The 57,671-nt window shown below is 71.8% G+C and carries 43 protein-coding genes and 1 pseudogene (2 of these 44 running past the window's edge); 20 read left to right on the top strand and 24 right to left on the bottom strand.

Annotated features, from left to right (window positions below):
• Positions 1 to 704, bottom strand: partial view of a glycoside hydrolase family 6 protein gene (locus ACSU6M_RS23530; protein WP_437072079.1) — the 5' portion only. It extends 304 nt beyond the left edge of the window; only the first 704 of its 1,008 coding nucleotides appear in the window; it begins with the start codon at positions 702 to 704; its stop codon lies beyond the left edge, outside the window.
• Positions 705 to 892: 188 nt separating this feature from the next.
• Here ACSU6M_RS23530 and ACSU6M_RS23535 point away from each other — a divergent pair, with 188 nt between their 5' ends.
• From ACSU6M_RS23535 to ACSU6M_RS23545, 3 genes are all read left to right on the top strand, one after another.
• Positions 893 to 1,402 (top strand): MarR family winged helix-turn-helix transcriptional regulator, encoded by a 510-nt coding sequence (locus ACSU6M_RS23535; RefSeq protein ID WP_437072081.1) that lies wholly within the window; start codon positions 893 to 895, stop codon positions 1,400 to 1,402.
• Between the two features lie 43 nt (positions 1,403 to 1,445).
• A complete protein-coding gene (locus ACSU6M_RS23540; RefSeq protein ID WP_437072083.1) occupies positions 1,446 to 1,778 on the top strand; it encodes a DUF3817 domain-containing protein in 333 nt (110 codons plus the stop codon).
• Between the two features lie 74 nt (positions 1,779 to 1,852).
• Positions 1,853 to 3,553, top strand: coding sequence for an acyl-CoA mutase large subunit family protein (locus ACSU6M_RS23545; protein WP_437072084.1), 1,701 nt, complete (start codon positions 1,853 to 1,855; stop codon positions 3,551 to 3,553).
• Between the two features lie 167 nt (positions 3,554 to 3,720).
• Here the strand turns inward: ACSU6M_RS23545 and ACSU6M_RS23550 are convergent, their stop codons facing one another.
• Positions 3,721 to 4,350 (bottom strand): TetR/AcrR family transcriptional regulator, encoded by a 630-nt coding sequence (locus ACSU6M_RS23550; RefSeq protein WP_437072085.1) that lies wholly within the window; start codon positions 4,348 to 4,350, stop codon positions 3,721 to 3,723.
• A gap of 261 nt (positions 4,351 to 4,611) precedes the next feature.
• On the opposite strand from ACSU6M_RS23550, the gene ACSU6M_RS23555 reads away from it, so the two are divergent.
• The 4 genes from ACSU6M_RS23555 to ACSU6M_RS23570 all read left to right on the top strand — a co-directional run bounded on the left by ACSU6M_RS23555 (position 4,612) and on the right by ACSU6M_RS23570 (position 8,927).
• Positions 4,612 to 5,586 carry a tetratricopeptide repeat protein gene (locus tag ACSU6M_RS23555; protein ID WP_437072087.1) on the top strand — a complete coding sequence of 325 codons (975 nt, stop codon included), beginning with the start codon at positions 4,612 to 4,614 and terminating at the stop codon, positions 5,584 to 5,586.
• Positions 5,587 to 6,165: 579 nt separating this feature from the next.
• Positions 6,166 to 6,798: a DUF6230 family protein gene (locus tag ACSU6M_RS23560; protein ID WP_437072089.1), complete on the top strand. Its 633-nt coding sequence runs from the start codon at positions 6,166 to 6,168 to the stop codon at positions 6,796 to 6,798.
• Between the two features lie 190 nt (positions 6,799 to 6,988).
• Entirely contained in the window at positions 6,989 to 7,561 is a 573-nt protein-coding gene (locus tag ACSU6M_RS23565) for a DUF6114 domain-containing protein (RefSeq protein WP_437072091.1), read from the top strand.
• The gene (locus ACSU6M_RS23570; RefSeq protein ID WP_437072092.1) at positions 7,551 to 8,927 is read left to right on the top strand and encodes a hypothetical protein; all 1,377 of its coding nucleotides are present in this window, start codon (positions 7,551 to 7,553) and stop codon (positions 8,925 to 8,927) included. Before ACSU6M_RS23565 ends, ACSU6M_RS23570 begins: the two co-directional genes overlap by 11 nt.
• A 102-nt stretch (positions 8,928 to 9,029) precedes the next feature.
• Here ACSU6M_RS23570 and pyk read toward each other — a convergent pair whose 3' ends face one another.
• The 3 genes from pyk to pta all read right to left on the bottom strand — a co-directional run bounded on the left by pyk (position 9,030) and on the right by pta (position 13,845).
• Positions 9,030 to 10,463 carry a pyruvate kinase gene (gene pyk / locus ACSU6M_RS23575; RefSeq protein ID WP_437072093.1) on the bottom strand — a complete coding sequence of 478 codons (1,434 nt, stop codon included), beginning with the start codon at positions 10,461 to 10,463 and terminating at the stop codon, positions 9,030 to 9,032.
• 89 nt (positions 10,464 to 10,552) lie between these two features.
• Positions 10,553 to 11,758 carry an acetate kinase gene (locus ACSU6M_RS23580; RefSeq protein ID WP_437072095.1) on the bottom strand — a complete coding sequence of 402 codons (1,206 nt, stop codon included), beginning with the start codon at positions 11,756 to 11,758 and terminating at the stop codon, positions 10,553 to 10,555.
• Complete coding sequence (gene pta / locus ACSU6M_RS23585; RefSeq protein ID WP_437072097.1) at positions 11,755 to 13,845, bottom strand: phosphate acetyltransferase; 2,091 nt, start codon at positions 13,843 to 13,845, stop codon at positions 11,755 to 11,757. The genes ACSU6M_RS23580 and pta overlap by 4 nt, the downstream gene beginning before the upstream one ends.
• A 218-nt stretch (positions 13,846 to 14,063) precedes the next feature.
• Between pta and ACSU6M_RS23590 the strand changes: the two genes are divergently transcribed.
• On the top strand, positions 14,064 to 15,089 hold the full coding sequence (locus ACSU6M_RS23590; RefSeq protein WP_437072098.1) for an ATP-dependent 6-phosphofructokinase: 1,026 nt from the start codon (positions 14,064 to 14,066) through the stop codon (positions 15,087 to 15,089).
• On the opposite strand, the gene ACSU6M_RS23595 is transcribed toward ACSU6M_RS23590, so the two are convergent.
• The 6 genes from ACSU6M_RS23595 to ACSU6M_RS23620 form a co-directional block, all read right to left on the bottom strand.
• A complete protein-coding gene (locus tag ACSU6M_RS23595; RefSeq protein ID WP_437072100.1) occupies positions 15,086 to 15,802 on the bottom strand; it encodes a helix-turn-helix domain-containing protein in 717 nt (238 codons plus the stop codon). The two genes, ACSU6M_RS23590 and ACSU6M_RS23595, sit on opposite strands and share 4 nt — an antisense overlap.
• A gap of 109 nt (positions 15,803 to 15,911) precedes the next feature.
• Entirely contained in the window at positions 15,912 to 16,739 is an 828-nt protein-coding gene (locus tag ACSU6M_RS23600) for a carbohydrate ABC transporter permease (protein ID WP_437072102.1), read from the bottom strand.
• A 5-nt stretch (positions 16,740 to 16,744) separates the two neighbouring features.
• Positions 16,745 to 17,620: a carbohydrate ABC transporter permease gene (locus ACSU6M_RS23605; protein WP_437072104.1), complete on the bottom strand. Its 876-nt coding sequence runs from the start codon at positions 17,618 to 17,620 to the stop codon at positions 16,745 to 16,747.
• The gene (locus ACSU6M_RS23610) at positions 17,617 to 18,978 is read right to left on the bottom strand and encodes an ABC transporter substrate-binding protein (protein WP_437075322.1); all 1,362 of its coding nucleotides are present in this window, start codon (positions 18,976 to 18,978) and stop codon (positions 17,617 to 17,619) included. The genes ACSU6M_RS23605 and ACSU6M_RS23610 overlap by 4 nt, the downstream gene beginning before the upstream one ends.
• A 72-nt stretch (positions 18,979 to 19,050) precedes the next feature.
• Positions 19,051 to 21,003 carry a tetratricopeptide repeat protein gene (locus ACSU6M_RS23615; RefSeq protein WP_437075324.1) on the bottom strand — a complete coding sequence of 651 codons (1,953 nt, stop codon included), beginning with the start codon at positions 21,001 to 21,003 and terminating at the stop codon, positions 19,051 to 19,053.
• Between the two features lie 133 nt (positions 21,004 to 21,136).
• Positions 21,137 to 21,988 carry a 5'-methylthioadenosine/S-adenosylhomocysteine nucleosidase gene (locus ACSU6M_RS23620; RefSeq protein WP_437072105.1) on the bottom strand — a complete coding sequence of 284 codons (852 nt, stop codon included), beginning with the start codon at positions 21,986 to 21,988 and terminating at the stop codon, positions 21,137 to 21,139.
• A 46-nt stretch (positions 21,989 to 22,034) separates the two neighbouring features.
• Here ACSU6M_RS23620 and ACSU6M_RS23625 point away from each other — a divergent pair, with 46 nt between their 5' ends.
• Positions 22,035 to 22,613, top strand: coding sequence for a hypothetical protein (locus tag ACSU6M_RS23625; RefSeq protein WP_437072106.1), 579 nt, complete (start codon positions 22,035 to 22,037; stop codon positions 22,611 to 22,613).
• 243 nt (positions 22,614 to 22,856) lie between these two features.
• On the opposite strand, the gene ACSU6M_RS23630 is transcribed toward ACSU6M_RS23625, so the two are convergent.
• Both ACSU6M_RS23630 and ACSU6M_RS23635 read right to left on the bottom strand, forming a co-directional pair.
• The gene (locus ACSU6M_RS23630) at positions 22,857 to 23,549 is read right to left on the bottom strand and encodes a response regulator (protein WP_437072108.1); all 693 of its coding nucleotides are present in this window, start codon (positions 23,547 to 23,549) and stop codon (positions 22,857 to 22,859) included.
• Complete coding sequence (locus ACSU6M_RS23635) at positions 23,546 to 25,165, bottom strand: sensor histidine kinase (protein ID WP_437072109.1); 1,620 nt, start codon at positions 25,163 to 25,165, stop codon at positions 23,546 to 23,548. Before ACSU6M_RS23635 ends, ACSU6M_RS23630 begins: the two co-directional genes overlap by 4 nt.
• Before the next feature lie 170 nt (positions 25,166 to 25,335).
• On the opposite strand from ACSU6M_RS23635, the gene ACSU6M_RS23640 reads away from it, so the two are divergent.
• The gene (locus tag ACSU6M_RS23640) at positions 25,336 to 26,715 is read left to right on the top strand and encodes a cation:dicarboxylate symporter family transporter (protein ID WP_437072111.1); all 1,380 of its coding nucleotides are present in this window, start codon (positions 25,336 to 25,338) and stop codon (positions 26,713 to 26,715) included.
• Positions 26,716 to 27,061: 346 nt separating this feature from the next.
• Here ACSU6M_RS23640 and ACSU6M_RS23645 read toward each other — a convergent pair whose 3' ends face one another.
• Positions 27,062 to 27,679, bottom strand: coding sequence for a TetR/AcrR family transcriptional regulator (locus ACSU6M_RS23645; protein ID WP_437072113.1), 618 nt, complete (start codon positions 27,677 to 27,679; stop codon positions 27,062 to 27,064).
• Positions 27,680 to 27,847: 168 nt separating this feature from the next.
• Here ACSU6M_RS23645 and ACSU6M_RS23650 point away from each other — a divergent pair, with 168 nt between their 5' ends.
• From ACSU6M_RS23650 to ACSU6M_RS23660, 3 genes are all read left to right on the top strand, one after another.
• Positions 27,848 to 29,521: an MFS transporter gene (locus ACSU6M_RS23650; RefSeq protein WP_437072115.1), complete on the top strand. Its 1,674-nt coding sequence runs from the start codon at positions 27,848 to 27,850 to the stop codon at positions 29,519 to 29,521.
• Positions 29,518 to 29,703: a hypothetical protein gene (locus ACSU6M_RS23655; RefSeq protein WP_437072117.1), complete on the top strand. Its 186-nt coding sequence runs from the start codon at positions 29,518 to 29,520 to the stop codon at positions 29,701 to 29,703. The genes ACSU6M_RS23650 and ACSU6M_RS23655 overlap by 4 nt, the downstream gene beginning before the upstream one ends.
• Before the next feature lie 85 nt (positions 29,704 to 29,788).
• Positions 29,789 to 31,297 (top strand): AAA family ATPase, encoded by a 1,509-nt coding sequence (locus ACSU6M_RS23660; RefSeq protein WP_437072119.1) that lies wholly within the window; start codon positions 29,789 to 29,791, stop codon positions 31,295 to 31,297.
• A 112-nt stretch (positions 31,298 to 31,409) separates the two neighbouring features.
• On the opposite strand, the gene ACSU6M_RS23665 is transcribed toward ACSU6M_RS23660, so the two are convergent.
• Together ACSU6M_RS23665 and ACSU6M_RS23670 are read right to left on the bottom strand one after the other, a co-directional pair.
• Complete coding sequence (locus tag ACSU6M_RS23665) at positions 31,410 to 32,303, bottom strand: aldo/keto reductase (protein WP_437072121.1); 894 nt, start codon at positions 32,301 to 32,303, stop codon at positions 31,410 to 31,412.
• 1 nt (position 32,304) lies between these two features.
• Entirely contained in the window at positions 32,305 to 33,216 is a 912-nt protein-coding gene (locus ACSU6M_RS23670; protein ID WP_437072123.1) for a reductase, read from the bottom strand.
• Positions 33,217 to 33,327: 111 nt separating this feature from the next.
• Between ACSU6M_RS23670 and ACSU6M_RS23675 the strand changes: the two genes are divergently transcribed.
• The 4 genes from ACSU6M_RS23675 to ACSU6M_RS23690 all read left to right on the top strand — a co-directional run bounded on the left by ACSU6M_RS23675 (position 33,328) and on the right by ACSU6M_RS23690 (position 36,937).
• On the top strand, positions 33,328 to 33,771 hold the full coding sequence (locus ACSU6M_RS23675; protein ID WP_437072125.1) for an Lrp/AsnC family transcriptional regulator: 444 nt from the start codon (positions 33,328 to 33,330) through the stop codon (positions 33,769 to 33,771).
• 29 nt (positions 33,772 to 33,800) lie between these two features.
• Positions 33,801 to 34,187 (top strand): MerR family transcriptional regulator, encoded by a 387-nt coding sequence (locus ACSU6M_RS23680; protein ID WP_437072127.1) that lies wholly within the window; start codon positions 33,801 to 33,803, stop codon positions 34,185 to 34,187.
• Positions 34,188 to 34,201: 14 nt separating this feature from the next.
• Positions 34,202 to 34,516, top strand: coding sequence for a thioredoxin (trxA, locus tag ACSU6M_RS23685; protein ID WP_437072129.1), 315 nt, complete (start codon positions 34,202 to 34,204; stop codon positions 34,514 to 34,516).
• 192 nt (positions 34,517 to 34,708) lie between these two features.
• Positions 34,709 to 36,937: a HelD family protein gene (locus ACSU6M_RS23690; RefSeq protein WP_437075325.1), complete on the top strand. Its 2,229-nt coding sequence runs from the start codon at positions 34,709 to 34,711 to the stop codon at positions 36,935 to 36,937.
• Here ACSU6M_RS23690 and glgB read toward each other — a convergent pair.
• The 5 genes and pseudogenes from glgB to ACSU6M_RS23715 form a co-directional block, all read right to left on the bottom strand.
• Positions 36,934 to 39,396 (bottom strand): 1,4-alpha-glucan branching enzyme, encoded by a 2,463-nt coding sequence (gene glgB, locus ACSU6M_RS23695; protein WP_437072131.1) that lies wholly within the window; start codon positions 39,394 to 39,396, stop codon positions 36,934 to 36,936. The two genes, ACSU6M_RS23690 and glgB, sit on opposite strands and share 4 nt — an antisense overlap.
• A 38-nt stretch (positions 39,397 to 39,434) precedes the next feature.
• A complete protein-coding gene (locus ACSU6M_RS23700; protein ID WP_437072133.1) occupies positions 39,435 to 40,829 on the bottom strand; it encodes a maltokinase N-terminal cap-like domain-containing protein in 1,395 nt (464 codons plus the stop codon).
• 83 nt (positions 40,830 to 40,912) lie between these two features.
• Positions 40,913 to 42,613: a maltose alpha-D-glucosyltransferase gene (treS, locus tag ACSU6M_RS23705; RefSeq protein WP_437072135.1), complete on the bottom strand. Its 1,701-nt coding sequence runs from the start codon at positions 42,611 to 42,613 to the stop codon at positions 40,913 to 40,915.
• The gene (locus ACSU6M_RS23710) at positions 42,610 to 45,135 is read right to left on the bottom strand and encodes an alpha-1,4-glucan--maltose-1-phosphate maltosyltransferase (protein WP_437072137.1); all 2,526 of its coding nucleotides are present in this window, start codon (positions 45,133 to 45,135) and stop codon (positions 42,610 to 42,612) included. Before ACSU6M_RS23710 ends, treS begins: the two co-directional genes overlap by 4 nt.
• Before the next feature lie 225 nt (positions 45,136 to 45,360).
• A pseudogene (locus ACSU6M_RS23715) lies at positions 45,361 to 45,633 on the bottom strand (S8 family serine peptidase); the annotation flags it as partial.
• Positions 45,634 to 45,937: 304 nt separating this feature from the next.
• On the opposite strand from ACSU6M_RS23715, the gene ACSU6M_RS23720 reads away from it, so the two are divergent.
• From ACSU6M_RS23720 to ACSU6M_RS23730, 3 genes are all read left to right on the top strand, one after another.
• Positions 45,938 to 46,303 carry a Pepco domain-containing protein gene (locus ACSU6M_RS23720; RefSeq protein WP_437072138.1) on the top strand — a complete coding sequence of 122 codons (366 nt, stop codon included), beginning with the start codon at positions 45,938 to 45,940 and terminating at the stop codon, positions 46,301 to 46,303.
• A gap of 52 nt (positions 46,304 to 46,355) precedes the next feature.
• Positions 46,356 to 51,026, top strand: coding sequence for a wHTH domain-containing protein (locus ACSU6M_RS23725; RefSeq protein ID WP_437072139.1), 4,671 nt, complete (start codon positions 46,356 to 46,358; stop codon positions 51,024 to 51,026).
• A gap of 74 nt (positions 51,027 to 51,100) precedes the next feature.
• Positions 51,101 to 53,719, top strand: coding sequence for a glycosyltransferase family 1 protein (locus ACSU6M_RS23730; protein ID WP_437072141.1), 2,619 nt, complete (start codon positions 51,101 to 51,103; stop codon positions 53,717 to 53,719).
• Positions 53,720 to 53,846: 127 nt separating this feature from the next.
• Here the strand turns inward: ACSU6M_RS23730 and ACSU6M_RS23735 are convergent, their stop codons facing one another.
• From ACSU6M_RS23735 to ACSU6M_RS23745, 3 genes are all read right to left on the bottom strand, one after another.
• Entirely contained in the window at positions 53,847 to 54,344 is a 498-nt protein-coding gene (locus ACSU6M_RS23735; protein WP_437072143.1) for a DUF1990 family protein, read from the bottom strand.
• Positions 54,345 to 54,412: 68 nt separating this feature from the next.
• On the bottom strand, positions 54,413 to 56,461 hold the full coding sequence (locus tag ACSU6M_RS23740) for a M4 family metallopeptidase (RefSeq protein WP_437072145.1): 2,049 nt from the start codon (positions 56,459 to 56,461) through the stop codon (positions 54,413 to 54,415).
• A gap of 357 nt (positions 56,462 to 56,818) precedes the next feature.
• Positions 56,819 to 57,671, bottom strand: partial view of an ABC transporter ATP-binding protein gene (locus ACSU6M_RS23745; protein ID WP_437072147.1) — the 3' portion only. Its footprint extends 974 nt past the window's final position; the window shows 853 of its 1,827 coding nt (coding positions 975-1,827); its start codon lies beyond the right edge, outside the window; the stop codon is at positions 56,819 to 56,821.

Here is a 57,671-nt window from a genome sequence, read left to right on the forward strand (position 1 = left end):
GAGACGTTCAGGGCGAAGCCGTCCGCGGCCTCGATCCCGGCCCGCCGCAGCGGCTCGACCAGCTTCTCCGGCTCGCGGATCCAGGAGGGGTTGCCCGCGTCCAGGTACACCTTGGTGCCGGGCTGCCGCTTGAGACGGGCCACGGCCTCGCCCAGCAGCTGCTCGCGCTCGGCGTGGAATTCGGCGGGCGTGCAGCCGTCGACGACGTGCGCGACCGCGTCCGGCTCCAGGACGACCAGTGCCTCGGCGTCCCCCAGGGCCTCGGCGAACCTCCCGATCCAGGAGCGGTAGGCGGCCGCGTCCGCGGCCCCGCCCGCCGAGTGCTGGCCGCAGTCCCGGTGCGGGATGTTGTAGGCGACGAACACGGCGGTCTGCCCGGTGCCGCGGGCCGCGGCGACGGCCGCCTTCACCTGCGGGGCGGGATCGGTCTCGCCCGCCGGCCACAGCGCGGCCGGCCGGTCGGCGATCCGCGCGAGCAGCTTGGCGTCCTGGGTGCGGCCCTGCCGCTGCCACAGCGCCTTCTGCCGGGCGGCGGGGCTGTCCGGGTCGACCCAGAAGGGGGAGGCGGGCGCGCGGTCCGCCGCCCGGGAGGCGGCCCCGGCGACGGATGCCTCGCCGATGCCGGGGGCGGACGAGCAGCCCGCCGTCAGCGCGAGAGCGGTGAGGGCGGTCAGGGCGGTGAGCGTGTGGGTCAGCCGGGACATGCTGCTCCCCTGAGCGGAGGTGACGTTCAGCGACCCCATCGTGACACAGAGCTGACAAATATCCTGTAAGGGACAAATGGCCTGTCACCGGTCGCGACGGACCCGCCGTCCCGTCACGGCGAGGAGAGCCGTCCTGAAAGTCGAGACGGAGCTGACCGCATAATGACCGGCCGGTAGGGTCTGGTGCCGTGCCGAAGCCGCTCAGTCTCCCGTTCGATCCCATCGCCCGCGCCGATGAGCTCTGGAAGCAGCGCTGGGGCAGTGTGCCGTCCATGGCCGCGATCACCTCGATCATGCGGGCGCACCAGATCCTGCTCGCCGAGGTGGACGCGGTGGTCAAGCCGTACGGGCTGACGTTCGCGCGCTACGAGGCGCTGGTGCTGCTCACCTTCTCCAAGGCCGGTGAGCTGCCGATGTCCAAGATCGGCGAGCGTCTGATGGTCCACCCCACCTCGGTGACGAACACCGTCGACCGCCTGGTGAAGTCCGGCCTCGTCGACAAGCGGCCCAACCCCAACGACGGCCGCGGCACCCTCGCCTCCATCACCGCCAAGGGCCGTGAGGTCGTCGACGCCGCCACCCGCGACCTCATGGCCATGGACTTCGGCCTGAGCGCCTACGACGCCGAGGAGTGCGCCGAGATCTTCGCGATGCTCCGCCCGCTGCGGGTGGCGGCCGGGGACTTCGAGGAGGACTGACCCGCCCGAAGATCGCCCAAAGTGGACGGTTACCCTCGACGGCATGAAATCCAGCGTGCTGACCCGCTACCGCGTCATGGCCTACGTGACCGCCGTCATGCTGCTCGTGCTGTGCACCTGCATGGTGTTCAAGTACGGGTTCGACATGGGCGAGGATGTGACCTTCGCGGTCTCCCAGGCGCACGGAATCCTCTACATCATCTACCTGGTCTTCGCCTTCGACCTGGGCTCCAAGGCCAAGTGGCCGTTCGGCAAGCTGCTGTGGGTGCTGCTGTCCGGAACGATTCCCTTCGCCGCCTTCTTCGTCGAGCGCAAGATCGTCCGCGAGACGCTTCCGCTGGTCAGCGGCGCGCAGCCGGCCCCCGTCAAGGCGTAACACCCCACCGCCGTGACCCGCTCACGGCGGTTGGCCATCGACATTTACTTGGACGTCCTAGTAAATTCGAGGGTATGGACGCTGACGCCATCGAGGAGGGCCGCCGACGCTGGCAGGCCCGGTACGACGCCGCGCGCAAGCGCGACGCTGACTTCACCACGCTCTCCGGGGACCCCGTGGAGCCGGTGTACGGGCCGCGGCCGGGTGACACGTACGAGGGTTTCGAACGGATCGGCTGGCCCGGTGAGTACCCCTTCACCCGCGGCCTGCATCCGACCGGCTACCGAGGGCGCACGTGGACCATCCGGCAGTTCGCCGGGTTCGGCAACGCCGAGCAGACCAACGAGCGCTACAAGATGATCCTCGGCAACGGCGGTGGCGGACTCTCCGTCGCCTTCGACATGCCGACGCTCATGGGCCGCGACTCCGACGACCCGCGCTCGCTCGGCGAGGTCGGCCACTGCGGGGTCGCCATCGACTCCGCGGCCGACATGGAGGTGCTGTTCAAGGACATCCCGCTCGGGGACGTCACCACCTCCATGACGATCAGCGGACCGGCCGTGCCGGTCTTCTGCATGTACCTGGTCGCCGCCGAGCGCCAGGGTGTCGACACCGGCGTGCTCAACGGCACGCTCCAGACCGACATCTTCAAGGAGTACATCGCGCAGAAGGAGTGGCTCTTCCAGCCCGAGCCGCACCTGCGCCTGATCGGCGACCTGATGGAGTACTGCGCCGAGCGCATCCCCGCGTACAAGCCGCTCTCCGTCTCCGGCTACCACATCCGCGAGGCGGGCGCGACGGCCGCGCAGGAGCTGGCCTACACCCTCGCGGACGGCTTCGGCTACGTCGAGCTGGGCCTGAGCCGCGGCCTCGACGTGGACGTCTTCGCGCCCGGCCTGTCCTTCTTCTTCGACGCGCACCTCGACTTCTTCGAGGAGATCGCCAAGTTCCGCGCCGCGCGCCGGATCTGGGCGCGCTGGATGAAGGAGGTCTACGGCGCCACGACCGACAAGGCGCAGTGGCTCCGCTTCCACACGCAGACCGCCGGGGTCTCGCTGACCGCCCAGCAGCCGTACAACAACGTCGTCCGCACGGCCGTCGAGGCGCTGGCCGCGGTGCTCGGCGGGACCAACTCCCTGCACACCAACGCCCTCGACGAGACCCTCGCCCTGCCGTCCGAGCAGGCCGCGGAGATCGCCCTGCGGACGCAGCAGGTGCTGATGGAGGAGACCGGCGTCGCCAACGTCGCGGACCCGCTGGGTGGTTCTTGGTACGTCGAGCAGCTCACCGACCGGATCGAGGCCGACGCCGAGAAGATCTTCGACCAGATCAAGGAGCGGGGCCTGAGGGCTCACCCCGACGGGCAGCACCCCATCGGGCCCATCACCTCCGGCATCCTGCGGGGCATCGAGGACGGCTGGTTCACCGGGGAGATCGCGGAGTCCGCGTTCCGGTACCAGCAGGCGCTGGAGAAGGGCGACAAGAAGGTGGTGGGCGTCAATGTCCACACCGGGTCCGTCACCGGTGACCTGGAGATCCTGCGGGTCAGCCACGAGGTGGAGCGCGAGCAGGTGCGGGTGCTGGGCGCCAGGAAGGCCGGGCGGGACGAGGGTGCGGTGCGTGCCGCGCTCGACGCCATGCTGGGTGCGGCGCGGGACGGTTCCAACATGATCGAGCCCATGCTCGACGCGGTGCGCGCCGAGGCGACGCTGGGCGAGATCTGCGGCGTCCTGCGCGACGAGTGGGGCGTCTACACGGAACCGGCCGGCTTCTGATCCGGCGGCCCGGCTGAGGCGGGGTGGGCGGGCGACTCGGCGCGGACGAGGTGCCTGCCGTCGGCCACGACGGCGGCGGTGCGTCGCGACGCGGGCGAGTGCGCGTCCCTCAGGGGCGCGGGGAACTGCGCGACCCGCCCCCTGCCACCCGCACCCGGCACTGAACGTTAGCCCGCCCCCGCCTCGCCCGCCCCGGCCAGCCCCAGCAGCAGGACCCGCGTGAAGCTCCGCACCCACTCCTCGTCCGCCGGCTCCGCGCTCACCAGCGTGCGGTGGACCACCGCCCCGGCGACCATGTCGAAGATCAGGTCGGCCGTGCGAGCGGCCTCCTCCGCGTCCGTCGAGGCGGGCAGCTCGCCCCTCGTCTGAGCCCGTTCCCGGCCCTCGGTCACCAACCGCTTCTGACGCTCCACGATGGACGCCCGGATGCGCTCGCGCAGGGCGTCGTCCCGCGTGGACTCCGCGACGACCGCCATCAGGCCGCTCTTGGCCTCCGGTCGAGCCAGGATCGCGGCGAACTGGAGGACGACTCCCTCGATGTCCGCGGCGAGGGATCCCCGGTCCGGAAGCCGCAGTTCGTCGAAGAGCTCCGCCACCGCGTCGACGACCAGTTCGTTCTTGCCCGCCCACCGGCGGTACAGGGTCGTCTTGGCAACCCCGGCTCGCGTGGCGACGTCTCCCAGGGTGAGTTTCGACCAGCCGAGCTCCACCAGCGCCGCGCGCGTCGCGGCCAGGATCGCCGTGTCGGCGGCGGCGCTGCGCGGACGGCCTCGGACGGCTGGAGTGCGGCTTTGCATCCCATGACCATAAACCGGCGCTCCTCGCGCGACGCGGGACACGGGAGTGAGGCAGATCACCGGACCGCGACTCCCCGAAGAGCCCCACCGGCATTACGCTACGAGTCGTAGCGAAAGCGGGACGGGCGCCCGTAGGGACGTTCACGGGTGAGGACCGCCCGGCGCGGGGTGGGGACCCGGCGCCGCCGGACGGACAGACGGCCCGAGCCGGCTTTCACCACTCTTTTTCATTCATGCGCGGGTACGGGGGAGGATAGACGCATGCAGCCACGGAACATGTCCATGAGCGGCGTCGTCGACCTCGCCGCGGTCAAGGCGGCCCAGGAGGCCAAGGCCAAGGCCGAGCAGGCCCGCGCGGAAGCGGCCCGGCAGGGCGGGGGCGGAGCCGTCTCCCCGGCCGATCTCGTCATCGACGTCGATGAGGCGGGCTTCGAGCGGGAGGTCCTGCAGCGCTCCGCCGAGGTCCCGGTCGTCATCGACTTCTGGGCCGAGTGGTGCCAGCCCTGCAAGCAGCTGAGCCCGGTCCTGGAGCGGCTCGCCGTCGAGTACAACGGGCGCTTCCTGCTCGCCAAGATCGACGTCGACGCCAACCAGATGCTGATGCAGCAGTTCGGGATCCAGGGGATCCCGGCCGTCTTCGCGGTCGTCGCGGGACAGGCGCTGCCGCTCTTCCAGGGCGTCGCCGACGAGACGCACATCCGGCAGACCCTCGACCAGCTGGTGCAGGTCGCCGAGCAGCGCTTCGGCCTGACCGGCCTCACCGTCGACCCCGACGCCGAGCCGGGCGGCGCCGCACAGGCCGCCCCGGCCGCGGCCGGCCCCTACGACTCCCTGCTCAACGCGGCCGCGCAGGCGCTGGACGCCGGCGATCTGGGCGGGGCCGTCCAGGCGTACAAGAACGTGCTGGCCGACGACCCGGCGCACCCGGAGGCCAAACTGGGCCTGGCGCAGGCCGAGTTGCTCCAGCGGGTGCAGGGCATGGACGCGCAGAAGGTGCGCCGGGAGGCCGCCGAGAAGCCGTCCGACGCGGCCGCTCAGATCGCGGCCGCCGATCTCGATCTGGTGGGCGGTCATGTCGAGGACGCCTTCGGGCGGCTCGTCGAGGCCGTGAAGGTCACGTTCGGTGACGACCGTGACACCGTCCGGCTGCGGTTGCTGGAGCTGTTCGAGGTGGTCGGCGCGGAGGATCCGCGGGTGGCCGCGGCACGCAGAGCGCTGGCCCGCGCCCTGTTCTGACGCTCCGGAGCGTTCGAGGCGGCCGCGCTTTGCCAAATCTTGGTAATCGCGGCCGCTGTTACTGCAAGTAAGCCGTGGGCCTCGTTCTGTCGGATTCTGTCCAGGCATCAATAGTTTTGTTCCACCCCCGGCTGACACCGAGCGTCGCCGACCGAGATCGGTGGGTCGTTGTTCGGTTATCCGGCCGTTACTAGCGAGTAACGAACCCCCTTGTGCGGGCGCCGAGAATGCACCACGATCGGCGACGCTCGGTCCATTCCTCGCACCCCGACAGCCGGTCGGGCCGCGGGAGCTCCTGGGTCCCCACCGAGCAGAGCAGGCGGCAGTGGAGCCGGCTCTTGGGCAGGGGGGTCTTCGCCGTCCGGCGAAGCCTGTCCAGCAAGGTTGTGCGTGATGTGTGTCAGGCGCGACCAGTGGTTGTCGCTCGGGGGTGATCGCCGGTGATTCGGGCGCTGTGTGCGCCGCCGAGCGCGGGCGCTCTCCTTACCGAGGACGTAGCACTTCTCCCATCCCTGCCCGGCTGAGCCGCCGTCAGGGGGCAGTCAGGGCCGGAGATGTACGTCCGAGAAGGAGGAAATCATGGGTTCCAAGCCTCGTGGCGGGACCAGATGGAAGCGGTTCGCTGTGGTCATGGTGCCCAGCGTCGCCGCGGCCGCAGCGGTCGGTGTCGGTCTGGCGCAGGGTGCGCTCGCCGCGTCGTTCACCGTCTCCGGCCAGAGTTTCAAGGTGCGCGCGGGTCACCTGGAGGGCACCGGCTTCGCCCAGTACGGCGGTATCGCCGAGGGCTACACCGATGTGTCCGGTGACAAGAAGACCAAGCGACCGGTCGCGATCTCGACGTTCAAGCACGCCGAGATCAACAACATGTGCCAGTCGCTGAAGACGGACATCCCGCTCCTGGGCACCGTCTACATGCGCCTGGAGGCGGGCAAGAACAAGCCGGTCGTCGCGGAGAACCTGTACCTCGACATCGCGCAGCTCGACGCCGACGCCACCTTCAAGGGCATCGACATCGGTGTGGCCGTCAAGGACCAGAACAAGGGTCCCGCCGTGACGGACAAGGGCGTTCTGCCGGGCGGCTTCGCCCAGCAGGCGGACACGGCGATCCTCGACGACGCCAAGCAGGTGGCGTGGGCTACCACCGCCGGCACGTTCAAGCTGAGCGGTCTGAGCCTGCGGCTCGGCACCGACTCCAAGATGGAGTGCTTCTGAGCTTGTACGTCGTGCGGGTACCTGACACGTACTTGAGCTGACCGCTTGGGCGGGGGAGCGACCGCTTCTCCGCCCCGGCGGCCCCCTTGGCCCGGTGTCCAGGGGCACCGCTCTTCGCGCGCCGACCTCGAACTCTCCACGGCAGTCATGCCGGTTTGTACTTCCCCCGGATCCAGGGAGCTGTTTTTCCATGAGTGCCGAGACTTCGGTCCAGAGCGTCGGGGCCGTCACCCGGACGCGTCTGCGGTTCCGCGCCTGGCGGGGCGACCGGCCTTTCTGGGCGGGCCTGTTCACACTGCTCGGCGGGCTGCCCATCGCCTACTTCCCGTACGCCACCCTCAAGCTGGGCCATATGTCCATCGCGATGGCGACGACGGCCGGCGCGGGCTCCCTGATCATCGGCGTCCTTCTGGTCACCCTCGGTCTGACCATGTGGTTCCAGCAGGCCACCCGTATCTTCGCCGGTGTCGCCTCGATCGTGCTGGCCCTGGTCTCGCTGGTGGTCTCCAACATCGGCGGGTTCATCATCGGCTTCCTGCTGGCCCTGATCGGCGGCGCGCTCGCCCTGTCCTGGGCGCCCGGCGAGGAACCCGCCGAAGCCGCCCGCCCGGAGAAGGACATCCCTTCCGCCGCCGCCCCCAGCGCGGCGCCCGAGCCCGGCCGGGAACCGCGGGAGGAGCCTGCGGGCGCCCTCCCCGGCCCCCGGGAGCACAGCGAGGACGTCGTGCCCGACAACGACAACGGGAGGCACCGTGCCGGCTGAGCCGCTGGGCCCGGACGACTTCGCGGCCGAGCCGCGCATCAGAACCGGGCCACGCCACGCGGCACCCAAGAAGCCGCTCCTGACCCGACTTCACATGCCCACGGGCCGCGCCATCGCCCTCGCCGCGATGCCGACCGCCGTGCTCATGGGCATGGGCCTCAGCCCGCTCGCCCAGGCCGACGGCAAGGACCCCAAGCGGCTGACCGCCGAGGAGTACCAGGCCTGCGTCGAGGCGCTGGAGGTCACCCAGGACGGCGAGGACGGTGCCGACAGCGGCGAGGAGTCCGCCGAGCCCTCGGCGACCCCGTCGCCCAGCGCGTCCGAGACCTCGGGCGGCGACTCCTCCGGCGACTCCGGCGACAGTGGTTCCGGGGACTCCACCGACGGCGGATCCACCGGTTCCGGCGACACGGACACCGACACCCCGGCCCCCGCGCCGTCGTCGTCCACGCCCACCGCACCGGAGGACCCCGCCGGGTCCACGGACACGGACGCCGCCCCGCAGACGCAGGAGCCCTCCGCGACGCCGTCCACCACCGAGCCGAGCAACCCGCTCGACCCGCTGGGCCTCGGTGACGCCCTCAAGGACCTCATCGACGGCGACGAGACGGAGGCACCCGCCCCCGCCCCGACGCCCACGGCGACCCCGAGCGCGTCCGCCCCGCAGTCCCCGGACCCGGCCGGAGCGGCGCAGGACCCCGTCGAGGACGCCACCGGCACCGCCGAGGACACCACCGGCACCGTCCGGGACACCACCGGCACCGCCGAGGACACCGCCGACGACCTCCGGGACCGCGTGGACGAGGCCGCCCAGGAGGCCACGGAGGCCGCGAGCGAGGCGCCCTCCGCCGCCACGCCCAGCCCGTCCGCCTCCGAGAGCGTGGACCCCGAGGACTGCCCGGTGGCCACGGACGCCGAGGGCGCGTACCAGAACGTCCCCGCGCTGCCGGACCGCCCCTGGCGCCTCGAGGCGAGCTCGCTGCTGCTGAAGGGTGCCGACTACCAGGGCATCGTCGAGGTGCGCACCGCCAACGGCACCGTCAAGAAGGTGCTGAAGTACGTGGTCAGCGACGGCACCGACATCGGCGATCTGCACCAGCTGGTCAAGGACGAGGAAGGCGGCAAGACCTACCACGTCCAGGCCGACAAGGGGTCGACCTCGACCATCCGCAACGGCAAGACGACCATGTACACGGAGAAGATCTCGGGCAAGCTGTTCGGTCTGATACCGGTCACGTTCAGCCCGGAGAACCCGCCGCCGCTGAACATCCCGCTGATCTACTTCACCGACGTCGAGGTCACCCAGGCCGGCCAGTTCGGCGGCGACCTCCACGTCCCCGGGCTGAGCCAGTTCATCACCGACTGAGCCGGCTCGCCGACGACCGCGCCGCCCACACACGGAGGGCGCCCCTTCCTGAGAAGGGGCGCCCTCCGTGTCGTCTGTCCGTGTCCCGGATCCGGCGGACCGTCAGTCGCGGTCGCCGCCGCCGCCCAGGTGGTGGACGCGGACCATGTTGGTGGTGCCGGGGACGCCGGGGGGCGAGCCGGCGGTGATGACCACGGTGTCGCCGTCGGTGAACCGGCCCAGCTTCACCATCTCCTGGTCCACCAGGTCGACCATCTCGTCGGTGCTGTTGACGAACGGCACGACGTGCGGGTCCACGCCCCAGCTGAGCGTCAGCTGGTTGCGGGTGGAGTCGTCCGTGGTGAACGCGATGATCGGCTGCGTGGCGCGGTAACGGGACAGCCGGCGGGCGGTGTCACCGGACTTGGTGAAGGCCACCAGGCCCTTGCCGCCGAGGAAGTCGGCGATCTCGCAGGCCGCGCGGGCGACCGAACCGCCCTGCGTGCGGGGCTTCTTGCCCGGCACCAGCGGCTGCAGGCCCTTGGAGAGCAGCTCCTCCTCGGCCGCGGCGACGATCTTCGACATCGTCTTCACGGTCTCGATCGGGTACGCGCCCACGCTGGACTCGGCGGAGAGCATGACCGCGTCGGCGCCGTCCAGGATCGCGTTGGCCACGTCGGACGCCTCGGCGCGGGTCGGACGGGAGTTGGTGATCATCGACTCCATCATCTGCGTCGCCACGATCACCGGCTTGGCGTTGCGGCGGCACAGCTCGATGAGGCGCTTCTGCACCATGGGGACCTTCTCGAGCGGGTACTCGACGGCCAGGTCGCCGCGCGCGACCATCACACCGTCGAACGCCATCACGACGTCCTCCATGTTCGCCACCGCCTGCGGCTTCTCCACCTTGGCGATGACCGGGACCCGGCGGCCCTCCTCGTCCATGACCCGGTGGACGTCGGCGACGTCCTTGGCGTCCCGGACGAAGGACAGCGCGACCAGGTCGCAGCCCATCCGCAGCGCGAACCGCAGGTCCTCGACGTCCTTCTCGCTGAGCGCGGGGACGTTGACCGCCGCGCCGGGCAGGTTGATGCCCTTGTGGTCGGAGATGACGCCGCCCTCGATGACGATCGTCCGCACCCGCGGGCCCTCGACGTCCAGGACCTTCAGCTCGACGTTGCCGTCGTTGATCAGGACCTGGTCGCCGCGCGAGACGTCACCGGGCAGACCCTTGTAGGTCGTGCCGCAGATCGTCTTGTCGCCGGGGACGTCCTCGGTGGTGATGGTGAACTCGTCACCGCGCACCAGCTCCACCGGGCCCTCGGCGAAGGTCTCCAGGCGGATCTTGGGGCCCTGGAGGTCGGCGAGGACACCGATGGCCCGGCCGGTCTCCTTCGCCGCCGCGCGGAGCCGGTCGTACCGGCCCTGGTGCTCGGCGTGGGTGCCGTGGCTGAAGTTGAAGCGGGCCACGTTCATGCCGGCCTCGATCAGCGACACGAGCTGTTCGTGGGAGTCGACCGCGGGGCCGAGAGTACAGACGATTTTCGAACGGCGCATGAGGCGATCCTATCGGTTTGTTTCGCTCCGGAATATTCCGTCTGGCGGAAGATACAAATGGGCGGACCCGCGCTCAGTCGTGAATCCGCTTAACCGTTCTTACCGACCAGTGCGTATGTCTGGGTCGCGATCTCCAGTTCTTCATCCGTCGGGACCACGGCGACGGCGACACGCGCGTATTCCGGCGAAATCAGACGCGGCTCGTCACTCCGTACGGCGTTCAGCTCGCCGTCCACCGCCAGGCCCAGCTCCTCCAGGCCCGCCACCGCCGCCTCCCGCACCGGGGCCGCGTTCTCCCCGACACCGGCGGTGAACGCGACCGCGTCCACCCGGCCCAGAACGGCGTAATAGGCGCCGATGTACTTCTTCAGCCGGTGAATGTAGATGTCGAAGGCGAGCCGCGCCTGTTCGTCGCCCTCGTCGACGCGCCGGCGGATCTCCCGCATGTCGTTGTCACCGCACAGTCCGATCAGTCCGCTCTTCTTGTTCAGAAGAGTGTCGATCTCGTCGGCGGACATTCCGGCAACGCGCATCAAATGGAAGATGACGGCCGGGTCCATGTCTCCGGAGCGCGTACCCATCACGAGCCCCTCCAAAGGCGTCAGCCCCATGGAGGTGTCGACGCACCGGCCGCCGCGCACCGCGGAGGCGGACGCGCCGTTGCCCAGGTGCAGCACGATCACGTTCACCTCCTCGGGCGCCTTGCCCAGCAGCTTCGCCGTGGCGCGGGAGACGTACGCGTGCGAGGTGCCGTGGAAGCCGTAGCGGCGGATGCGGTGCGCGTCGGCCGTCCGCACGTCGATGGCGTAGCGGGCGGCCGACTCCGGCATCGTGGTGTGGAACGCGGTGTCGAAGACGGCCACCTGCGGCAGGTCGGGGCGCAGGGCCATCGCCGTGCGGATGCCGGTGAGGTTGGCCGGGTTGTGCAGCGGGGCGACCGGGATCAGCCGCTCGATCTCGGCGAGCACGGCGTCGTCGACGACCGTCGGCTCGGTGAAGTGCTTGCCGCCGTGCACCACCCGGTGGCCTATCGCGGCCAGCTCGGGCGAGTCGAGGCCGAGGCCGTCCTTGGCCAGCTCCGCGGAGACGGCCTTGAGCGCGGCGTCGTGATCGGCGATCGGGCCGGTCCACTCACGGCTCCCGCCGCCCGCCGGCGTGTGCTTGAGCCGGGAGGTCTCCTCGCCGATGCGCTCGACGAGGCCCACCGCCAGCCGGCTGCTGTCGCGCATGTCCAGCAGCTGGTACTTCACCGACGAGGAGCCGGAGTTGAGGACGAGGACACGGGTGGAGCTCACTGCAGAGGTGCCTTTTCGCTCGGGTTCTGGGCCTGGATCGCCGTGATGGCGACGGTGTTGACGATGTCCTGCACGAGGGCGCCGCGGGACAGGTCGTTGACGGGCTTGCGCAGACCCTGCAGGACCGGTCCGACGGCGATCGCGCCGGCCGAGCGCTGCACGGCCTTGTAGGTGTTGTTGCCTGTATTGAGGTCCGGAAAGATCAGAACCGTTGCCTGTCCGGCCACCTCGGACTCCGGCAGCTTGGTCGCCGCGACCGACGGCTCCACGGCGGCGTCGTACTGGATCGGCCCCTCGATCTTCAGGTCCGGGCGCCGTTCCCGGACGAACTCGGTCGCCTCGCGCACCTTGTCCACGTCGGCGCCCGAGCCCGACGTACCGGTGGAGTACGACAGCATGGCGATCCGCGGCTGCACACCGAACTGGGCGGCCGTCGCCGCCGACTGGACGGCGATGTCGGCCAGCTGCTCGGCGTCGGGGTCCGGGTTGACCGCGCAGTCGCCGTAGACGAGGACCTTGTCGGCCAGGCACATGAAGAACACGGACGACACGATCGAGGAGTCCGGCTTGGTCTTGATGATCTCGAAGGCCGGACGGATGGTCGCCGCCGTCGAGTGCACCGACCCCGACACCATGCCGTCGGCCAGGCCCTCCTGGACCATCAGCGTGCCGAAGTAGTTCACGTCCGAGACCACGTCGTAGGCCAGCTCCACCGTGACGCCCTTGTGGGCGCGCAGCTCGGCGTACTTCTCCGCGAAGCGGTCGCGCAGCTCGCTGGTGGCCGGGTCGATCAGCTGGGAGTCGCCGAGGTCGATGCCGAGGTCGGCGGCCTTCTTGCGGATCTGGTCGACGGGGCCCAGCAGGGTCAGGTCGCACACCCCGCGGCGCAGCAGCACCTCGGCCGCGTGCAGCACGCGCTCCTCGGTGCCCTCGGGCAGGACGACCCGGCGCAGGTCGGAGCGGGCCTGCTCCAGCAGCTTGTGCTCGAACATCATCGGCGTGACGCGGTCGGAGCTGGGCGCCGAGACCCGCCCCAGGAGGTCCGCGGTGTCCACGTAGCGCTCGAACAGGCCGAGCGCGGTCTCCGCCTTGCGCGGGGTGGCCGCGTTCAGCTTGCCCTCCAGGGAGAACAGCTGCTCGGCGGTGGGGAAGCTGTTGCCGGACACCGACAGCACGGGAGTGCCGGGCGCGAGGCGGGCGGCCAGGGTCAGGACCTCGTCGCTGGGCACCTCGTCGAGGGTGAGCAGCATGCCGGCTATCGGCGGGGTGCCGGCGCTGTGCGCGGCGAGCGCGCCGATCACCAGGTCGGCCCGGTCGCCGGGGGTGACGACCATGCAGCCGGGGGTCAGGGCGCCCAGGAAGTTGGGCAGCATGGCGCCGCCGAAGACGAACCCGAGCGCGTCGCGGGCCAGCCCCGAGTCGTCGCCGAGCAGCACCTTCGCGCCGAGCGTCTGGGAGATCTGGGCGACCGTCGGCGCGGACAGGGCGGGCTCGTCCGGCACCACGTAGCAGGGGACGGGCAGCCGGGAGGCGAGCTTGTCGGCGATGGCGTCCCGGTCCTCGCGGGCCACCCGGTTGGCGACCATGGCCAGCACGTCGCAGCCCAGGGTGTCGTAGGCGCGGTAGGCGTTGCGGGTCTCGGCTCGCACCGACTCCGCGGTCTGGCGGCGGCCGCCGACGACCGGGATCACGGAGGCGCCGAACTCGTTGGCGAGGCGGGCGTTGAGGGACAGCTCGTCCGGCAGCTGGGTGTCGGCGAAGTCGGTGCCGAGGACCAGGACGACGTCGTAGTCGCGGGCCACCGCGTGGAAGCGGTCGACCAGCACCGAGACCAGTTCGTCCGTCCCCCGCTCGGCCTGGAGCGCGGACGCCTCGTGATAGTCCATGCCGTAGACCGTGGCCGGGTCCTGGGACAGCCGGTAACGCGCGCGCAGCAGCTCGAACAGCCGGTCGGGGCCGTCGTGGACGAGCGGGCGGAAGACCCCCACCCGGTCGACCTGCCGGGTCAGCAGTTCCATGACCCCCAGCTCGACGACCTGGCGGCCGTCGCCGCGGTCGATACCGGTCACGTACACGCTGCGCGTCACGCGTGCTCTCCGTTTCATGGTGGTTGCGGTGGCTCTGGGCTGATTCCCGTACAACTGCTGTCATAAAAATCGCCCACCGAGGTGAGCAGAACCCTCTTGACAATACCTCCCTCGCTAGATAAGGCGCCCGTCAGGAGGGAAGGCGGCGGTGCGGTGGGCGACGTGAAAGAATCGGAAGCGGCTCACCGGTAACCACAGCGAGCAGGAGACACAGCACGATGCGTATCGGAGTTCTCACCGCAGGCGGCGACTGCCCCGGCCTGAACGCAGTGATCCGGTCGGTCGTGCACCGGGCGGTCACGAACTACGGCGACGAGGTCATCGGCTTCGAGGACGGCTACACCGGCCTGCTGGACGGCCGCTACCGGGCCCTCGATCTGAACGCGGTCAGCGGCATCCTCGCCCGCGGCGGCACCATCCTCGGCTCCTCCCGCCTGGAGCGCGACCGCTTCCGCGCGGCCTGCGACAACGCCAAGGAGCTCATCGAGAAGAGCGGCTTCGACGCGCTCATCCCGATCGGCGGCGAGGGCACCCTGACCGCCGCCCGCATGCTGTCCGACGCCGGTGTGCCGGTGGTCGGCGTGCCCAAGACCATCGACAACGACATCTCCTCCACCGACCGCACCTTCGGCTTCGACACCGCGGTGGGCGTCGCGACGGAGGCCATGGACCGGCTGAAGACCACCGCCGAGTCCCACCAGCGGGTGATGGTCGTCGAGGTGATGGGCCGGCACGCCGGCTGGATCGCGCTGGAGTCCGGCATGGCCGCCGGCGCCCACGGCATCTGCCTGCCCGAGCGGCCCTTCGACCCCGCCGACCTGGTCAAGATGGTCGAGGAGCGCTTCGCCCGCGGCAAGAAGTTCGCCGTCATCTGCGTCGCCGAGGGCGCCCACCCCGCCGACGGCACCATGGACTACGGCAAGGGCGCCATCGACCAGTTCGGTCACGAGCGCTTCCAGGGCATCGGCACCGCCCTCGCGCACGAGCTGGAGCGGCGCCTGGGCAAGGAGGCCAAGCCGGTCATCCTCGGCCATGTGCAGCGCGGCGGTGTCCCGACCGCGTACGACAGGGTGCTCGCCACCCGCTTCGGCTGGCACGCGGTGGAGGCCGCGCACCGGGGCGACTTCGGCCGGATGACCGCTCTGCGCGGCACGGACATCGAGATGGTGCCGCTGGCGGAGGCCGTCACCGAGCTGAAGACGGTGCCGAAGGACCGTATGGACGAGGCCGAGTCCGTCTTCTAGTACGACGTCCCGCCCTCCACGGACGTCCAGAAGAGCTCGACGATCCGGTCGAGGAAGTCGCGGCCGGCGCTCTGCGAGTCGTCGGCCGCGTTGCCGCCGCCCCAGCTGAGGGTGGCGACCATCTGCCCCTGGTACTCCTGGTGCAGGGTCTGGAGCGTGCGCTCCAGGATCCGCCGGTCCAGGGGCACGATCTTGCTCACGGGGCGTACGTACGCCTGCCAGCGGGTGGCGACCGCGCTGCGCAGCAGCTCGGCGAGCTTGGTCTCCCGGCCGGTGACGGTCACCAGGTCGGGCAGGGTGAGCTCCAGCATGTCGGCGAGGGCGGCGGCCTGGCGGTCGGTGCCCCGCCACTGGCCGGTCTCCTCCATCCGCAGATACGCGTCGAGGTCGACGCCGACGGCACGGGCGACGTCCTCGGGTGCGAGCCCGCGGGAGATGCGGTGCTCACGCAGTGTCCGGGCCCGGCCGATGAGGTCGCCGGGCGAACACCACAGCACCCCCGCGAGCGCGGTGAGCTCGGGGTTGCTCGGTGAGAGCGTCCCCCGTTCCCAGGCGATCACGAGGTCGGGTGTGACATAGGGCAGGCCGTAGGAGGCACGCAGCCCGTAGGCGACGTGCTCGGGGCCCATGCCGAGCGCGGCACGGAGCCTGCGGGCGGCGGAGGCGTTGAACGGGGGACCGGGGTGGTTCGGCTGAGCTGAGGGTTGGCGCACGGGACCACAAGCTAGGGGTGTGACCCGCGTGGTGACTACGGTCAGTTCGGACACAATCACGCATTGTAGGAACGTACGGTTTTTTCCACCACGGAGTGTTACTGGCGAGTCACCCCTTGACAGCCCCGCCCAGGGCGAAGCCACCGCCGAGCCGCCGTGCGACGAGCACGTACAGCAGGATCACCGGCGTGGAGTAGATGATCGAGAACGCCCCGAGCTGACCGTACGCCACCATGCCACGATTTCCGAAGAACTCGTTGACGGAAACCGAAGCCGGCATCTGGTCCGGGGTGAGCAGCAGCATGAACGGGACGAAGAAATTCCCCCACATCATGACGAACGAGAACACGGTCACCACGGCGACACCGGGCCCCATCAGCGGCAGCACGATCCGCACCAGCGACTGCGCCGCGGACGCCCCGTCCGTCCAGGCCGCCTCCTCCAGCTCCTTCGGGACGCCGTCCATGAAGTTCTTCATCAGCCAGATGGCGAAGGGCAGTTGGGAGGCGGCGAAGAACAGGATCGTGCCGTGCCGGGTGTCGATCAGCTCCACCCGTACGAACAGCGCGTACACCGGCACCATGACCGCCGTCACCGGCAGACTCGTGGCGAACAGGATCGTCAGCAGGAACGGCCGGTTCAGCCGGGACCGGAACCGGGAGAGCGGATACGCGGCGACGGCCGCGCACACCACGGTCAGCGCCGTCGCCCCGCCGCACAGGATCAGGCTGTTGAGCAGCGGGGTGAAGGTGATCTCGGCGGTCCAGACGGCGTCGAAGTGCTCCCCTGTGAGCCCGTCGGGCACCTTCACCTTCAGGCCGGCCCGCGGATCCACGGCCGACAGCACCACCCAGGCCAGCGGCAGCGAGAAGGCGGCGGCCAGCAGCAACAGGCCGGCGTCGGCGGCCAGTCGGCGCCGGGTGCGTCGGGAGACCATCGCCCTCACACCTCCGTCCGCAGCAGCCGCAGATACAGCACCGAGAACAGCGATCCGACGAGCAGCAGCAGAAGGGCCACCGCCGTGCCGTACCCGATCAGGCTGTTCTGGAACGCCTGTTCGTACATGAACAGCGGCAGCGTCTGCGATTTTCCGCTCGGTCCGCCGCGGGTCATCACCCAGATCAGCCCGAACACGGACAGCGTCTGCAACGTGTTCAGCATCAGATTGGTGCCGATCGAGCGCCGGATCATCGGCAGCGTGATGTGCCACATCCGCCGCCAGCCCCCGGCCCCGTCCACCTCGGCGGCCTCCGTGACCTCCCGCGGGATGTCGCTCAACGCCGCCGAGTAGACGAGCATCGAGAACGCCGTCCCCCGCCAGACGTTGGCGAACGACACGGCCAGGATCGGCAGGGTGAACAGCCAGTCCTGCCGCGGCAGCCCCAGCAGGTCCAGTACGGCGTTCAGGGTGCCCTGGTCCCGGAAGAACGCGTACAGCAGAAACCCGGCCACCACCTCCGGCAGCACCCACGCCGTCACCACGATCCCCCCGGTCAGCGTCCGCACCGGCCGCGACGCCCGCCGCATCAGCGCCGCCAGCGCCAGCCCCAGGGTGTTCTGGCCGACCAGCGAGGACAGCACGGTGAACACCAGCGTCAGCCAGACCGCGTTCAGGAACGCCTCGTCCTCGAACGCCGTACGGAAGTTCTCCAGCCCCACGAAGGAGGACTCCGCCTGACCGGTGAGCTGGAGGTCGGTGAAGGCGATCCACACGCAGTAGGCGATCGGCCCGCCGAGGAAGAGCAGCAGCAGGACGACGGCCGGGGCCAGGGGCAGCAGACGGAACAGGGCACGGCCTCGGGAGGCGGGGCCTGTCACTTCTCGGTCACCTGGTCGTCCGTGATCTCCCGCAGCGCCTCGTCGTACGCGCGGGCCGCCTCCGCCACCGATGTGTCACCGGTCGTCACGCCCTCCATCGCCTCCTGGATCGCCACCGACACCCGCGGATACGCCGGATAGGCGGGCCGGTAGTGGGTGGCGGCGACCAGCTCCGTGAAGAACGCGATACCGGGCTGCGCCTCGGCGTACGCGGGATCGGAGGCGACGTCCTCGCGGACGGCGATACCGGAGTTGGCGATGTACCACTTCTGGGCGTTCGCCTTCGTCTGCATCGTCCTGATGAACGCGAAGGCCAGGTCCGGGTTGGCCGCCTTGGCCGGGATCGCCCAGGTCCACCCGCCCGACATGCTCACCCTGCCCGGCGCCTGCCCGTGCTGCGTGGGCATGTACGCCAGCCCCAGCCTCTGCGACCACTCCGGCCACTCGTGGCCCGCGCCCGGCAGCCAGTCCTGCGGCAGCCAGGAGCCGTCGAGGTTGATCGCCAGCTTGCCCTGCGGCATAAGATCGCCGCGCACGATCGTCTGGATGTTGGGGTCCAGGGCGGTGGAGACGTCCGGCCCCAGCTTCTCCCGGTACACCGTCTCCACGAACTCGAGCGCGTCCTTGAACCCCTGGCTGCCCACGACCCACTTCTTGGTGGCCGGGTCGTACAGAGGGTCCTTCCCCGTGCCGTACAGCAGCATCTCGAAGCCCTGCATGGTGGCCGCCTCGCCGGCCGGCTTCCCGGTGTAGACGTTGAGCGGCACGACCCCGGGGACCTTCTCCTTGACCGTCCGGGCCGCCTCGAGGATCTCCGCCCAGTTCCTCGGCTGCCAGTCGGCGGGCAGCCCGGCCTTGGCGAAGATGCCCTTGTCGAACCAGAGACCGCGGGTGTCCGTGCCGTCCGGCACGCCGTACGTCTTCCCGTCCTCGGCCCTCGCCGCCCGCTTGGCGGAGTCGATGAACCGGTCCCAGTCCGGCCACTTGGCGAGGTAGTCGTCGAGAGGCCGGAGGTACCCGCTGGTGATGTCCGAGTTGATCAGGAACGTGTCCTCGTAGACGAGGTCCGGGGCGGTCCTGGGGGAGCGGAGCATCTGCTGGAGCTTGGTGTAGTACTCCGAGTCCGGCGCCTTGATCGGCACGAACTCGACCTTCTTGCCCGGATGTTGCCGCTCGAACTGCTTCTTGACGCCGGCGAGGTGGTCGTCCATGACGCGGACGGAGTTGTCCGTGGACTGCTTGAAGGAGACCTTCAGGGTGTCCGGATCGGAGCCGCCTCCGTCCCCGCAGGCGGCGAGGGTGGCGGCGAGGGCGACGAGGGCGGTGGCCAAGGCGGTGGGACGGGCACGCACGGGCAGACCTCCTGCGGACTCACGTCGTGGTGGCCGGAGATGGGTGCGTGGTGAACGTAGGGCGGGGGAGGGGGTGGGTCAATCGGTGGGGCGCGGGTTTCGCAGGGCTTCCGCCGCCGCGCGCACCTCGGCGGCCTCGGCGTGGGCGTCGGCGCGGGAGAAAGCCTCGGCGGCCTCCAGCCAGAAGTCGCGGGCCTGGTCGGGGCGGTCGGCCTCGACGAAGGCCAGGGCCAGGTTGTGCAGGGCTGTGGCCGACCGGTACCAGTCCTCGAATGCCCGGTAGATCCCCAGCGCCTCGTTGAACACCTCGATGGCCTCACCGGTCCGGCCCGCGTCGTCCAGGGCGGCGCCGAGATTGTTCAGTGCCATCGCCTCGCTGTGATGGTCCCCGCACGTCCGGTGGAGTTCCCGGGCCAGGACGAGGGCTTCGATGGCGGCCTCGGGACGGCCTGCGCTGCGCAGGGCGGTGCCGAGGTTGTTCCATGCGATGGCCTCACGGGCGCTGTCACCGGCGGCACGGAACAGGTCGGAGGCGTGCGTGTGGGCGTCGATCGCCTCCTTCGTCCGGCCGGCGCTCTGCAGGGCGGTGCCGAGGTTGTTCCACGCGATGGCCTCCAAGGGGCTGTTCCCGGCCGCCTGGAGCAGGTCGCGGGCGTGCGTGTGGGCGTCGATCGCCTCCTCCGACCGGCCCGTCTCCCGCAGGGCGATGCCGAGGTAGTCCGACGCGACGGCCTCGTAGCGCCGGTCCCCGAGGCGGTGGGCGGCCTCCCGCGCGGCACGACAGACGACGATCTTGTCGTCGAAGTACCGCCGCCAGTCCAGATACATCGCCAGGCACTCACTCAGCCGTAACGCCGTGGGCGCGAACCGCTCCTCCCGCGCCCACAACGCCGCGGCCACCAGCCCGGCCCGTTCGCCGTCCAGCCACGCCAGCGCCTGCCAGCGGTCCACGAACCGCTCCGGCTCCGCCATCCCCGGCAGCCACCGCAGCCGGTCGTCGGCCGCGTCCGCCCACCGGTGGTAGAACGTCAGCAACCGCTCCCGTGCCGCCTCCCCCTCCTCCCGCAGCACCTCGTCCTGTCCCAGCACCCCCACCCCGAACGCACGCACCAAGTCGTGCAGTCGCCACCGCAGGACGCGAGCGGCACTCTCCTCGTCCCGGACGGGAGTGACCAGATGGGTGGCGGCCAGGTCCTCCAGCAGGGACAGCGCGGCGTCAACGTCGAGACCGGCCAGCGCGGCCACCGCCTCCGTGCCCGTCTCCGCGCCCGGAGCGAGGCAGAGCAGCCGCAGCAGCCGTGCCTGGTTCGGCGGGAGGCGGTGGTACGAGGTCTCCAGCACGGGGCGCAGGGCGAGCGAGCGGCCGTACAGATCCGTGCCGGAACTGCCCTTGTCGAGCACGGCGGTCGGATCGCCGGCCCGCCGGATCTCCGCCACCAGGGAGGCGATGGCCCGCTGCCTGCGCCTGCGGAGCATCGCGGCCGCGATCTGCAGGGCGAGGGGCAGATGCCCGCACAGGGCGGCCAGGTCGCCGAGCGCCTCCGGTTCGCGTGTGGCACGGTCGTCGCGTTCGTCGGCCTCGTGCAGGGCACGGGCGACGAGGGCGGCGGACTCCTCGGGATCGAGGGTCTCCAGGTCGACGACGCGAACGGAGGGGACGTCGGGCCGGGCCCGAGAGGTGATCAGAACCCGGTGCTCGTCGGTGCCCGGCAGCAGCGGCAGGTACTGGGACGGATCCGAGGCGTTGTCCAGGATCAGCAGCGTACGGTCCCGCCTCTCGGCGAGCAGGGTGCGATACATGTCGTACTGCCGGGCCGGCGTCGGCGGCAGATCCGCCCCGCGCACCCCCATGGCGTCCAGCAGCGCCAGCACCCCCTGGTCCGCCGTCACGGGATTCTCGTCGTACCCGCGCAGATCCACGAAGAGGAAGCCGCCCGGGAACCATCCCTGCGCCCGCGCCCGGTGCGCCGCCTCCACCGCCAGTGCGGTCTTGCCGATGCCGCCCATGCCGGTCACGGCGGAGATGAGCAGCGGGGCACCCGGTTCGGAGGCGGGGGCGAGGCGGGGGAGCAGGCGGTCCAGTTCCGCGGTGCGGCCGGTGAAGCCGGGTGGGCGGGGCGGGAGGGTGGTGGTGGCGACGGGGACCGGGCCGTGGGCGGTGCCCCTACTCCCGCTTGCCGGTGACGGGTCCGTGGAAGGTGCCGCCCCGGAAGTCGAGGTGATCGCCGCCGTACGTCGCTCCTTGGGGACCCTCCTCGGCGCCGGAGGCCCTCGGGCGCGGCCGGTGCTTGTGCAGCACCGCCACCGCCACGGACGCCGCCTGCGCGGCGGCCCGCTGCTGCGAACCCCGCGCGTCCGCCTCGTGCTTGGCCGCGTCGGCGCGGTCGCTGATGCCCCGGACGACGAGGGCGTGCAACTGGCCGCTCAGATGGGCCGCCTGGACCGCGCCCACGCCCTCCATCTCGATCGCCGCCGCGTCGTTGTAGTTCCGGCGCAGGTGCCGGGCGATCTCGGACTCGGCGTCCGCCAGCACCACGTCACCGGAGGCGATCGGCTTGAAGTGCGTGCGTACGCCGTCCATGTCCCGCACGGCCGAACGCGCCGCGCCCAGCAGCGCGTTCGACGCCTGCCACGCCTCCGGGCGCACCTCGAATCCGGTGGGTGTCTGCTTGCCGCCGTGGATGCCGTAGACCTTCGTGGCGACGACGACGTCACCCAGGCCGATGTCGGCCTTCAGACTGCCCGCGACGCCCACGAACAGCACGGCCTGCGGCTTCAGCCAGGTGATCAGCTGCGTGGTGAGCGCGGCCGCCGTCCGGTTGCCCTCGCCGAGCTCCGCCAGGGCGACCTGCCAGTCGGTGCCGGGAAGACGGCCGGCCTCCACCCGCGTCCCGTCCTCGTGGACGAACTCCTCGCGCTCCGGCACCAGCCGGCGGACGGCGGCGTACTCCAGCGCGAGCGCGGTCAGGACGACGGCGGTGGGGTGTCCGTGCGGCGCCCCTGTTCTGTGCGGCACCCCCTTAAGGTACTGCCAAGTGACTTGGGGGAGGGGGTCGTCGGCGATGGCCGAGGCGGAACGGGACGTCACCGTCGGGCAGTTGCTGCTCGCCGAGTACCAGACGGTCAAGGACGAGCAGAAGACCCGGATCGGGTTCCGGGACAACCTGCTCTATGTCACGCTCGCGGTCGTGGCGGCCGTGATCGCCGCGGCGGCGCAGGCGAAGGAGCCGGCGATGCTGCTGGCGCTGCCGCCGGTGTGCGTGGTGCTCGGGTGGACGTACCTCGTCAACGACGAGAAGATCTCGGCGATCGGCCTGTATGTGCGCGACGAGCTGGGGCCGCGGCTGGCCCGGGCGGCCGGTGCCGGTGCCGGTGCCGGCAGCGGCTTCACGACCTTCGGCTGGGAGGCGTACCACCGGCGGGACGCCCGTCGCCGGTCCCGCAAGGCCATCCAGTGCGTGGTGGACCTGGTCGCCTTCTGCGCGGTGCCGCTCGCCGCACTGGTGGTGTTCTGGGCCAGCGGCGAGGGCGGGGGCCTGATGCTCGGCCTGTCGGTGGTGGAGGCCCTCGCGGTGGCCGGGCTCGGGGTGCAGGTCGTGCGCTACACGCGCCCGGCGGGACCGGCGCTGACCCCGGCGTGACGGGGCTCGGCGGGGACGGGCACGGACTCCCGCGTGAGGCGATCCGGACGGGCACTGATTCCGGCGTGAGGCGGCCCGGCGGGGACGGGTACTGACTCCCGCGTGAGGCGATACGGCTGGGACGGGCACCGATTGCCCCGTGACGCGGCCCGGCGGGGACCGGCACCGATTCCCGCGTGACGCGCTACGGCGAGGACCGGCACCGTTCGGCGTGCTGCGGAGGGTGCCGTGCGGCGGCGCCGTCTAGCGTGCCGTTCCGCGAAGCCAGCGGTACACCAGCTCGGGCCTTCCCACCTGCCCGTACAGCGGGCTGCGCCCCGCACGGCCCGCGTCCACCAGGTGCTCCAGGTACCGGCGGGCCGTGATGCGTGAGATGCCCACGGTCTCCGCGACCCGCGCCGCGGTGAGCCCCTCCTCGGCCTCCCGCAGGGCGACGGTCACCCGCTCCAGTGTCGGCGCGCTCAGCCCCTTCGGCAGTGCCGCGGGCCCCGGTGCGCGCAGGGCGGCCAGGGCGCGGTCCACCTCGTCCTGCCCGCTGGCCTCGCCCGCGGCCGCCCGGAACTCGGCGTAGCGCACCAGCCGGTCCCGCAGGGTCGCGAAGGTGAAGGGCTTCAGGACGTACTGCACGACTCCCAGCGACACCCCTTCCCGGACCACCGCGAGGTCCCGCGCCGAGGTCACCGCGATGACGTCCGCGTGGTGGCCGGCGGCCCGCAGGGAGCGGGCCAGGTGCAGGCCGTGGACGTCCGGGAGGTGGAGGTCGAGCAGCAGCAGGTCCACCGGTGTCCGCTCCAGCGCCCGCCGGGCCTCCGCGCCGGTGTGGGCCTTGCCGACGGCGACGAAACCGGGCACCCGGCCGACGTACATCACATGCGCGTCGGCGGCGACGGGATCGTCCTCCACGACCAGCACTCTGATGGGCTCCCCGCCGGTCACACCCGCCCCCCGGCGATCCGGGCCGTCCGCAACGGCAGCCGCACCTCGAACACCGCACCGCCGCCCGCGGCCTCCGTCACCGTCAGACTCCCCTCGTGCCGGTGGACCGCCTGCCGTACCAGCGCCAGCCCCAGGCCCCGCCCGCCCGGCCCGGCCGGCTTGGTCGAGTAGCCGCGCTGGAAGACCCGTTCGGCCTGCGCGGGATCCACCCCCGACCCCGTGTCGCAGACCCGTAGGACGAGTTCGGCGCCGCTCTCCGTGTACGCCGACACCGTCACGCGGGCCCGCGCACTGCCCTGCGCCGCGTCGACGGCGTTGTCGATCAGGTTGCCGAGGACGGTCACCAGGTCGCGCGCGGGCAGGGACGGCGGCAGCAGGCCGTCGTCAAGGCGGCTGTCCTCCGACACCACCAGCTCCACGCCCCGCTCGTTGGCCTGCGCGGTCTTGCCCAGCAGCAGCGCCGCCAGCACCGGCTCGCCGACCGCCGCGACCACCTGGTCGGTCAGGGCCTGCGCGAGCTCCAGTTCGGCCGTCGCGAAGTCCACGGCCTCCTGGGCGCGGCCGAGTTCGATCAGGGACACGACCGTGTGCAGACGGTTCGCCGCCTCGTGCGCCTGGGAGCGCAGCGCCTGGGTGAAGCCGCGTTCGGAGTCCAGTTCGCCCATCAGGGACTGCAGTTCGGTGACGTCCCGGAGCGTGACGACCGTGCCGCGCCGCTCGCCGCCGGAGACCGGCGAGGTGTTCACCACCAGCACCCGGTCCGCCGTCAGATGCACCTCGTCCACCCGTGGCTCGGAGGACAGCAGCGCTCCCGTCAGCGGCGCGGGCAGCCCCAGCTCGGCCACCGAGCGGCCGACGACCTCCCCGGACACCCCGAGCAGTTCCCGCCCACCGTCGTTGATCAGCGCCACCCGGTACTGCCCGTCCAGCATCAGCAGCCCCTCGCGCACCGCGTGCAGGGCGGCCTGGTGGTAGTCGTGCATCCGGCTCAGCTCGGTGGCGTTCATGCCGTGCGTGTGCCGCCGCAGCCGCGCGTTGACCACGTACGTGCCGATCCCGCCCAGTGCCAGGGCCCCGGCCGCCACCCCGATCAGCGCGGTGAGCTGCTCCGACACCCGCTTGCTGATCGCCTCGACCTTGATGCCCGCGCTGACCAGGCCGATCACCCGGCCACCGTCGGTGACGGGGGTCACCGCGCGCACGGACGGGCCGAGGGTGCCGGTGTAGGTCTCGGTGAAGGAGCGGCCCCGCCGGGCGGGCTCGATATGGCCGAGGAAGCGCTTCCCTATCTGCGCCTCGTCGGGGTGCGTCCAGCGGATGCCCTGCGGGTTCATGATCGTGACGAAGTCGACGTCGGCGTCCCGGACCACCGCCAGGGCGTACGGCTGGAGCTGCGCGGTCGGGTCGGGGGTGCTGATCGCCGCGCGCACCGAGGGCGCGTCGGCCACCGCGCGGGCCACCGCCATGGCCTGCCGGCCGGCCGCCTCCTCGGCCTGGCTGCGGTCGCTGACGTAGGTGAACAGGGCGTAACCCGCGACCACGACCGCGAGCAGCACGGCCTGCACGGCGAACAGCTGACCGGCCAGGCTGCGGGGTCTCGGGAGGCGGGGACGCATGCCGTCAGTGTGCCTCGGGGAGCGGCGCCGCTGTAAATGAGCGATCGCGTGAACGAAATGAACGGAAGGGTGACCGGCCTCACAGGCCGGGAGATAGTCACGGCATTCCCCCACGCCCGGACGTGAGCCGCACGCCGGTGATACCGACGCAGACGTCAAGGAGGGCAGCCGTGGCCGCCAGTACCCCCGAAACGGCACCCGCAGTGAAACGGGACCGCACCCACTACCTGTACATCGCGGTGATCGTCGCGGTCGCCCTCGGTATCGCCGTGGGCCTGATCGCCCCGGACTTCGCGGTCGAGCTGAAGCCCATCGGCACCGGCTTCGTGAACCTGATCAAGATGATGATCGCGCCGATCATCTTCTGCACGATCGTGCTGGGCATCGGTTCCGTGCGCAAGGCCGCCAAGGTCGGCGCGGTGGGCGGCATCGCGCTGGTCTACTTCCTGGCGATGTCGTTCGTGGCCCTCGCCATCGGTCTGGTCGTCGGCAACATCCTGGAGCCGGGCAGCAGCCTCGCGGTGACCGACGCGGTCAAGGAGACCGGGCAGGCGCAGGTGTCGGCCGAGGCCAAGGACACCACCGAGTTCCTGCTGGGCATCATCCCGACCACGATGGTCTCCGCCTTCACCGAGGGCGAGGTGCTGCAGACCCTGCTGATCGCACTGCTCGCCGGGTTCGCGCTGCAGGCCATGGGCGACGCGGGGCAGCCGGTCCTGCGCGGCGTCGAGCACATCCAGCGCCTGGTCTTCCGCATCCTCGCGATGGTGATGTGGGCCGCACCCCTCGGCGCGTTCGGTGCCATCGCGGCCGTCACCGGCTCCGCCGGTCTGGACGCGCTCAAGAGCCTGGCCGTACTGATGCTCGGCTTCTACGTCACCTGCTTCCTGTTCGTCTTCCTGGTGCTCGGCGCGCTGGTCCGGGTCGTCGCGGGCCTGAACATCTTCACGCTGTTCAAGTACCTGGGCCGCGAGTTCCTGCTGATCCTGTCGACGTCGTCGTCCGAGTCCGCGCTGCCTCGCCTCATCGCCAAGATGGAGCACCTGGGCGTCAGCAAGCCGGTGGTCGGCATCACCGTCCCGACCGGCTACTCCTTCAACCTCGACGGCACCATGATCTACATGACCATGGCCTCGCTGTTCATCGCCGACGCCATGGGCACCCCGATGTCCGTCGGCGAGCAGATCCCGCTGCTGCTCTTCCTGCTGGTCGCCTCCAAGGGCGCGGCCGGTGTCACCGGCGCGGGCCTGGCCACGCTGGCGGGCGGTCTCCAGTCGCACAAGCCCGCCCTGGTGGACGGCATCGGCCTGATCGTCGGCATCGACCGCTTCATGAGCGAGGCCCGCGCCCTGACCAACTTCGCGGGCAACGCCGTCGCCACGGTGCTGGTCGGCACCTGGACCAAGGAGATCGACAAGGAGCGCGTGGGGGAGGTGCTGGCCGGCCGGCTGCCGTTCGACGAGAAGACGCTCCTCGACGACCACGCGGCGGCCTCCGGCGAGGTGCGCGAACCGCGTGCGGAGGGCGAGAAGGAGCTGGCCAAGACCTGAGCCCGCCGCGTCCGCCGCGCGGACACCGGGCCCCGCCCGCACCCCCGCGCCGGACGCCCGCTCCCCTCACACGCCGGACGCCCGGCCCCGCCTGAACCGGGGCCGGGCGTCCGGTCGTATCACCGAGGGCCCCGCGCCAGGTGCCCCGGCGCCGCCTCCCCGACGTCGTCCAACGGGGTGTAGCCGAACCAGGGGGCACGCGCGGTGCGGGGCGGGATGTGCTGCGCCGTGCCGACGGGATGCGCGCCCGGACGGTGGGGCGCGGTGCCGGCGGTACGGGGGGCGCGGTGCCGGTGGGATGTGCGGCGCCCGTGGGACCGCCCGCCCGCCCGCCCGGCCCAGGCGCTCAGCTGTTCAGCCGCTCCACCAGTTCCGCGGCCCGCCCCGCCGGGTACCCCGCGCCGGTCAGGACGGTGACCGCCGCCGCCGGGCCCGCGTCGCGGGTGTCCAGGAGGCCGTCGTTGACCGCCTCCATCAGCGCGAAGATCGTCTGCTCCTGCACATAGGCCAGGGCCGGGGCCGGCAGCGGGGAGGCGAAGACGCCCGAGTCCAGGCCCTGCTGGAGATGGGCGACGGCCTCGCGGCGCAGGGGCCCGAGGCGTTCGCGGATGCCCTGCATGGTGACCGTGCGCTGGGCCAGGGCGCTCAGCAGCCGGTAGCGGTCGGCGATGTCCCAGATCGCGAGCACGGACCGGGCCACGGCCTCCGCCGGATCGGTGACGCCCGCGCGGGCCGCCGTGTGGACGGCCTCGACCGCCCGCACCGCCTCGTCGACCAGCGTGGAGATCAGCGCCTCCCGGTTCGGGAAATGCCCGTACACCGTCCGGCGTACGACGCCCGCGGCGCGGGCGATCTGGTCCATGGACGCGTCGGGGTCGCGGAGCAGCTCCGTGAGGGCGACGTCGAGGATGCGCCGCCGGTTGGCGTCGGCGCGGCTGGTGCTGCTCGTGGTCATGGCAGCCATTCTGCACACCCCTTTATTTGCACACCGCTGTGCAGTGGTCGTACATTGCACAGTGTTGAGCAATTGCACATCCATGTGCAACCCGTGGTCGCGGCCGCGTCCGCGATCCGTCCTGCACCCCACAGGTGCAGCCCATGCCGTGTACGACCCAGGAAGGCGATCCCTGCCATGCGACTCGTCCTCGACCAGCCGGTGGACCGGATGGAGGGCCCCTACCGCCGCCGCTGGTGGGCCCTGGTGGTGCTCTGTCTGAGCCTGCTGATCATCGTGATGGCGAACACCGCCCTCACCGTCGCCGCGCCCGACATGACCCGTGACCTGGGGCTGTCCAGCTCCGATCTGCAGTGGGTGATCGACGGCTACACCGTCCCCTACGCCGCGCTGATGCTGCTGCTCGGCGCGATCGGCGACAAGTACAGCCGCCGCGGGGCTCTGCTGCTCGGCCTCGTGGTCTTCGCCGGCGGCGCGGTGTTCGGCTCCCTGGCCGACAGCTCGGGGACGGTCATAGCGGCCCGGGCCGTCATGGGTGTCGGCGCGGCCATGATCATGCCGGCGACGCTGTCCCTGCTGGCGGCGACCTTCCCGCGGGCGGAGCGGGCCAAGGCGATCACGATGTGGACGGCGACCTCGGGTGTGGCCATCGCGGCCGGTCCGCTGGTGGCGGGCGTGCTCCTGGAGGACCACTCCTGGACGTCCACGTTCCTGATCAACGTGCCCGTCGCCGCCGTCGCGCTGCTCGCCGCCCTCGTCCTCGTACCGCCGTCCAGGGCCGAGGGGCACGGGCGGATCGACTACGTCGGCGGACTGCTGTCGGTGGTGTGGATCGGCGCGCTGGTCTACATGATCATCCAGGGTCCGCACTTCGGCTGGGGCGCCGAGGCGATCGCGGCCGCGGTCGTGGCGGGTGCCGGGCTGGTCCTCTTCGTGCTCTGGGAGCTGCGCCACCCGCGCCCCGTCGTCGACGTCCGCCGCTTCGCCGACCGCGGCTTCGCGGGCTCCAACCTCGCCGTCGCGCTGTTCTTCCTGGCGGTCTTCGGCGCCTTCTACTACCTCACCCAGCACCTGCAGTTCGTCCTCGGCTACACCGCCCTGGAGACCGGACTGCGCATGCTGCCGCTGGCCGGCGCGGTCTTCGCCGGCTCGGCGCTGACCGGCTGGCTCACCCCGCGGGTCGGCATGAAGTGGACGGTCACCGCGGGCATGGTCGGCGGCACGGCGGCCCTCGCGCTGCTGACGCAGATCGACGCCGGATCCTCGTACGGCGATTTCGTCGCACCCCTCGTCGTCCTGGGACTGGCGATCGGCCTCGCGCTCTCGCCGGCCACGGACGCGATCATGGGCGCCTTCCCCGAGTCCGAACTGGGCGTCGGCGGCGCGGTGAACGACACCTCGATCGAACTCGGCGGCTCCCTCGGTATCGCCGTGCTCGGCTCCCTGCTGGCCACGTCCTACTCCGACCACCTCGCCGACGCCACCCGCGGCACCCGGCTCCCGGCCGACGCGCTCGGCACCGCCCAGGACTCCGTGGGCGCCGGCTACGCGGTGGCCCAGGGCATCGGCGACCGGGCCCGCGAACTCGCCGGGCAGGCGTCGAAGGTCACCGACCCGCAGCAGGCCGCCCAGTTGAAGGGGCAGGCGCAGCAACTCGCCGAGGGTGCCCGGCAGATGGCCGACGCCGTCGGGTCCTCCTTCTCCGAGGCGGTGGCCCACACCAGCCTGGTCGGCGCGGTGGTCCTGGGTGTGGGGACGGCGCTGGTGGCGGTGCTGCTGCCGGGCCGCCGCGGCAGCGCGAGGGAAGCCGAGGCGCAGACGGAGCGGGAGCTCACGCCCACCGGGCGGTGACCACCCGCACGGCTGACCGTCCGGACACCGGCCGCGGGACCTGGGCCCGCGTCACGCCGGGCGCGCCGCGGGAGGAGTACGTCGAGCGGGTCGCGGAGACGGCACAGCGGGGCGGCGAGGAGCTGAGGCGGTTCCGGGTCCGGCACGACAGCCACTGCGACGAGGAGCTTGAGGGGCGGTAGCCCCGAATGCCTTTGACCCGTCCGTCACCGCACCCGCAGGCTGGAGGCACCGGAACGACCGACCGGCGACACGGGGAGAGACGGCATGACGGATTCCAGCGGGGTCGAGATCGTCAGTTCGGACGAGTACGCGGCGCGGTACGGGCCGGACCGGGCGCCCTCGCCGCTGTCGATCGACGAGATCGCCGAGCTGTTCGGCGAGTTCCTCATGGCGGTGGCCCGCCCGCAGCGCAAGGACACCGAACCCGGCCGCGACCTCAGCCGCCGGCTGCGTGAGCATCTGGGCGCGGCACCCGCGGACCGGCCGGTGGTGAAGGCGGCGTACCCGCCCTACGACCTGCCCAACGTCCATCTCGCCCTGGAACGCTGGTTCCAGGGCGAGGGCCGCTCCTACGAGCTCATCGGCATGCGCGGCGCCCAGCACCACGGAGAGCTGACCCTCGGCGACATCCTGGAGGCGGCCGACCGCTACGACCGGTTCACCGTCGGAGCCGTCGACTACGCCCACCTGCCGGTCTCGCCGGACGCCGAACTGGCCTGCGTGTCCTGTGGGTTCTACCTCGGCACCGAGGACGGCGAACGGTTCGCCGTGCTGCTGCGCGGCCCGCAGGACGAGTACGGGCGCAACAAGGTCGAGGTCGAGGTCCTCGCCCAGGACAAGGAGTTCGGCGACCGCATGCTCGCCGAACTGGACGCCCTGGTCCGCGCGCACAACATCTTCCGCGGCCAGGTGCTGTCCTTCGAGGGCTCGGAGTTCGGCCACGGCCTCGGCCCCTTCCGCTTCCACCGCCGCCCCGCCCTCACCCGCGCCGACATCGTCCTCCCGGACGGCCTGCTGGACCGCGTGGAACGCCAGGTCGTGGGCGTCGCCCGGCGCCGCGAACAACTGCGCGCCGCCGGCCAGCACCTGCGCCGCGGCCTGCTGCTCTACGGCCCGCCCGGCACCGGCAAGACGCACACCCTGCGCTATCTCCTGTCCCACCTCCAGGAGTTCACGGTCGTCATCCTCTCCGGCGAGAGCATCGACGCCATCGGCCCGGCCTGCGCCCTCGCCCGGATGCTCCAGCCCGCCCTCGTCGTGCTGGAGGACTGCGATCTGATCGCCGAGTCCCGTGACCACGGCGGCGGTGAACAGCCCCTGCTCTTCCAGGTGCTGAACGAGATGGACGGCCTCGGCGACGACGCCGACGTGGCCTTCCTGCTCACCACCAACCGCGCCGACCTCCTGGAACCGGCTCTGATCCAGCGCCCCGGCCGCGTCGACCTTGCCGTGGAGATCCCCCTGCCGGACGCCGCCGGCCGCGCCCGGCTGCTCCAGCTGTACGGCACCGGGCTCGGCCTGGACGAGGAGATCACCGCCGAGGTGGTCGCCCGCACCGAGGGCATGACGGCGTCCTTCACCAAGGAGCTGGTACGGCGCGCGGTGCTGATCGGCGCCGAGCGCGAGTCCCCTCGTACCGAAGCCGCCGATGTACGGGCCGCCCTCGACGAGCTGCTGTCGGACCGGGACCGGCTGACCCGGCGCCTGCTGGGCGTGCCGGGCGATCAGGCGGACGAGGACCAGCGGGACGGCGACGGGGAGGACGGCGGCTGAGCGGGCTGCGAGCAGGGGACGGCGACGCAGAGGCCGGTGAGGGAGAGGGCGGCGAGCAGGGGACGGCGACGGAGAGACCGGCGAGGGAGAGGGCGGCGACCGAGCCGCGCGATCAGCCGGCCCGAACCGCCCTGTCCAGCCGCTCCCGCTCCTCCGCGGACAGGTCCAGCTCGGCCGCCCCCGCCGAGTCCCGGATCGTCTCCGGACGGCTCGCGCCCGGGATCGGGATCACCGTCGGCGACCGGTGCAGCAGCCACGCCAGGCACACCCGCTGCGGGCTGACCCCGCGCTCGGCGGCCACGGCGTGGAAGGCCGCGAACCGGGGCTCGGGCCGCTGCCGGGACGGGCCGTCCAGCGAGCTGCGGGAGATGCCGCCCAGCGGGCTCCACGGCAGGAAGGCGACGCCCAGCTCGGCGCACAGCCGCAGCTCGGCGTCGGAGTCCTGGACGGCCGGCGAGTACTGGTTCTGCACGGACACCAGCCGGTCGCCGAGGATCGTCCGGGCGACGCGGATCTGCCCGGCGTCGGCGTTGGAGATCCCGGCGAGCCGGATGGTGCCCGCGTCGAGCAGCTCGCGCAGCGCGCCGACGGACTCCTCGAAGGGCACGGACGGATCGGGCTTGTGCAGCTGGTAGAGGCCGATGGCCTCGGTGCCGAGCCGCTTCAGCGACGCCTCGGCGGCGGCCTTCAGCCACCGCGGGTCGCCGTCGACGGTCCAGGAGCCGTCGGCCGGGCGGCCCCGGCCGCCCTTGGTGGCCACCAGTACCTCGGAGGTGTCGCCGCCGTAGGTGGCCAGCGCGCGGGCGAGGAGGAGTTCGTTGTGGCCGGGGTCCGCGCCGGGCAGATGGTAGGAGTCGGCGGTGTCCAGCAGGGTGACGCCCGCGTCGAGGGCGGCGTGCACGGTGGCCAGGGCCCGCCGCTCGTCGGGGCGGCCCTCCAGGGACAGCGGCATCGCGCCGAGCCCGATCGCGCTCACCCGGACGTCGCCCAGGGTGCGGTACCGCATGTCAGTGGTCCTTTCGAAGGGTTTCGGCGACCGCACGCGGCAGCCACTGCCGTGCGGTGGAGAAGGGGAAACCGAGCCCGACGGCGCGGGAGTTGTCCATGCCGTAGGAGCGGCGGAAGGAGAAGGGGGAGATCTCTCCCACCTCCACCTCCTGGAAGAGCGTCCTGCCGCCGGGCAGGTGAGCGGCCACCGCCGCGCACAGGTCCTCGGTGGTCAGCAGGCCGTGGGAGGCCGCGTTGAGGGGGCCGGTCACATCCTGGCCCGCCGTCCAGAAGAGGAAGTCGGCGATCTCCTCGACGTGGATGTAGGTCGCCGGCTGGTTGTCGACCGGCACGGCGATCGGCTCGCCCGCGCGGATCCGGTCGGCGTAGTGCGCGAGCCGTCCGGTGAAGTCGTCGGCGCCGCCCAGCACATGGGCCACGCGCACGGCCGTGTACGGGAACGCCGGATCGGCCGCGAGGACGGCCTCCGCCTGCCGCTTGCCCTCGCCGTAGTGCGCCTGAAGGAACTCCGGGTCGTGCCAGGGCAGTTCCGGGTCCACGACGACCGTGCGGGGATCGACGGCCTCCTCGGGCACCGGCGCGAGAGAGTCCTCGTACTCGTACACCTCCACCGTGGACGTCATCACGTAACGCCCGGTGCGGCCGGTGAAGACCCGCCGTGCCACCGCCGCCTGGCGCGGGGTGTAGCAGACCTGGTCGACCACGACGTCGAAGGTCCGCGGCCCGAGCGCGGTGCGCAGCGCGGCCTCTTCGTCGCGGTCGGCGATCAGCTGGGCGGCGCCGGGCGGGGGCGGTGCGGAGCCGCGGTTGAGGACGGTGACCCGGTCGCCCGCGGCCAGCAGCCGCTCGATCAGCCGCTTGCCGAAGTAGCGGTTGCCCCCGATGACCAGTACCTCACGTGCCTGTGACATGGCCATAATTCTCCTGGCCACACGCCGCGCTCTGAAGGGGAGAACATGGGACATCCGGCGGTCGCACCAAAAGAACAACGGCATCCGCGGCCCGCCGCCAGCGAAACATCGGTGGCCTTCGACGCGCTGGACCGGCAGATCCTCGACCTGCTCCAGACCGACGGCCGGATCAAGCTGAGCGAGCTGGGGCGGCGCGTGCGGCTCAGTCCGGCCGCGGTCACCGAGCGGGTGCGGCGGCTGGAGGCGGCCGGGGTGATCACCGGGTACGGCGCCCGGGTGGCGCCCGCCCGGCTCGGCTACGGCATCCAGGCGTTCATCCGGGTCAACCCGCACGGCGGCTACACCCTCAAGCACCCCAGGACCCTGGAGCTGATCGAGCGCCCCGAGATCACCGAGGTGCACCACGTGGTCGGCGAGGACTGCTGGATCCTCAAGGTCGCCGTCCGGGACACGGTCCATCTGGAGGACGTCCTGGAGGAGATCTCGGCCCTCGGCCGCACGACGACGTCGATCGTGCTGACCTCCCCGGTGGAGCGCAAACCGCTGTTGCCTTGACGCCGGGGTCAAGGCTTACGTTCGTACGCATGCGAATCGGCGAGCTGGCCGCACGGGCCGGGACCACGACGCGGACGCTGCGGTACTACGAGTCGCGGGGGCTGCTGCCCGCGCGGCGGGGTGCGAACGGTTACCGGACGTACGACGAGGGCGATCTGAAGCTGCTCCGGCAGATCCGGACGCTCCAGGACTTCGGGTTCGACCTGGAGGAGACCCGCCCCTTCGTGGAGTGTCTGCGCGCCGGGCACCCGGAGGGCGACACCTGTCCGGCCTCGCTCGCGGTCTACCGGCGCAAGCTGGCCGAGCTGGACGCGCTGATCGGCGAGCTGCAGGCCGTGCGGGCGCAGATCCGGGTGCGGCTGGCCGGTGCCGAGGGAGAGACGCCGTTGTGCGAACTGGGAGGGGACGGACTGTGATCAGGGCCGCAGGTGTGGCAGAGGTGACGGACGCGGATTTCGAGGCGGAGGTGATCGGGGCGGACCGGCCGGTGCTGGTGGAGTTCACGGCCGACTGGTGCCCGCCGTGCCGGCAGATGGGGCCGGTGCTGACGGCCCTCGCGGAACAGGAGGGTGAGCGGCTGAAGGTGGTGCAGCTGGACGTGGACACCAATCCGGCCACCACCAACGCCTACAAGGTGCTGTCGATGCCGACGTTCATGGTCTTCCGGGACGGTGAGCCGGTGAAGGCGATGGTGGGCGCCCGCCCCAAGCGGCGGCTGCTGGAGGAAATCGCCGACGTGCTCTGACCTCCGGAAGACATCGGGGCCGTACACAGAAAATCCCCCGGGCAATTGCGCCCGGGGGATTTCTTTGCGTATATTCGTTGATTCGCGACTTCAAGTCGATCGAGTCGCAAAGAAGTTCAGTGAGCACAGTATATCTGCGCGGGAGTGGCATTGTCAAACAGCTTCGAAGGCAAGGGTGAAAACAGCGGTGAAATTCTTGCCGAGCAGGAATTCATCGACGGCCTGTACGCCCGTGTGGACCTGCTGCGCGGGGAGACCGAGACGTCCGTCGGGGACGCGCTCGCCCAGGGCGACACCCCGATGCAGGCCCGGCTGGAGCGGGACATCCTGGTCGCCGAGCGCTCGGGGCTGCTGGCCGCGCTGAACGCCGTGGACGGCTCGCTGTGCTTCGGCCGGATCGACCTCACCTCCGGGCAGAGCCACCACATCGGCCGTATCGGCCTGCGCCGCGACGACGCCGAACGCACACCGGTGCTGATCGACTGGCGCGCGGACGTGGCCCGGCCCTTCTATCTGGCCACCGGCCACACCCCGATGGGCCTGCGCCGGCGCCGCCACATCTCCACCGAAGGCCGCCGGGTCACCGCCCTGCACGACGAGTTCCTCGACGTCGGCGACCAGGAGCGCACCGGACACGAGGACCCGTCCGGCGACGCGGTGCTGCTCGCCGCCCTCAACTCCGCCCGCACCGGCCGAATGAGCGACATCGTGCAGACCATCCAGGCCGAGCAGGACGAGATCATCCGGGCACCCCACCGCGGGGTCCTGGTGGTCGAGGGCGGCCCCGGTACCGGCAAGACCGCCGTCGCCCTGCACCGCGCCGCGTATCTGCTGTACGAGCACCGGGAACTGCTCGCCCGCCGTGCCGTGCTCATCGTCGGCCCCAACCCCGCCTTCCTCGGCTACATCGGCGAGGTGCTGCCCTCCCTCGGCGAGACCGGGGTGCTCCTCGCCACCGTCGGCGAACTCTTCCCCGGCGTGAAGGCGACGGCGACCGACACGCCCGCGGCGGCCGCGGTCAAGGGGCGCGCCGGCATGGCGGACGTCCTCGCCGAGGTCGTCCGCGACTGGCAGTCGCTGCCCGACCCGGTGATCGCGATCGAGCACGACCGGGAGGTCCTGATGCTCGACGACGGCCTGGTCCGGGTCGCACGGGAGAAGACCCGCGCCGCCAGGCTCCCGCACAACGTGGCCCGCGAGCACTTCGAGGGCCACATCCTCAACACCCTCACCGAGCTGTACGCCGAGCGCGTCGGCACCGACCCCTACGACGGCTCCAGCCTGCTGGATGCCGCCGACATCACCCAGATCCGCGACGAACTCGCCGAGAACCCCGAGGTCTGGGCGGCGATCGACCAGCTGTGGCCGCGCCTGACCCCGCAGCGGCTGGTCGCCGACTTCCTCGCCGATCCCGTCGGCTACCTCCCCGACGAGGACGCGGCCGCCGTCCGCCGCCCGGTCACCCGGCAGTGGACCGTGGCCGATGTGCCCCTGCTGGACGAGGCCGCCGAACTCCTCGGCGAGGACGACCGGTGGGCGCGGGCCCGTGCGGAGCGGGAGCGCGAGACGCAGGTCGCCTACGCGCAGGGCGTGCTGGACGTGTCCTACGCCTCCCGGACGTACGAGTTCGAGGACAAGGAGGACAGCGACCCCGATGCCTCCGAGGTCCTCTCCGCGCACGACATCATCGACGCCGAACGGTTCGCCGAGCGGCACGAGGAGGACGACCACCGCAGCGCCGCCGAGCGCGCGGCGGCCGACCGCACCTGGGCGTTCGGGCACATCATCGTCGACGAGGCGCAGGAGCTGTCGCCGATGGCCTGGCGCATGCTGATGCGGCGCAGCCCCACCCGCTCGATGACCCTGGTCGGCGACCCGGCCCAGACGGCGGAGGCGGCGGGCGTCGGCAACTGGCAGGACATCCTCGGCCCCTACGTCGAGGACCGCTGGGTCCACACCCGCCTGGGCGTCAACTACCGCACCCCGGCCGAGATCATGGACCTCGCGGCGGCGGTCGTACGGGCCGAGCACCCCGCCTTCGAACCGCCGAGCTCCGTCCGCGCGACGGGCGTGCGCCCCTGGATCCGCGCCACGGACGACCTGCCCACCGCCGTGGCCGAGGCGGCGCGGGAACTCGCCCCCGCCGAGGGCCGCCTCGGGATCATCGCCCCCCGCGACCTCCACCGCCGCCTCGCCGCCCGTCTCGAGGGCGTCACGGCGGGTGCCGAACCCGACCTCACCCGGCAGGTCGTCCTCCTCGACGCCCGCCAGGCCAAGGGCCTGGAGTTCGACTCCGTCCTGGTCGTCGAACCCGCCCGCCACGGCACCAGCGACCTCTACGTCGCCCTCACCCGCGCCACCCAGCGCCTGGGCATCCTGCACACCGGCCGGCTGCCCAGGGCGCTGGCGGACGCCGTCTAGACGGGGCGCAGCCAGACGGTCGCCAGGGGTGGCAGGGTCAGCCGGATGCTCGCCGGGTGGCCGTGGCACCCCTGGGGCTCGGGCTTCACGGGGTCGGGCAGGACGACGTCGCTGCCGCCGTAGCGGGCGGCGTCGGTGTTGAGGACCTGGTGCCAGGCGGGGACGTCCGCGGGGACACCGAGGCGGTAGCCGGGGCGGACCACGGGGGAGAAGTTGCTGACCGCGAGCAGCGGGCCGCCCTCGGCGTCGAGGCGGAGGAAGGCGAGGACGTTGTCGTCGGCGGCGTCCGCGGTGATCCAGCGGAACCCCTCGGGACGGCTGTCCAGCTCCCAGAGCGCGGGGACCGAGCGGTAGACGGCGTTGAGGTCACGGACCAGGTCGCGGACCCCGCGATGGTCGGCCTCGGCGCCGTACGCCGGGTCCAGCAGCCACCAGTCGGGGCCGTGGGCCTCGGACCACTCGGCGCCCTGCGCGAACTCCTGGCCCATGAACAGCAGTTGCTTGCCCGGATGGGCCCACATGAAGCCGAGGTAGGCGCGGTGGTTGGCGCGCTGCTGCCACCAGTCGCCCGGCATCTTCGACACCAGCGACCGCTTGCCGTGCACCACCTCGTCGTGGGAGATCGGCAGCACGTAGTTCTCGCTGTAGGCGTACACCATCGAGAACGTCATCTCGTGGTGGTGGTACCTGCGGTGCACCGGCTCCTTGCTCATGTAGGCCAGCGAGTCGTGCATCCAGCCCATGTTCCACTTCAGCCCGAAGCCCAGTCCGCCGAAGCCGCTCGGGCCCTGGTGGTGGGTGGCGCGGGTGACGCCGTCCCAGGCGGTGGACTCCTCGGCCATGGTCACCACGCCGGGCACCCTGCGGTACACGGTCGCGTTCATCTCCTGGAGGAACGCCACCGCGTCCAGGTTCTCCCGCCCGCCGTGCTCGTTCGGCACCCACTGCCCCGGCTCGCGCGAGTAGTCCAGGTAGAGCATCGAGGCGACCGCGTCCACCCGCAGCCCGTCGATGTGGAACTCCTCGCACCAGTACACCGCGTTCGCCACCAGGAAGTTGCGCACCTCACGGCGGCCGAAGTCGAACTCCAGCGTCCCCCAGTCGGGGTGCGCGGACCGCAGCGGGTCCTCGTGCTCGTACAGCGGACGCCCGTCGAACTCCGCCAGCGCCCACTCGTCCCGCGGGAAGTGCGCCGGCACCCAGTCCATCAGCACGCCGATGCCCGCCTGATGCAGCCGGTCCACCAGGTACTTGAAGTCGTCGGGGGTGCCGAGCCGGGCCGTCGGCGCGTAGAAGCCGGTGACCTGGTAGCCCCAGGAGCCGCCGAAGGGATGCTCGGCGACCGGCATCAGCTCCACATGCGTGAAGCCGAGGTCCTTGACGTACGCGGGCAGCTGCTCGGCGAGCTGACGATACGTCAGACCAGGTCGCCAGGACGGCAGGTGCACCTCGTACACCGAGAGCGGTGCCTCGTGCGCGGGGCGCTCGGTGCGGCGGGCCAGCCACTCGGCATCGCCCCACTCGTAGTGCGAGGCGTGCACGACGGACGACGTGTTCGGCGGTGCCTCGGTGCGCCGGGCCAGCGGGTCCGCGCGCAGGGTGCGCGAGCCGTCGGGGCGGGTGATCTCGAACTTGTACAGCTCGCCCTCGCCGACGCCCGGCAGGAACAGCTCCCACACCCCGGTGCCGCCCAGCGAGCGCATCGGACAGGCCGTGCCGTCCCAGTGGTTGAAGCCGCCGGCCACCCGCACGCCCCGCGCGTTCGGCGCCCACACGGAGAACCGGGTGCCCCTCACCCCCTGGTGCGTCATCGGCTCGGCGCCCAGCGCCCGCCACAGCTCCTCGTGCCGCCCCTCGCCGATCAGATGCAGATCCAGTTCACCGAGCGCGGGCAGGAAGCGGTACGCGTCCTCGACCTCCAGCACGGTCCCCTCGTAGGCGATCCGCAGCCGGTACTCGGGTATCTCCCGCAGCGGCAGCAGACCGGAGAAGAAGCCGTCCCCGTCGTCGTGCAGCTCGGCCCGGAGACCGCCGGCCAGGACCGTGACCGACAGGGCGTACGGGCGCAGCGCACGGAGGACGACACCGTCCGGGTGCGGATGCGCGCCGAGCACCGCGTGGGGGTCGTGATGGCACCCGGCGAGCAGCCGCTCACGGTCGGCCGGGTCGAGGGCGGGGCAGGGGGCGACGGGCACGGCGGTCTCCTCGACGGCCTTGTGCGGCACGGCGGCGGTCTCCTCGACGGCCTTGTGCGGCACGGCGGCGGTCTCCTCGGCGGCCGTCCGCGGCACGGCGCCGGTCTTCCTCGGGGCGGTCGTCGCCGGCTGCTCGGCCGCCGCCTTCCTCTGCGCCGCCTTCCTGTTCGCCGTGTTCTGCTGCGCCGGGATCTTCTGTGCCGAGCTCTTCTCCTCGGCCGTGTTCTTCCGGTGCGGGCCGTGGGACGGGGAGCTGGGGGTCACGGACGGAGCCTCCTAGGCGCGGTCTGGGGGTGAGGGGGTCAGGGCGTGTCGGGTGACGCGAGGCGGCGGACCGCGGACAGCGGCACCGGGAGCCAGTCGGGGCGGTGCCGGGCCTCGTAGACCACCTCGTAGACCGCCTTGTCGGTCTCGTAGGCCCGCAGGAACACCGGCTCGGTGCGCGGATCGGTTCCCCCGGCCTCCGCGTACCCGGAGCAGTAGGCGTTGCGGCAGTCCCGTGCCCAGCCCGGCGCGGGCGGGCCGACGGAGTGCGCCGCGTAGTCGAAGGAGCGCAGCATGCCCGCGACGTCCCGCAGCGTCGGCTGCGGCATGCGCCGCTCGGCCAGCGGCCTGGCGGGCTCGCCCTCGAAGTCGATCAGCGACCAGCGGCCGTCGGGGGAGCGCAGGCACTGGCCGAGATGGAGGTCGCCGTGGACGCGCTGGGCGGTCCAGGTGTGGCCCTCGGCGGCGAGCGCGGCCAGCGCGTCGTAGGCCGAGCGCAGGCCGGGTGCGTAGGGCCGCAGCGCGGGCACGGCCTGGGCGGCGGCCTCCAGCCGCTCCCGCATGCCGCCGACCAGCGGCTCCAGCTGGGCATGGCCGAGGGTGACCGTGGGCAGCGCGGCCGCCAGCGCCATGTGCACCTCGGCGGTGGCCCGGCCCAGCGCCCGCGCCTCGGCGGTGAAGTCCTCGCCCTTGGCCAGTTCGCTCAGCGCGAGCTCCCAGCCGTCGGCGGCGCCCTGCACGAAGGGCTGGAGCACCCCGAGGACGTACGACTCGGCGGCCCCGCCGAGGTCCGCCCGTATCCACGCCGTCGGCTCCGGCACCCGCGCGCACCCCTCGCGCGCCAGCGCCAGGGGCAGCTCCAGGTCGGGGTTGACGCCCGGCACGACCCGGCGCAACAGCTTCAGGATGAACGTATCTCCATAGACCACGGACGAGTTGGACTGCTCGGACGTCACCAGCCGGGGGACCAGACCCGAGCGGATCTCCCGGTCCGGCTCGCCCTCGAAGCGCAGAACGCCGACGCGCGCCCGGCTGCGCAGGGCCTCCAGGAGCACATCGGCGGGGCGGGGGTCGTACAGGGCGTCGTAGACGGTGCGCCCGGCGAGCGGACCGTCCTGGAGGTGGCCGATCAGCGCGGGCGCGAGGCGGGGCGGCAGGGCCTCGCGGGCGCCTATCAGGAGCTGATAGCAGTCGCCCGGATGGGGCGGGGCGCCCAGCGCGGACGGCTGATGGGCGCGGACGAGCAGGTGGTACAGGCCGAGCCGGGCGTCCGGGGGCAGCAGTTCGGTGACCGCGACCGGGGTGAGACCGGTGAGCGGGCGCCCCTTGCCGGCGAACCAGCGCTGGCGCGGCAACCACTCACGCAGCAGTGGTTCGAGTGACGCGAGCAGCCCGGTGCGGAACTTCGCGGGGTGGGTGACGGCTTCCGACATCGCGTGCGTCCTTTCCCCTGCCGGGGTGTTACTGATGCGTGCCCCGGGCGGGACGGGGGAAACCGCCGCCCCGCCCCGGGCTTCTAGACGGCGTCCTTGCGGAGCCGGAACCAGTAGAAGCCGTGGCCCGCCAGGGTCAGCAGGTACGGCAGTTCACCGATGGCCGGGAAGCGCACCCCGCCGATCAGCTCCACCGGATGGCGTCCGCTGAACGCCCGCAGGTCCAGCTCGGTGGGCTGGGCGAAGCGGGAGAAGTTGTTGACGCAGAGCACCAGGTCGTCGCCGTGCTCCCGCAGGAACGCCAGCACCGCCGGGTTGGTGGAGTGCAGTTCGGTGTACGAGCCGAGTCCGAACGCCAGGTTCTGCTTGCGGATCTCGATCATCCGGCGGGTCCAGTGCAGCAGCGACGAGGGCGACGACATGGACGCCTCGACGTTGGTGACCTGGTAGCCGTAGACCGGGTCCATGATGGTCGGCAGGAACAGGCGTCCGGGGTCGCACGAGGAGAACCCCGCGTTGCGGTCCGGGGTCCACTGCATCGGCGTCCGGACGGCGTCGCGGTCGCCGAGCCAGATGTTGTCGCCCATGCCGATCTCGTCGCCGTAGTAGAGGATCGGCGAGCCCGGCAGGGACAGCAGCAGGGCGGTGAACAGCTCGATCTGGTTGCGGTCGTTGTCCAGCAGGGGCGCCAGCCGCCGGCGGATGCCGATGTTGGCGCGCATCCGCGGGTCCTTGGCGTACTCCGCCCACATGTAGTCGCGCTCTTCGTCGGTGACCATCTCGAGCGTGAGCTCGTCGTGGTTGCGCAGGAAGATGCCCCACTGGCAGCCCGAGGGGATCGCCGGGGTCTTGGCGAGGATCTCCGAGACCGGGTAGCGGGATTCCCGCCGTACGGCCATGAAGATGCGCGGCATGACGGGGAAGTGGAACGCCATGTGGCACTCGTCCCCGCCGCTCTGGTAGTCGCCGAAGTAGTCGACGACGTCCTCCGGCCACTGGTTGGCCTCCGCCAGCAGCACCGTGTCCGGATAGTGGGCGTCGATCTCCTTCCGCACCCGCTTCAGGAAGTCATGGGTAGCCGGAAGGTTTTCGCAGTTGGTGCCCTCCTCGGCGTACAGATACGGCACGGCGTCCAGCCGGAAGCCGTCGATGCCGAGGTCCAGCCAGAACCGCAGCGCCGACAGGATCTCCTCCTGCACCGCCGGGTTCTCGTAGTTGAGGTCCGGCTGGTGCGAGAAGAACCGGTGGAAGAAGTACTGCCCCCGCACCGGGTCGAAGGTCCAGTTCGACACCTCGGTGTCGACGAAGATGATCCGCGCGTCCTGGTACTGCTTGTCGTCGTCGGCCCACATGTAGTAGTCGCCGTAGGGCCCCTCGGGGTCCCTTCTCGACTCCTGGAACCACGGGTGCTGGTCGCTGGTGTGGTTCATGACGAAGTCGATGATGACCCGCATGCCGCGCTGGTGGGCGGCGTCCACGAACTCCACGAAGTCCGCGAGGTCCCCGAACTCCGGCAGCACGGCCGTGTAGTCGGAGACGTCGTAGCCGCCGTCCCTGAGCGGGGACTGGAAGAACGGCGGCAGCCACAGGCAGTCGACGCCCAGCCACTGCAGATAGTCCAGCTTGGCCGTCAGGCCCTTGAGGTCCCCGACGCCGTCGCCGTTGCTGTCCTGGAAGGAACGGACCAGAACCTCGTAGAAGACCGCGCGCTTGAACCAGTCGGGGTCCCGGTCCTTGGCGGGGGTGTCCTCGAAGGTGTCCGGGACGGGCTCGTTGACGATCATTTTATGGGTGACCCTCCGATCTGCGGGGTGGACGGTCGCAGGACGGTCAGCACGTGCGCGGGCGCTCGGCCCGGTTCGAGACGTACGTAGTTGGCCCTGCCCCAGTGATAGGTCTCACCGGTGAGCTCGTCACGCACCGGCACCGACTCGTGCCAGTCCAGGCCGAGTTGCGGCATGTCCAACGAGACGGTGGCCTCCTGGGTGTGGTGGGGGTCGAGGTTGGCGACCACCAGAACCGTGTTCGATCCGCTCCTCTTCGAGTACGCGATCACCGCCTCCTGGTCGGCGTGGTGGAAGTGCAGGTTGCGCAGGTGCCGGAGGGCGGGGTTGGCCCTGCGGATCTGGTTGAGGCGGGTGATGAGGGGGGCGATGGTGTCGGGGGTGTCCCAGTCGCGGGGGCGCAGCTGGTACTTCTCGGAGTCGAGGTATTCCTCGCTGCCCTCGCGCAGCGGGGTGTTCTCGCACAGCTCGTAGCCGGAGTAGATGCCCCAGGTGGGGGAGAGGGTGGCGGCGAGGACGGCGCGGACCTCGAAGGCGGGGCGGCCGCCGTGCTGGAGGTAGGCGTGCAGGATGTCGGGGGTGTTGACGAAGAGGTTGGGGCGCATGTAGCTCGCGGCCTCGCCCGACAGCTCGCTCAGGTACTCGGTCAGCTCCTGCTTGGTGTTGCGCCAGGTGAAGTAGGTGTACGACTGCTGGAAGCCGATCTGGGCCAGGGTGTGCATCATCGCGGGGCGGGTGAACGCCTCGGCCAGGAAGATCACGTCCGGGTCGGTGCGGTTGATGTCGGCGATGACCCGCTCCCAGAACACCACCGGCTTGGTGTGGGGGTTGTCCACGCGGAAGATGCGCACGCCGGTGCTCATCCAGTGGCGCAGGACGCGCAGGGTCTCGGCGACGATGCCGTCCATGTCGGCGTCGAAGGCGAGGGGGTAGATGTCCTGGTACTTCTTCGGGGGGTTCTCGGCGTAGGCGATGGAGCCGTCGGGGCGGTGGTGGAACCACTCGGGGTGTTTGTGGACCCAGGGGTGGTCGGGGGAGCACTGCAGGGCGAAGTCCAGGGCGATCTCCAGGCCGTGGGACTGGGCCTGGCGCACGAACCAGGTGAAGTCCTCGATGGTGCCCAGTGCGGGGTGGACGGCGTCGTGGCCGCCTTCGGGCGAGCCGATGGCCCAGGGCACGCCGACGTCGTCGGGGCGGGGGTCGAGGGTGTTGTTGCGGCCTTTGCGGTGGGTGGTGCCGATGGGGTGGATCGGGGGGAGGTAGACGACGTCGAAGCCCATGGCGGCGATGGCGGGCAGGCGTCGGGCCGCGGTGCGGAAGGTGCCGTGGGGGTTGTCCGGGGTGCCTTCGGAGCGGGGGAAGAACTCGTACCAGGCGCCGTACAGGGCGCGTTCGCGTTCGACCAGGAGCGGCATCGGGTCCGAGGCGGTGACCAGGTCCCGCAGCGGGTGACGGGCCAGGACCGCGTCCACCTCCGGCGTCAACGCCGCCGCCAGCCGGGCGGCCGCCGGACGGCTCTCGTCGCGCAGGGCGTCGGCGGCGGCGAGCAGCACCTCGCGCATACCGTCCGCCTTCGGCGTGTCCACGGCCGCGCGCTCGTGCAGCCGCGCGCCCTCCTCCAGGACGAGGCCGGTGTCGATGCCCGCCGGCACCTTGATCTGCGCGTGGTGCCGCCAGGTGGCGATCGGGTCGCCCCACGCCTCGACGGTGAACGTCCACAGACCGGGCCGGTCGGCGGTCACCGTGGCGCCCCAGCGGTCGGTGCCGGGGGCCAGCTCGCGCATCGGGGTGTAGGAACCGGCCTTGCCGTCCGGGTCGGTCAGCACGACATTGGCCGATACCGCGTCATGCCCCTCGCGGAACACGGTGGCCGAGACCTCGAACGCCTCGCCGGTCACCGCCTTCGCGGGCCGCCGCCCGTGCTGGACGACCGGGCGGACGTCGAGGACGGGGATGCGGCCGATGGCCGTGGCGGGCTGCGGGGGCTTCTTGGCGGCGGGGGATTTCCTGGCGGTGGTCTTCCTCGCCTTGGGGGCGGCGGTCTTGGCGGGGGCGGGCCTGGTGGTGGGTTTGGTCGCGGTCTTGCCGGTGGCGGCCTTGCTGGTGGTGGCCTTGGCGGTCGCGGTCTTGCCGGTGGTGGCCTTGGCGGTCGTTGTCCTGCCGGTGGTGGCCTTGCCGGTCCCGCTCCTGCCGGTGGTGGTCTTGCCGGTGGTGGCCTTCGACGCCGTGCTCTTCGAGGCGCCGGCCTCGGCGGGCTCGGCCGGCGTGCTCTTGGCCGCCGCTGTCGCCTTCTTCGCCGCTGTCACCTTCTTCGCCGCCGCCTTCTTGGGCGTCGCGGCCTTCTTGGCGGTCGTGGAGCGCGGCCGGGGGGTCCTGGCCTGCTTCGCGGTGGCGCCTACGGGGGATTCACCGGAGCCGCCGGAGCCGACGGGACCGCCGGGGCCGCTCGGGGCGCTCGATGTGCTCTGGTCGCTGGGAGTACTGGGCGTCGGGAGTGCCGACGTGTGGTGCGTGGCGGGCATCACCGCTCCTGTCCGCGTCAACGTGGGTGGGCGGATGGCTGGGGGAGTGGTCCTGCGGGTGCGACCGCCGGGGTCCCTGTGGCGGGACCGGCGGGGTGTACCGCAGGAGCCTTCCCACCCTCTTCGGGTGGGCAATCCGGCACTTTGTTAACTACTCACGCGTATGTCTGCGCACAAGACCGGCCCCGTTCCGGGTGTGAACGGGGCCGTCCCATCGATCCGCCGTCACTGGTGCGCAGCGTGCAGAAGTTTGTTCGGCGAGCCGAGGCCCCTTCCGGACACTTTGCCGGAAGCCGCCCCCGTGGCCAAAGCCTGGGCGGCCGAAGCGGGTGAGGCTTTCGGATGTCCGGAAAGGAACACCGCAGCAGCCCCTGCCGCGTGCGCAGCGGCCATGGACGTACCGGAGAAAGTCACGCGCCCAGTGTCGTCGGAGCGCGCCGCCGACGGGATCGACACGCCGTGGCCGAACAGGTCAACTACCGGTCCACCGTTCGAAAACCCGGCGCGGCCGCTGCCCGATCCGTACGTCCGTGGCCACGTTCACAGGTCCCCTCCTCGACCGGGTGCACGGCGAGGCCCGCGCGCCCTCCCGCGGCCCTGCGCGCCCGGCGCACGCCCACAAGGCCGCCGACGGGGGCCGAAACCGGCCAGATCCCAGGGAACCGTCCCTTCGGGGCGAGGGCGGTTCCCGACTCCGGGCGGCTGCTCGAACGGCGGGCGGGTGTCCCCGACTGGCCCTGTACACGCACCTGTTGGGCCTATGATCGGCCCGAACCTGGCGAACGAGTGTGGGGGAGTCGGCATGGAGTCGTACACCGGGGATGTCGTGGAGGAGCTGGAGTTCCTGGTGGCCGACGGCGGTCCCGGCGACACCCGCGACAAGTCGTTCGCCCGTGGCGGGGGCGAGGACGGGACACGGGTGCGGCGCCAGGCGTTCAAACCCGCCGACCTCAACGCCCAGCTGACCCGCACGCTGAACGGCCTGCGGGTGGCCTTCGACGGGCTCCAGCAGGCCGGCCCCGAGGGCTGGGGCATCTCCGAGGTGCAGGTGTCCTGCCAGCTCACCGCGTCCGGGCAGCTCGTCGTGCTCGGCGTCGGCGGCCAGGCCCAGCGCACCGGCGCCATCCAGCTGACACTGACCCCGCGGCCGGCCGGCGGTGACCGCTAGCGGAGGCGGACCGGGCGGTGGAGAGCGGCGGTTCCGCGCGCTTCTCGTGGGCGTGGACACCTACCGCGACAACCGCTTCCGGCCGCTGCGCTTCATCCCCACCGAACTGCGGGCCCTGGCCGAGGCGCTGAAGCAGGCCGACTACCAGGAGGCCGAGATCCTCGAAGCCGGGCAGATGCACGTGCAGGCGATCGAGGACGAGATCGAGCGGTACGTGCGCGACGCCGCGCCCGGCGACCACCTGCTGCTCGTGCTGTCGGGACACGGCTTCCACCACGACGGCACGGACTACCTCGTCACCGGGCCAGCCCTGTACGACTCGCGGCGCTTCCACAGCCATTGCCTGCGCATCGAGTTCGGCACCTTCCTGCGGGCGTCGTACGCCGCGCAGCTCGTCGTCGCCGTGGACGCCTGCCGGGACCCCCTGGAGACATACACCAAGTCCGTCGGCGACGCCTTGGCCTGGGGCCACGGCGACACCGGCTACGACGGTCACGACGCGGCCGAGCCGAGATACGCCCACCTCTACGCCTGCGCCCGCTACGGCACCGCGGGCTACGGCTTCGCCGCCGAGCCGGGGGAGCCCGGGCACCCGCCCGGCGACGAGAAGGACACCGGGTTCTCCTACTTCACCCGCGCCCTCACGGAGCTGGCGGGCGACACCTCGGCGCCCGGCACTCTCGCCGCGCTGGAACCCCACCTCGACGCGCGCGTCCGCACGATCGCGCGGCAGGACCGGGGCCACTCCGACCAGGGCGTCCAGATCACCTACGCCACCGGCAAGGACGGCCTGGTGCTCTTCCCCGCACGCGGTGCGGCGGCCGCGCGGCGCCGGACCGGCGAGCACCCCTGGGAGAAGGAGGCCCGCGGGCACGAGGCATGGCGCCGGGTGCGGGCCGGAAAACTGTCCGACACCGAGCGGGACGAGGCGGTCGAGCAGGTGCGCGCCGCGGTCGCCCGGCTGGCCGGGCACTGGGGGCACGAGACCGACGAGGCGGACGCGTGGCTGGAGCGGCACGGGGACGTGTGGCGGCCCGCCGGGTGCGAGAGCCGCATGGAGCGGTTCGTCGGCACGATGCTGCACGGCACGACGGGGCCCGCACGCGACCTCAGCCTCACCGAGGCCGCCCTGCTCGTCCTGGGGCCCTACCTGTTCACCGCGTTCGGCACCCGCCTCGCGTACCTCGCCCGCGACCTGCGCCCCTGGACCCTGGAGGAGGGACCCGGCGCCGACACCGACTGCGGCTTCGCCACCCGTGGCGCCTTCGAGCGGTACTGCTCCGGCCACCGGGCCCTGCAGGACCGCGAGCGGCGAGCCCGCCAGCGCGGCCGGGAGGACGAGGCCCGTGCCGTCGCCTGGTGGCTGTCCCGGCAGTGGCTGCTGCGCCTGCCCGCCACGAGGGACGCCGTACGCCGGTCCGGGATCGCCGGCCTGGACCTCCTGCCCGAGGAGCCGGAGTTCGCGCCGCCCCTGGTCGGCCACGTCCTCGACCCCGCCCGGCTGTGGCGGCTGGTGGAGCTGATCGGCCTGGACCTGGAACGGACGGGGACCGCGGAGCCGGACACGGTGGCGGCCGCCTACGCCCACGAGCACACGGTCGACTGGGGCCGGATCGCCACCCTGCTGACCATCGCCCACCACATGGCCGTGGACCCGGTCCTGCTGCCCTCCCTGGTCGCCGAGCACCTCGGCATCAGCGCCCCGGTCGACGGCACCGCCTTCCGGGCGGCGTTGCGCACCCTCACCTGGCAGCCCGACGGACCGCGCCGGGTGCTCTCCGCGCAGTGCCCGCACGAGGCCGTCGAACTCGCCCTGCACCAGCACACCGAGGCGCTGGACCGCACGGTGCGAGCCCTGCAGGCGCGCCCCGACGGCACGGACCTCACCGCGTGGGGCGTCCCGACCGGTTTCGGCTCCGGCCGGGTCGCCGCCGCACCCGGAGCGGACGGCAGGCCCCGCTACGACGCGGCCGACGTCCGCTTCCGGCTCGACGGCGACCGGGTCCGTGACCTGCTCATGGGCGAACAGCTCTACCGCGACCGCACGCTCGCCCTGCGCGAGCTGTACCAGAACGCGCTGGACGCCTGCCGGTACCGCAGGGCGCGCACACAGCTGTGGAACCGCCGCCGCCCGGAGGACCGGGTCGACTGGCAGGGCGAGATCGAGTTCGGCCAGGGCGTGGACGACGACGGCCGCGCCTACATCGAGTGCCGCGACAACGGCATCGGCATGGGACGCAACGAACTGCGCCGCCTCTTCGCCTTCGCCGGCAACCGGTTCGTGGAGGAACGGGAGTTCCTCGGGGAGTGGGCCGAGTGGGACGAGGCGGGCATCGAGTTCCATCCGAACAGCCGCTTCGGCGTGGGCGTCCTCAGCTATTTCATGCTCGCCGACGAGATCCGGGTGAGCACCGTCCGGCTCGGCAGGGAAATGACAGTCGGTGAACGGCTGATCGTCCATATCGACGGCCCCGGCGCCCTGTTCCGCATACAGTCCGCGGGGCCCGCCGTACGGGCCGGCACGGCTGTACGGCTGTATCTGCGCGACCCCGCCGAGAAGATCTCCTGCGGGGAGGTGCTACGGCGGCAGCTGTGGGTGTCCGACTTCGATGTGACGGTACGGGAGGAGGGCCGGGAGGAGCTCCGCTGGCGCGCCGGGGAGCTGTCGGCGTACGTCGGTCCCGACCGGGCGGATTCCCTCACCAGGTCGTGGCACTCGCCGGACGGCGATACGGTCGCGCCGTACAACGCCGGAGACGGTGTGTGGTGGTGCCCCGGTGGCGGGGCCGTGCTCGCGGACGGGCTGTGGGCGGGCGAGGACCGGTTCGGGGTGGTCGTGAACCTCACCGGGAAACACGCTCCGACTCTCACCGTCGACCGGACGGCGATGCTGGACGATCACGAGGAGTTCGTGAGCCGGCTCCTGACGGCCAAGATCCCCGCGCTGTTCGAGGAAGACGCGCGGGTGCTGTCGCTGGAGTGGTTGCAGGCGCTGATGCTCGGGGGCTGGGCCCACGAGGGGCGGAGACTGCCCGTGGGGCAGGCCCCGGACGCGCTGCAGGGCCTGCTGGCCGACCGTATCGCGCAGCAGGTGGTCGCCCGGGGGACTCGGCTGCCGCTGCGGACCCGCTCCGGCGCGGTACTGCCGGTGGACCCCGCTGCCGTCGGCTGCTGCCCCGCCGACAAGTGGCTGGTCGAGCAGCATCCGCCGACCGGAGCGGGGGAGGTGGTCACGGAGGACCAGGACGCCCTGGGCGAATGGCGGGCGCGGGTATGGGCCGCCGCCGATCCGGGCTCCGGAGTACGGGCGCCACAGCTCCTGGGCGGCCGGCCGACCGACGATCTGCTGCTGGAATACGTCGGCGAGGAGAACGAGCTGCTGCCGGGGGCCCTGGTCGCCACGGTACGGCGCAGCGGACTGCCCTTCGACTACGTGGTGGACCGGCTGCGCGACCTGGGCGTCTCTCTGCCGGAGCAGGCGCACCTCGAGCGCCTGGCCGCCGCCCTCGCATCCGACGGGGAGGTTCCGCGCAGCCTCGCGAAGATGCTCAGCCGCGATGCCGACGCCCTGCCGCCGTGGTTCCGTCCGGGTGAGGAGGTGAACGCCGAGTATCTGAGCGTGGACGGATGCGATCCCCGCACCGCCGCGCCTCTGGTCGCCGCGCTGGGGTTCCGCGTGCCCTCCGAGCAGGCACTGGACGCATGGCTGCGGGACAGCCGGTCCTTGCGCCGAAGGGTGCTGCGCAGGAAGCTCCGACCCGGCGGTGCCGATCTGCCCCGGGACCAGCCCGTACCCCTGGCTCACCTGGTCCTCGCGGCGAAGGTGTTCCCCGGGCGGGCGAACCAGATCGCCGAGGCCCTGAGGGCCGCCGGACACCGTCTCCCACCGCTGCCCCTACCTCAGCACGCCGACCCCGCCGACCTGCGGCTCCTCAGCCTCTACGGCAACGGGGACCCGCCGTGGCGCACAGTGGGCGAAGCGCCGCCACTGCACCATGTGTTCAGCGTCTCCCGCAGTACCGGCCTGACCGCGGACGATCTGGTGCGGCGACTCGCCCGGCTCGGCTTCACACCCCCTGAGCTGCCCGCCTCCGAGGGACGGGAGGTCTACGAGCGCCTGAACCACTTCCTGGAGACCCGCTACGGGTACGAGTCCGGACGACCGCTGCCGGGGTCGGCGGTCGTGACCCTGGCCGCGGAGTACGACATATCCGAGGCGGATGTCGTGGGGCACCTGAAGACCCTCGGCTACCTCGTGCACGACCTGGACGACCACCCGCGTCGGCCCGACGACTACACCGACCTGGTCCTGCTGAGCCGCCACTACAACGGCACAGAGCCATGGCTGGACGCCGGACGGCAGGTGCCGTGGCATCACGTGCTGCGCGCCGCCGCCCGCACGCGACGACCCCACGGGGACATCACGGCGGCCCTGAGCCGCTACGGCTACGAGGTGGCGCCCGAACCGCTGCGAGGGAACTGGACACCCGCCGAGGACCTGGCGCTCCTGTGTCTGATCCAGCACGGCCTCACCACCGGCCGCTGGCTCCCCGCCGACAAACCCGTCCCCCTCACCCACATCCTCTACACCGCCCACCGCCTCAGCCGCACCCCGCACGAGGTGGCCCGCCGTCTCGAACAGTTCGGGCACCGCCTCCCCGAGGACGTCGAGTTCAAGGAAACCGCCACACGCTCGGGACACGCCCCACCAACCGTGAAGTAACCACTACCGTCGATGACGACGACGGGACGCACGCCGACGTGTGTCCCTCCTGCGCGCGTTCGACGAGGTGGAATGTGAAGGCGATCCGTCGGTTCACTGTCCGGCCCGTGCTCCCCGAACCCCTGAGGCCCCTGAGCGATCTGGCACGCAATCTGCGCTGGTCGTGGCACGCCGAGACGAGAGACCTCTTCCAGTCGGTGGACCCCGAGCGGTGGGCCGCGTCGGACGGTGACCCCGTACGGCTGCTGGGCAGTGTGCCGCCGAGGCGGCTGGCCGAGCTCGCCGAGGACCGCCGCTTCCTGCGCCGGCTGACCGCGGCCGTCGACGACCTGGGCGACTATGTGCACGGCGACCGCTGGTACCAGGCGCAGCCCGCCGGGCTGCCCGCCGCCGTCGCCTACTTCTCGCCCGAGTTCGGCATCACCGCCGCCCTGCCCCAGTACTCCGGGGGCCTCGGCATCCTGGCCGGCGACCACCTCAAGGCCGCCAGCGACCTGGGAGTGCCGCTGATCGGGGTCGGCCTGCTCTACCGGCACGGATACTTCCGCCAGACCCTCTCCCGCGACGGCTGGCAGCAGGAGCACTACCCCGTCCTCGACCCGCACGAGCTGCCGCTTGCCCTCCTGGAGGAGCCCGACGGCAGCCCCGCCCAGGTGTCCCTCGCCCTGCCCGGCGGCCGGGCGCTGCACGCCAGGGTCTGGCTCGCGCAGGTCGGCCGGATCCCGCTGCTGCTGCTCGACTCCGACGTCGAGGAGAACGACCTCGGTGAACGCGGTGTCACCGACCGGCTCTACGGCGGCGGCAGCGAGCACCGGCTGCTCCAGGAGATGCTGCTCGGCATAGGAGGTGTCCGGGCGGTGCGCACGTACTGCCGGCTGACCGGGCACGCCGAGCCGGAGGTGTTCCACACCAACGAGGGGCACGCCGGGTTCCTCGGCCTGGAGCGCATCGCCGAACTGTGCGAGAAGGGGCTGGACTTCGACTCCGCGCTGGAGGCGGTGCGGGCCGGGACCGTCTTCACCACGCACACCCCCGTGCCCGCCGGCATCGACCGCTTCGACCGCGAGCTGGTCGCCCGGCACTTCGGCCCCGGCGCCGAACTCCCCGGCATCGACGTCGAACGCGTCCTGCGCCTCGGCATGGAGACCTACGCCGGTGGCGAGCCCAACCTCTTCAACATGGCCGTGATGGGCCTGCGTCTGGCCCAGCGCGCCAACGGCGTCTCCCTGCTGCACGGCCACGTCAGCCGCGAGATGTTCTCCGGCCTGTGGCCCGGCTTCGACCCCGACGAGGTGCCGATCACCTCCGTCACCAACGGTGTGCACGCCCCGACCTGGGTCGCCCCCGAGGTCCTGAAGCTCGGCACCCGGCAGGTCGGCGTCCAGCGCACCGAGGACGCGCTCACCGTCGGTGACTCCGACCGCTGGGACGCCGTCGCCGACATCCCGGACCAGGAGATCTGGGACCTGCGCCGGGGCCTGCGCGAGCAGCTGGTCACGGAGGTACGGTCCCGGCTGCGGGCCTCTTGGCGCCAGCGCGGCGCCGGTACCGCCGAACTCGGCTGGATCGACGGTGTCCTGGACCCGGACGTCCTCACCATCGGATTCGCGCGGCGCGTCCCGTCGTACAAGCGCCTGACGCTCATGCTCCGCGACCGCGACCGGCTGATGGACCTGCTGCTGCACCCCGAGCGGCCGGTGCAGATCGTCGTCGCGGGCAAGGCGCACCCGGCGGACGACGGCGGCAAGCGGCTGATCCAGGAGCTGGTGCGGTTCGCCGACGACCCGCGCGTGCGCCATCGCATCGTCTTCCTGCCCGACTACGGCATGGCGATGGCGCAGAAGCTCTATCCGGGCTGCGACATCTGGCTGAACAACCCCCTGCGCCCGCTGGAGGCGTGCGGCACGAGCGGGATGAAGGCCGCCCTCAACGGCTGCCTCAACCTCTCGGTGCTGGACGGCTGGTGGGACGAGTGGTTCCAGCCCGACTTCGGCTGGGCGATCCCCACCGCGGACGGCGCCGGCACCGACGCCGACCGCCGCGACGCCATCGAGGCCGCCGCCCTGTACGACCTGCTGGAGCAGCGGATCGCCCCGCGCTTCTACGAACGCGGTCGGCAGGGGCTGCCCGAGCGGTGGATCGAGATGGTCCGCCAGACCCTCACCCTGCTCGGCCCGAAGGTGCTGGCGGGCCGCATGGTCCGCGAGTACGTGGAACGCCTCTACACGCCCGCCGCGCACGCCCACCGGGCGATGGACGCCGGCTCGGCCCGTGAACTGGCCGTGTGGAAGGCACGGGTGCGCCGGGCGTGGCACGGGGTCGCCGTGGACCACCTGGAGACCTCCGCGGCCACGGCCACCGCCGAGCTGGGCTCCACCCTCACCCTGCGGGTCCGCGTCCGCCTCGGCGACCTCGCCCCCGACGACGTCGAGGTGCAGGCCGTCTCCGGCCGCGTCGACTCCGACGACCGCATCACCGACGCGGCGACGGTCGCCCTGAAGCCGACGTCAGGCCCCGACCTGGAGGGCGGCTGGTGCTACGAGGGCCCGCTCTCCCTGGACCGCACGGGTCCCTTCGGGTACACGGTCCGCATCCTTCCGGCGCATCGGCTGATGGCGTCGAGTGCGGAGCTGGGGCTGCTGGCGGTCCCGTCGGGGGAGCTGGTGGAGGCGGCGGGGGTGCTGATGAGGTGACGCGGGTCTGAGCACTTCCCCGCGCCCCGGAAAAGGGACGTTCAGCGGACCTACCTCAAGGGGCGCGGGGAACTGCGCGACCAGCCACGACATACCCGCAGCCCGCAACGCGCAGAAGCCCCGCCCCCTAACCGGCACACAACTCCCGCAACACCTTCCCGCACCGGCGTGCGTACGCATGCTGCAAGCTCCGGGTCGCAGGCCCCCCCGCCCGCGCATACCACTTGGCCCCCCGGCTGAACGCCGACACGGTGAGCCACACCGTGCCGTCCCCCGTCCGTTCCACGACGAACGCCTCCTCACCGCACTCCGGGTGACCGGCCAGCGTGCCGTACGCCCATCCTGCCCGCCGGGGCTCGTCGACCGTCCAGACCACCCGACAGGGCGCCTTGATCACCCCGGCGAGGGTGACGGTGACGTCGACGCCCTCATCCGCCCGCTCGGCGCTCGCGTCGATCCCGACGCCCAGCGCCCGGTGCATCTCCCAGGTGCACACGGCCTCCGCGGCCCGCCGGAACACCGCCTCGCCCTCCCCGATCCGGGTACGGACGTGCAGCGGGTGGAAGCCGGGCGGACAGTAGCCGGCACGACGTGTCGCGCCGACCTCGTCATAGGTGAAGGACATGCCACCCAAGACTAAGCCGCCCCGGCGGCGAGCACCGGGGCGGCAGAGGGACGTGCGTCACATACGGTCTACGGGAACGTCAGGCTCCAGGCGTTGATGTACCCGGTGTCGATCGCCGCGTTGTCCTGGACCCGCAGCAGCCATGTGCCGTTGGCGACCTCGGAGGAGGCGTTCACGGTGTACGTGGTGTTGATGTTGTCCGCGCTGCCGCCGGTGCCGTACGCCTTCAGCGTGTACGCCGTGCCGTCGGGCGCGACCAGCTGCACCTGGAGGTCGCCGATGTAGGTGTGCACGATGTCCACGCCCACCTGGAGGTTGCTCGGCGCGTTGCCGGTGCGGCCGGTGACGGTGATCGGCGAGGTGACCGCGGCACCCCGGTCCGGGATGGAGACGTCGGTGGTGTTCTCGAACGTCGTGCCGCCGCCCCCGCCGGAGCGCGAGCCGACCGCGACGCCCGCCCACGCGTCCTGCACCGCCTTGTACTCGGCGCTGGTCGTGCCGTACAGCTCACCGGCGACCGCGAGGGTGCCGGTGCGGGCGCCCGCGTAGTTGGTGTTGGAGGTGAACTTGGTGGTGAGCGCCTTGAACCAGATCTGCTCCGCCTTGGCGCGGCCGATGCCGGTCACCGGCAGGCCGTCCGCGGTCGGCGAGTTGTAGCTGACGCCGTTGATGACCTTGGCGCCGCTGCCCTCGCTCAGCAGGTAGAAGAAGTGGTTCGCGGGGCCCGACGAGTAGTGCACGTCGATCGAGCCGATGCCCGAGTACCAGTTGTCCTTGGACGCGCCGTCCTTGCTGGGCTTGTCCATGTAGCGCAGCGGGGTGCCGTCGCCGTTGATGTTGATCTCCTCGCCGATGAGGTAGTCACCGACGTCGGAGGAGTTGTTGGCGTAGAACTCGACGGCCGTGCCGAGGATGTCGGAGGTGGCCTCGTTCAGACCGCCGGACTCGCCGCTGTAGACCAGCTTGGCGGTCGCCGAGGTCAGGCCGTGCGTCATCTCGTGGGCGGCCACGTCGATGGAGACCAGCGGGTTGGCGTTGCCGGAGCCGTCGCCGTAGGTCATGCAGAAGCAGCCGTCGGACCAGAAGGCGTTGACGTAGTTGTTGCCGTAGTGGACGCGCGAGTACGCGCCGACGCCGTCGCCGCGGATGCCGTTGCGGCCCTGCGCCTTGTAGTAGTCCCAGGTCAGCGCGGCCCCGTAGTGGGCGTCGGCGCCGGCCGACTCCAGGTTGGACGGGGTGCCGTTGCCCCAGACGTCGTCGGGGCCGGAGAAGAGGGTGCCGGTGCCGGAGGTGCCCCGGTTGAGGTTGTACGTCTTGTGGTTGCCGCGCGCCCCGTCGGTGAGGTTGTACGTCGAGCCCGACTGGGTGGTGGTCAGCGGGACGGTGCCGCTGTAGACGGTGTGGCCGGTGCCGTTCTGGACGGCCTCCCACTCGTACAGCTTCTCGCCGGTGGTGGCGTCGGTGACGACATGCAGTTCCTGGGGGGTCCCGTCGTGCTGGAGGCCGCCGACGACCGTCTCGTAGGCGAGGGTGGGCTTGCCGGTGGCGGCCCAGATCACCTTGCGCGGGGCGCGGTCGACGTCCGCGTCCTTGGCGTGCTCGGCCTCGGCGGCGCCGAGGGCCTGCTTCTCGGCGCGGCCGGCGGCGACGGACGGGGTCAGCGAGGTCACCTTGATGGTGGCTCGGGTCGCCTTGACCACGCCCTCGCGGGTGCCGTCCTTCGCGGTGGCGACGATCAGGTCGCCGCCGAGCACCGGGAGGCCCGCGTAGGTGCGCTCGTAGCGGGTGTGCAGGGTGCCGTCGGCGTCCTTGACCACGTCACGGACGACCAGCTTCTCCCGGGCGCCGAGGCCGAGGTCCTGCGCGGTGTCCGCGGTGCCGGCCTGCGCGTCGCGGATCAGCTCCGCGCGCTGGGCGGGGGTGAGCTTGGCGGGTACGGCGCCCGGGTTCGGCTTGCCCGCGGCCACCGGCGACTGCTCGGGGGCGGCGGAGGCGGAACCGGCCTGGACGGCGGCGGCCAGCAGCGCGGAGACGCCCACGAGGGCGACGGCGGCGGCCTTGCGGTGCAGGTGGTGCGGGGTGTGGGAGGTGCGTCTGTGGGAGGAACTGCGTCTCAACACTGACTCCTTCTGCGGGCCGCGGGATGCGCGACCGGGGGAGACCGGGCAGCGGGTGGGCCGTCCGGGCAGAACGGGGTGGTGCGTGAACAACCACGTGCGTCGGAGCAGTGGCCATGACCCCAGCGGACGGTGGGGTTGCTGCGGGTCGGCCGTGGGAAGAGTGGCAGGCGACGAGGCGTTCTGTCAGGACCGCGTCAAGAGATTGGCTGGAAATCGTCCGTTGTCCGGGAGTTCACGTCCGCTATGCGGACGCGTCACCTGACGGGATCCGGCCCGCCGTCACCTGACGGGATCCGGCCCGCCGTCACCCGACGAGATCCGGCTCCGCGTCGCCTGACGGGATCCAGCTCCCCGTCACCTGAGGGACTCCGGTTCCCCGTGCCAGGTCCGCCACAGCCGCGCATACGCCCCGTCCGCCGCCACCAGCTCCTCGTGCGTGCCCAGTTCGGTGAGCCGGCCGTCCTCCATCACGGCCACCCGGTCCGCGTCGTGCGCGGTGTGCAGCCGGTGCGCGACCGCGATGACCGTACGTCCGCGCAGTACGGCGGCCAGGGCGCGCTCGGCGTGCCGGGCCGTCGCGGGGTCCAGCAGCGCCGTGGCCTCGTCGAGGACGAGGGTGTGCGGGTCGGCCAGCACGACACGGGCGAGCGCCAGTTGCTGGGCGCGCGGGCCGTCGACCCGGCTGCCCGGACCGGCCGGCTCGGCGTCCAGGCCGCCCGGCAGCTCCCGCACCCACGCGTCGGCGCCGACCGTGGCCAGCGCGGCCCACAGCCGCTCGTCGTCGGCGTCCGGCGCGGCGATGCGCAGATTGTCGCGAACCGTACCGAGGAAGACATGGTGCTCCTGGGTGACCAGGACGACCTGCCGCCGCAGCTGCTCCGGGTCCAGCGCGGCCACCGGCACCCCGCCCACCGTCACCGAGCCCTCGGTCGGCGCGTCCACGCCCGCCAGCAGCCGGCTCAGCGTCGTCTTCCCGGCCCCGGACGGCCCGACCACCGCGAGCCGCTCCCCGGGCCGCACCGTCAGATCCACGCCGCGCAGCACCTCGCCGCCCCGGCCGTAGGAGTAGCGCACGCCGGACACCTCGATCCGGTCGTCCGCCGGTGCCGGCGAGCGTTCCGGGGCCGCGCCCCCGGCCTGCGCCAGCCCCTCCACGCGCGCGAAGGAGGCGCCGCTGGACTGGAGCTGCTCCACCCGCATCAGGATC

The organism is Streptomyces sp. enrichment culture (genome assembly GCF_964272895.1).
Lineage (GTDB): Bacteria > Actinomycetota > Actinomycetes > Streptomycetales > Streptomycetaceae > Streptomyces.

What these genes read in the sequence shown, in the direction of transcription:
- ACSU6M_RS23545 (WP_437072084.1), top strand. Translation starts at nt 1,853, where the DNA reads ATGGACGCTGACGCCATCGAGGAGGGCCGCCGACGCTGGCAGGCCCGG.
- ACSU6M_RS23700 (WP_437072133.1), bottom strand. Translation starts at nt 40,829, where the DNA reads ATGTCGGAAGCCGTCACCCACCCCGCGAAGTTCCGCACCGGGCTGCTC.
- ACSU6M_RS23635 (WP_437072109.1), bottom strand. Translation starts at nt 25,165, where the DNA reads ATGCGTCCCCGCCTCCCGAGACCCCGCAGCCTGGCCGGTCAGCTGTTC.
- ACSU6M_RS23660 (WP_437072119.1), top strand. Translation starts at nt 29,789, where the DNA reads ATGACGGATTCCAGCGGGGTCGAGATCGTCAGTTCGGACGAGTACGCG.
- ACSU6M_RS23565 (WP_437072091.1), top strand. Translation starts at nt 6,989, where the DNA reads ATGAGTGCCGAGACTTCGGTCCAGAGCGTCGGGGCCGTCACCCGGACG.
- pyk (WP_437072093.1), bottom strand. Translation starts at nt 10,463, where the DNA reads ATGCGCCGTTCGAAAATCGTCTGTACTCTCGGCCCCGCGGTCGACTCC.
- ACSU6M_RS23680 (WP_437072127.1), top strand. Translation starts at nt 33,801, where the DNA reads ATGCGAATCGGCGAGCTGGCCGCACGGGCCGGGACCACGACGCGGACG.
- ACSU6M_RS23645 (WP_437072113.1), bottom strand. Translation starts at nt 27,679, where the DNA reads ATGGCTGCCATGACCACGAGCAGCACCAGCCGCGCCGACGCCAACCGG.
- ACSU6M_RS23735 (WP_437072143.1), bottom strand. Translation starts at nt 54,344, where the DNA reads ATGTCCTTCACCTATGACGAGGTCGGCGCGACACGTCGTGCCGGCTAC.
- ACSU6M_RS23720 (WP_437072138.1), top strand. Translation starts at nt 45,938, where the DNA reads ATGGAGTCGTACACCGGGGATGTCGTGGAGGAGCTGGAGTTCCTGGTG.
- ACSU6M_RS23710 (WP_437072137.1), bottom strand. Translation starts at nt 45,135, where the DNA reads ATGCCCGCCACGCACCACACGTCGGCACTCCCGACGCCCAGTACTCCC.
- ACSU6M_RS23540 (WP_437072083.1), top strand. Translation starts at nt 1,446, where the DNA reads ATGAAATCCAGCGTGCTGACCCGCTACCGCGTCATGGCCTACGTGACC.
- ACSU6M_RS23670 (WP_437072123.1), bottom strand. Translation starts at nt 33,216, where the DNA reads ATGTCACAGGCACGTGAGGTACTGGTCATCGGGGGCAACCGCTACTTC.
- ACSU6M_RS23555 (WP_437072087.1), top strand. Translation starts at nt 4,612, where the DNA reads ATGCAGCCACGGAACATGTCCATGAGCGGCGTCGTCGACCTCGCCGCG.
- ACSU6M_RS23625 (WP_437072106.1), top strand. Translation starts at nt 22,035, where the DNA reads ATGGCCGAGGCGGAACGGGACGTCACCGTCGGGCAGTTGCTGCTCGCC.
- ACSU6M_RS23600 (WP_437072102.1), bottom strand. Translation starts at nt 16,739, where the DNA reads ATGGTCTCCCGACGCACCCGGCGCCGACTGGCCGCCGACGCCGGCCTG.
- ACSU6M_RS23590 (WP_437072098.1), top strand. Translation starts at nt 14,064, where the DNA reads ATGCGTATCGGAGTTCTCACCGCAGGCGGCGACTGCCCCGGCCTGAAC.
- ACSU6M_RS23665 (WP_437072121.1), bottom strand. Translation starts at nt 32,303, where the DNA reads ATGCGGTACCGCACCCTGGGCGACGTCCGGGTGAGCGCGATCGGGCTC.
- treS (WP_437072135.1), bottom strand. Translation starts at nt 42,613, where the DNA reads ATGATCGTCAACGAGCCCGTCCCGGACACCTTCGAGGACACCCCCGCC.
- ACSU6M_RS23650 (WP_437072115.1), top strand. Translation starts at nt 27,848, where the DNA reads ATGCGACTCGTCCTCGACCAGCCGGTGGACCGGATGGAGGGCCCCTAC.
- ACSU6M_RS23560 (WP_437072089.1), top strand. Translation starts at nt 6,166, where the DNA reads ATGGGTTCCAAGCCTCGTGGCGGGACCAGATGGAAGCGGTTCGCTGTG.
- ACSU6M_RS23550 (WP_437072085.1), bottom strand. Translation starts at nt 4,350, where the DNA reads ATGCAAAGCCGCACTCCAGCCGTCCGAGGCCGTCCGCGCAGCGCCGCC.